At 71.1% G+C, this 55,756-nt stretch carries 51 protein-coding genes, 2 tRNA genes and 1 pseudogene (1 of these 54 cut by a window edge); 24 read left to right on the top strand and 30 right to left on the bottom strand.

What is annotated here, in order from left to right; translation table 11 throughout:
* Positions 1 to 22 carry the end of a helix-turn-helix transcriptional regulator gene (locus ACTWP9_RS25000; RefSeq protein WP_443248508.1) on the top strand. 869 nt of this gene lie to the left of the window's left edge, so 22 of the gene's 891 nt are visible here — the last part of the coding sequence; its start codon lies off the left edge, out of view; its stop codon occupies positions 20 to 22.
* Positions 23 to 40: 18 nt separating this feature from the next.
* Here the strand turns inward: ACTWP9_RS25000 and ACTWP9_RS24995 are convergent, their stop codons facing one another.
* On the bottom strand, positions 41 to 688 hold the full coding sequence (locus ACTWP9_RS24995; protein ID WP_443248507.1) for a TetR/AcrR family transcriptional regulator: 648 nt from the start codon (positions 686 to 688) through the stop codon (positions 41 to 43).
* A gap of 36 nt (positions 689 to 724) precedes the next feature.
* On the opposite strand from ACTWP9_RS24995, the gene ACTWP9_RS24990 reads away from it, so the two are divergent.
* Positions 725 to 1,051 carry a rhodanese-like domain-containing protein gene (locus ACTWP9_RS24990; protein WP_443248506.1) on the top strand — a complete coding sequence of 109 codons (327 nt, stop codon included), beginning with the start codon at positions 725 to 727 and terminating at the stop codon, positions 1,049 to 1,051.
* A 147-nt stretch (positions 1,052 to 1,198) separates the two neighbouring features.
* Positions 1,199 to 2,347, top strand: a complete 1,149-nt coding sequence (gene dusB, locus ACTWP9_RS24985; RefSeq protein WP_443248505.1) for a tRNA dihydrouridine synthase DusB — start codon at positions 1,199 to 1,201, stop codon at positions 2,345 to 2,347.
* Between the two features lie 10 nt (positions 2,348 to 2,357).
* Here the strand turns inward: dusB and ACTWP9_RS24980 are convergent, their stop codons facing one another.
* Positions 2,358 to 2,840 (bottom strand): gamma-glutamylcyclotransferase family protein, encoded by a 483-nt coding sequence (locus tag ACTWP9_RS24980; RefSeq protein ID WP_443248504.1) that lies wholly within the window; start codon positions 2,838 to 2,840, stop codon positions 2,358 to 2,360.
* Positions 2,841 to 3,240: 400 nt separating this feature from the next.
* Between ACTWP9_RS24980 and ppdK the strand changes: the two genes are divergently transcribed.
* Positions 3,241 to 6,018: a pyruvate, phosphate dikinase gene (ppdK, locus tag ACTWP9_RS24975; RefSeq protein WP_443248503.1), complete on the top strand. Its 2,778-nt coding sequence runs from the start codon at positions 3,241 to 3,243 to the stop codon at positions 6,016 to 6,018.
* A gap of 207 nt (positions 6,019 to 6,225) precedes the next feature.
* Here ppdK and trxA read toward each other — a convergent pair whose 3' ends face one another.
* Together trxA and ACTWP9_RS24965 are read right to left on the bottom strand one after the other, a co-directional pair.
* Positions 6,226 to 6,567: a thioredoxin gene (gene trxA, locus ACTWP9_RS24970; RefSeq protein ID WP_443248502.1), complete on the bottom strand. Its 342-nt coding sequence runs from the start codon at positions 6,565 to 6,567 to the stop codon at positions 6,226 to 6,228.
* A 24-nt stretch (positions 6,568 to 6,591) separates the two neighbouring features.
* Positions 6,592 to 7,020 (bottom strand): MerR family transcriptional regulator, encoded by a 429-nt coding sequence (locus ACTWP9_RS24965; RefSeq protein ID WP_443248501.1) that lies wholly within the window; start codon positions 7,018 to 7,020, stop codon positions 6,592 to 6,594.
* 223 nt (positions 7,021 to 7,243) lie between these two features.
* Here ACTWP9_RS24965 and ACTWP9_RS24960 point away from each other — a divergent pair, with 223 nt between their 5' ends.
* Positions 7,244 to 7,687, top strand: a complete 444-nt coding sequence (locus ACTWP9_RS24960) for an LppU/SCO3897 family protein (protein WP_443248500.1) — start codon at positions 7,244 to 7,246, stop codon at positions 7,685 to 7,687.
* A 36-nt stretch (positions 7,688 to 7,723) separates the two neighbouring features.
* On the opposite strand, the gene ACTWP9_RS24955 is transcribed toward ACTWP9_RS24960, so the two are convergent.
* Together ACTWP9_RS24955 and ACTWP9_RS24950 are read right to left on the bottom strand one after the other, a co-directional pair.
* A complete protein-coding gene (locus ACTWP9_RS24955) occupies positions 7,724 to 8,464 on the bottom strand; it encodes a response regulator (RefSeq protein ID WP_443248499.1) in 741 nt (246 codons plus the stop codon).
* Positions 8,461 to 9,381 carry an oxidoreductase gene (locus ACTWP9_RS24950; protein ID WP_443248498.1) on the bottom strand — a complete coding sequence of 307 codons (921 nt, stop codon included), beginning with the start codon at positions 9,379 to 9,381 and terminating at the stop codon, positions 8,461 to 8,463. Before ACTWP9_RS24950 ends, ACTWP9_RS24955 begins: the two co-directional genes overlap by 4 nt.
* 128 nt (positions 9,382 to 9,509) lie before the next feature.
* On the opposite strand from ACTWP9_RS24950, the gene aroQ reads away from it, so the two are divergent.
* A complete protein-coding gene (aroQ, locus tag ACTWP9_RS24945) occupies positions 9,510 to 10,025 on the top strand; it encodes a type II 3-dehydroquinate dehydratase (RefSeq protein ID WP_443248497.1) in 516 nt (171 codons plus the stop codon).
* 42 nt (positions 10,026 to 10,067) lie between these two features.
* On the opposite strand, the gene ACTWP9_RS24940 is transcribed toward aroQ, so the two are convergent.
* Together ACTWP9_RS24940 and ACTWP9_RS24935 are read right to left on the bottom strand one after the other, a co-directional pair.
* On the bottom strand, positions 10,068 to 10,391 hold the full coding sequence (locus tag ACTWP9_RS24940) for a cupin (protein ID WP_443248496.1): 324 nt from the start codon (positions 10,389 to 10,391) through the stop codon (positions 10,068 to 10,070).
* A gap of 90 nt (positions 10,392 to 10,481) precedes the next feature.
* Positions 10,482 to 11,363, bottom strand: coding sequence for an NmrA family transcriptional regulator (locus ACTWP9_RS24935; RefSeq protein ID WP_443248495.1), 882 nt, complete (start codon positions 11,361 to 11,363; stop codon positions 10,482 to 10,484).
* Positions 11,364 to 11,503: 140 nt separating this feature from the next.
* Here ACTWP9_RS24935 and ACTWP9_RS24930 point away from each other — a divergent pair, with 140 nt between their 5' ends.
* Both ACTWP9_RS24930 and ACTWP9_RS24925 read left to right on the top strand, forming a co-directional pair.
* Positions 11,504 to 12,451, top strand: a complete 948-nt coding sequence (locus ACTWP9_RS24930; protein ID WP_443248576.1) for an AraC family transcriptional regulator — start codon at positions 11,504 to 11,506, stop codon at positions 12,449 to 12,451.
* Between the two features lie 51 nt (positions 12,452 to 12,502).
* Positions 12,503 to 13,234: a helix-turn-helix domain-containing protein gene (locus tag ACTWP9_RS24925; protein WP_443248494.1), complete on the top strand. Its 732-nt coding sequence runs from the start codon at positions 12,503 to 12,505 to the stop codon at positions 13,232 to 13,234.
* 178 nt (positions 13,235 to 13,412) lie between these two features.
* Here the strand turns inward: ACTWP9_RS24925 and ACTWP9_RS24920 are convergent, their stop codons facing one another.
* On the bottom strand, positions 13,413 to 13,808 hold the full coding sequence (locus tag ACTWP9_RS24920) for a VOC family protein (protein WP_443248493.1): 396 nt from the start codon (positions 13,806 to 13,808) through the stop codon (positions 13,413 to 13,415).
* Positions 13,809 to 13,914: 106 nt separating this feature from the next.
* Between ACTWP9_RS24920 and cutA the strand changes: the two genes are divergently transcribed.
* From cutA to ACTWP9_RS24885, 7 genes are all read left to right on the top strand, one after another.
* A complete protein-coding gene (cutA, locus tag ACTWP9_RS24915) occupies positions 13,915 to 14,247 on the top strand; it encodes a divalent-cation tolerance protein CutA (RefSeq protein WP_443248492.1) in 333 nt (110 codons plus the stop codon).
* Between the two features lie 28 nt (positions 14,248 to 14,275).
* Positions 14,276 to 15,610 (top strand): deoxyguanosinetriphosphate triphosphohydrolase, encoded by a 1,335-nt coding sequence (locus tag ACTWP9_RS24910; protein ID WP_443248491.1) that lies wholly within the window; start codon positions 14,276 to 14,278, stop codon positions 15,608 to 15,610.
* Positions 15,611 to 15,848: 238 nt separating this feature from the next.
* On the top strand, positions 15,849 to 17,168 hold the full coding sequence (locus ACTWP9_RS24905; RefSeq protein ID WP_443248490.1) for an NAD(P)/FAD-dependent oxidoreductase: 1,320 nt from the start codon (positions 15,849 to 15,851) through the stop codon (positions 17,166 to 17,168).
* Positions 17,169 to 17,333: 165 nt separating this feature from the next.
* On the top strand, positions 17,334 to 19,076 hold the full coding sequence (locus ACTWP9_RS24900) for a pyruvate dehydrogenase (protein ID WP_443248489.1): 1,743 nt from the start codon (positions 17,334 to 17,336) through the stop codon (positions 19,074 to 19,076).
* A gap of 77 nt (positions 19,077 to 19,153) precedes the next feature.
* Positions 19,154 to 22,009, top strand: a complete 2,856-nt coding sequence (gene dnaG, locus ACTWP9_RS24895; protein ID WP_443248488.1) for a DNA primase — start codon at positions 19,154 to 19,156, stop codon at positions 22,007 to 22,009.
* A gap of 335 nt (positions 22,010 to 22,344) precedes the next feature.
* On the top strand, positions 22,345 to 23,634 hold the full coding sequence (locus ACTWP9_RS24890; RefSeq protein ID WP_443248487.1) for an RNA polymerase sigma factor: 1,290 nt from the start codon (positions 22,345 to 22,347) through the stop codon (positions 23,632 to 23,634).
* Positions 23,635 to 23,848: 214 nt separating this feature from the next.
* Entirely contained in the window at positions 23,849 to 24,670 is an 822-nt protein-coding gene (locus ACTWP9_RS24885) for a S1 family peptidase (protein ID WP_443248486.1), read from the top strand.
* Positions 24,671 to 24,809: 139 nt separating this feature from the next.
* Here ACTWP9_RS24885 and ACTWP9_RS24880 read toward each other — a convergent pair whose 3' ends face one another.
* The 3 genes and pseudogenes from ACTWP9_RS24880 to ACTWP9_RS24870 form a co-directional block, all read right to left on the bottom strand.
* Positions 24,810 to 26,735, bottom strand: coding sequence for an ABC transporter ATP-binding protein (locus tag ACTWP9_RS24880; protein WP_443248485.1), 1,926 nt, complete (start codon positions 26,733 to 26,735; stop codon positions 24,810 to 24,812).
* A gap of 95 nt (positions 26,736 to 26,830) precedes the next feature.
* A pseudogene (locus tag ACTWP9_RS24875) lies at positions 26,831 to 28,558 on the bottom strand (ABC transporter ATP-binding protein); the annotation flags it as partial.
* Between the two features lie 140 nt (positions 28,559 to 28,698).
* A complete protein-coding gene (locus ACTWP9_RS24870) occupies positions 28,699 to 30,129 on the bottom strand; it encodes an FGGY family carbohydrate kinase (RefSeq protein ID WP_443248484.1) in 1,431 nt (476 codons plus the stop codon).
* A 177-nt stretch (positions 30,130 to 30,306) separates the two neighbouring features.
* On the opposite strand from ACTWP9_RS24870, the gene ACTWP9_RS24865 reads away from it, so the two are divergent.
* Entirely contained in the window at positions 30,307 to 31,395 is a 1,089-nt protein-coding gene (locus tag ACTWP9_RS24865; protein ID WP_443248575.1) for a MalY/PatB family protein, read from the top strand.
* 54 nt (positions 31,396 to 31,449) lie between these two features.
* Here ACTWP9_RS24865 and ACTWP9_RS24860 read toward each other — a convergent pair whose 3' ends face one another.
* The 4 genes from ACTWP9_RS24860 to ACTWP9_RS24845 all read right to left on the bottom strand — a co-directional run bounded on the left by ACTWP9_RS24860 (position 31,450) and on the right by ACTWP9_RS24845 (position 33,473).
* The gene (locus tag ACTWP9_RS24860; protein ID WP_443248483.1) at positions 31,450 to 31,644 is read right to left on the bottom strand and encodes a hypothetical protein; all 195 of its coding nucleotides are present in this window, start codon (positions 31,642 to 31,644) and stop codon (positions 31,450 to 31,452) included.
* 243 nt (positions 31,645 to 31,887) lie between these two features.
* Complete coding sequence (locus ACTWP9_RS24855; RefSeq protein ID WP_443248482.1) at positions 31,888 to 32,424, bottom strand: hypothetical protein; 537 nt, start codon at positions 32,422 to 32,424, stop codon at positions 31,888 to 31,890.
* Between the two features lie 213 nt (positions 32,425 to 32,637).
* Complete coding sequence (locus ACTWP9_RS24850; RefSeq protein ID WP_443248481.1) at positions 32,638 to 33,225, bottom strand: Clp protease N-terminal domain-containing protein; 588 nt, start codon at positions 33,223 to 33,225, stop codon at positions 32,638 to 32,640.
* Positions 33,226 to 33,230: 5 nt separating this feature from the next.
* A complete protein-coding gene (locus ACTWP9_RS24845) occupies positions 33,231 to 33,473 on the bottom strand; it encodes a hypothetical protein (protein WP_443248480.1) in 243 nt (80 codons plus the stop codon).
* A gap of 224 nt (positions 33,474 to 33,697) precedes the next feature.
* Here ACTWP9_RS24845 and ACTWP9_RS24840 point away from each other — a divergent pair, with 224 nt between their 5' ends.
* Complete coding sequence (locus tag ACTWP9_RS24840) at positions 33,698 to 34,507, top strand: aminoglycoside adenylyltransferase family protein (protein ID WP_443248574.1); 810 nt, start codon at positions 33,698 to 33,700, stop codon at positions 34,505 to 34,507.
* Positions 34,508 to 34,789: 282 nt separating this feature from the next.
* Here ACTWP9_RS24840 and ACTWP9_RS24835 read toward each other — a convergent pair.
* Together ACTWP9_RS24835 and ACTWP9_RS24830 are read right to left on the bottom strand one after the other, a co-directional pair.
* Positions 34,790 to 34,866: transfer RNA gene (locus tag ACTWP9_RS24835), tRNA-Ile, on the bottom strand.
* A gap of 233 nt (positions 34,867 to 35,099) precedes the next feature.
* Positions 35,100 to 35,172, bottom strand: a tRNA-Asn gene (locus ACTWP9_RS24830).
* Between the two features lie 191 nt (positions 35,173 to 35,363).
* On the opposite strand from ACTWP9_RS24830, the gene ACTWP9_RS24825 reads away from it, so the two are divergent.
* A complete protein-coding gene (locus ACTWP9_RS24825; RefSeq protein ID WP_443248479.1) occupies positions 35,364 to 35,651 on the top strand; it encodes a YtxH domain-containing protein in 288 nt (95 codons plus the stop codon).
* Positions 35,652 to 35,704: 53 nt separating this feature from the next.
* Here ACTWP9_RS24825 and ligD read toward each other — a convergent pair whose 3' ends face one another.
* Positions 35,705 to 36,604 carry a non-homologous end-joining DNA ligase gene (ligD, locus tag ACTWP9_RS24820; RefSeq protein WP_443248478.1) on the bottom strand — a complete coding sequence of 300 codons (900 nt, stop codon included), beginning with the start codon at positions 36,602 to 36,604 and terminating at the stop codon, positions 35,705 to 35,707.
* Positions 36,605 to 36,634: 30 nt separating this feature from the next.
* Here ligD and ku point away from each other — a divergent pair, with 30 nt between their 5' ends.
* Positions 36,635 to 37,666, top strand: coding sequence for a non-homologous end joining protein Ku (ku, locus tag ACTWP9_RS24815; protein ID WP_443248477.1), 1,032 nt, complete (start codon positions 36,635 to 36,637; stop codon positions 37,664 to 37,666).
* 142 nt (positions 37,667 to 37,808) lie between these two features.
* Here the strand turns inward: ku and ACTWP9_RS24810 are convergent, their stop codons facing one another.
* The 9 genes from ACTWP9_RS24810 to ACTWP9_RS24770 all read right to left on the bottom strand — a co-directional run bounded on the left by ACTWP9_RS24810 (position 37,809) and on the right by ACTWP9_RS24770 (position 50,393).
* Entirely contained in the window at positions 37,809 to 38,576 is a 768-nt protein-coding gene (locus tag ACTWP9_RS24810; RefSeq protein ID WP_443248476.1) for an FkbM family methyltransferase, read from the bottom strand.
* Entirely contained in the window at positions 38,573 to 38,809 is a 237-nt protein-coding gene (locus ACTWP9_RS24805; protein ID WP_443248475.1) for a Trm112 family protein, read from the bottom strand. Before ACTWP9_RS24805 ends, ACTWP9_RS24810 begins: the two co-directional genes overlap by 4 nt.
* A 2-nt stretch (positions 38,810 to 38,811) precedes the next feature.
* Positions 38,812 to 39,810, bottom strand: coding sequence for a DMT family transporter (locus ACTWP9_RS24800; protein ID WP_443248474.1), 999 nt, complete (start codon positions 39,808 to 39,810; stop codon positions 38,812 to 38,814).
* A complete protein-coding gene (locus tag ACTWP9_RS24795; RefSeq protein WP_443248473.1) occupies positions 39,810 to 40,574 on the bottom strand; it encodes a class I SAM-dependent methyltransferase in 765 nt (254 codons plus the stop codon). The genes ACTWP9_RS24800 and ACTWP9_RS24795 overlap by 1 nt, the downstream gene beginning before the upstream one ends.
* Positions 40,571 to 42,235 carry a condensation protein gene (locus tag ACTWP9_RS24790; protein WP_443248472.1) on the bottom strand — a complete coding sequence of 555 codons (1,665 nt, stop codon included), beginning with the start codon at positions 42,233 to 42,235 and terminating at the stop codon, positions 40,571 to 40,573. Before ACTWP9_RS24790 ends, ACTWP9_RS24795 begins: the two co-directional genes overlap by 4 nt.
* Positions 42,232 to 46,659 (bottom strand): alpha-(1->3)-arabinofuranosyltransferase domain-containing protein, encoded by a 4,428-nt coding sequence (locus ACTWP9_RS24785; RefSeq protein ID WP_443248471.1) that lies wholly within the window; start codon positions 46,657 to 46,659, stop codon positions 42,232 to 42,234. Before ACTWP9_RS24785 ends, ACTWP9_RS24790 begins: the two co-directional genes overlap by 4 nt.
* Positions 46,656 to 47,384 carry a class I SAM-dependent methyltransferase gene (locus ACTWP9_RS24780; protein ID WP_443248470.1) on the bottom strand — a complete coding sequence of 243 codons (729 nt, stop codon included), beginning with the start codon at positions 47,382 to 47,384 and terminating at the stop codon, positions 46,656 to 46,658. Before ACTWP9_RS24780 ends, ACTWP9_RS24785 begins: the two co-directional genes overlap by 4 nt.
* Before the next feature lie 7 nt (positions 47,385 to 47,391).
* Entirely contained in the window at positions 47,392 to 48,702 is a 1,311-nt protein-coding gene (locus tag ACTWP9_RS24775; protein ID WP_443248469.1) for a glycosyltransferase family 4 protein, read from the bottom strand.
* A 707-nt stretch (positions 48,703 to 49,409) separates the two neighbouring features.
* Positions 49,410 to 50,393, bottom strand: coding sequence for a DUF3068 domain-containing protein (locus ACTWP9_RS24770; RefSeq protein ID WP_443248468.1), 984 nt, complete (start codon positions 50,391 to 50,393; stop codon positions 49,410 to 49,412).
* Positions 50,394 to 50,703: 310 nt separating this feature from the next.
* Here ACTWP9_RS24770 and ACTWP9_RS24765 point away from each other — a divergent pair, with 310 nt between their 5' ends.
* The gene (locus ACTWP9_RS24765) at positions 50,704 to 51,093 is read left to right on the top strand and encodes a hypothetical protein (RefSeq protein ID WP_443248467.1); all 390 of its coding nucleotides are present in this window, start codon (positions 50,704 to 50,706) and stop codon (positions 51,091 to 51,093) included.
* A 2-nt stretch (positions 51,094 to 51,095) separates the two neighbouring features.
* Positions 51,096 to 52,322 carry a helix-turn-helix domain-containing protein gene (locus tag ACTWP9_RS24760; protein ID WP_443248466.1) on the top strand — a complete coding sequence of 409 codons (1,227 nt, stop codon included), beginning with the start codon at positions 51,096 to 51,098 and terminating at the stop codon, positions 52,320 to 52,322.
* Positions 52,323 to 52,413: 91 nt separating this feature from the next.
* Here the strand turns inward: ACTWP9_RS24760 and ACTWP9_RS24755 are convergent, their stop codons facing one another.
* A complete protein-coding gene (locus ACTWP9_RS24755; protein ID WP_443248465.1) occupies positions 52,414 to 52,806 on the bottom strand; it encodes a cupin in 393 nt (130 codons plus the stop codon).
* Positions 52,807 to 52,932: 126 nt separating this feature from the next.
* Here ACTWP9_RS24755 and ACTWP9_RS24750 point away from each other — a divergent pair, with 126 nt between their 5' ends.
* The gene (locus ACTWP9_RS24750; protein WP_443248464.1) at positions 52,933 to 53,586 is read left to right on the top strand and encodes a TetR/AcrR family transcriptional regulator; all 654 of its coding nucleotides are present in this window, start codon (positions 52,933 to 52,935) and stop codon (positions 53,584 to 53,586) included.
* Here ACTWP9_RS24750 and ACTWP9_RS24745 read toward each other — a convergent pair.
* Complete coding sequence (locus tag ACTWP9_RS24745; protein ID WP_433106338.1) at positions 53,555 to 53,998, bottom strand: MarR family winged helix-turn-helix transcriptional regulator; 444 nt, start codon at positions 53,996 to 53,998, stop codon at positions 53,555 to 53,557. The two genes, ACTWP9_RS24750 and ACTWP9_RS24745, sit on opposite strands and share 32 nt — an antisense overlap.
* 88 nt (positions 53,999 to 54,086) lie before the next feature.
* On the opposite strand from ACTWP9_RS24745, the gene ACTWP9_RS24740 reads away from it, so the two are divergent.
* A complete protein-coding gene (locus ACTWP9_RS24740; protein WP_443248463.1) occupies positions 54,087 to 55,136 on the top strand; it encodes an NADP-dependent oxidoreductase in 1,050 nt (349 codons plus the stop codon).
* A gap of 118 nt (positions 55,137 to 55,254) precedes the next feature.
* Positions 55,255 to 55,683: an organic hydroperoxide resistance protein gene (locus tag ACTWP9_RS24735; RefSeq protein WP_443248462.1), complete on the top strand. Its 429-nt coding sequence runs from the start codon at positions 55,255 to 55,257 to the stop codon at positions 55,681 to 55,683.
* Positions 55,684 to 55,756 lie beyond the last annotated feature (73 nt).

The following is a 55,756-nucleotide window of genomic DNA, read 5'->3' as shown; positions in this document are numbered from 1 at the left end:
ACTGGTGACGGGCGAGCAGTAGCCGCCCCTCCCGCTTCCCTCACGCCGGCGCACGCGCCACCCGCACCAGCCCCTCCCGCAGTCGCTCTTCGCCCACCTGCGCCAGTACGGCAGTCACATGCTCGGCCGCCAGCGCTGCGAGCAGCGTGTGCGCGGTGACGGCGGGGTCGGGGGAGCGGGACAGCAGCAGCGCGATGTGCTGATGCCAGAAGCGGTAGGCACCGATCCGGTAGCGCGCACCCCGGCTGGCGGTCTCCGACATCCGCACCAGCTCCAGGTGGTCCAGCAGATAGTCGGTGTACGCGGTGACGAAGGCGACCAGGCGCTCCCCGTCCGGCGCGCCGGGCCCCAGCGGAGGCGGGCCGTGCAGGATCGCCTCCTGCAAGGTGCGCTCCTTGGCGTCCAACAGGGCGGTCGCCAGCCCCGACTTGTCGCCGAAGCGGCGGAAGAGCGTGCCCTTGCCCACTCCGGCGGCCGAGGCGATCTGGTCCATGGACACCCCCTCCACGCCGTGCTCGGCGAACAGCCGCGCTGCGGCTTCCAGCACGGCGGCCCGGTTGCGTGCCGCGTCGGCCCGCTCCTTGGGCGGGGGAGTGCGCAGCAGTTCCAGGGGTGTGGGGCCGGGCGCTGACGCGGGATCCCGGGGCGTTGCGGAAGCGGACCGTGGTCCGTTACTGTTCTCGGGCACACACGGACTATAGTCCGGTTACTTACGGGAGGCAGCATGACCGCGCTCATTTCACGGAACGACCTCAAGGCGGCGATCGACGCGGGCACCGTGACCGTCGTCGATGCGCTGGGCGGCGAGTACTACGCCAGACAGCACCTTCCCGGCGCCGTCTCCCTCGCCCCCGGCGAGGTCGACCAGCTCGCGCCCACAGTGCTGCCGGACACCGGCGCGGCCATCGTCACCTACTGCTCCAACCCCGCCTGCTCCAACAGCGGCCAGGTCGCCGACCGGCTGACGGCGCTCGGGTACACCAACGTGCGCAAGTACCGCGAGGGCATCGAGGACTGGACGCAGGCCGGACTCCCCACCGAGTCCGCCTGACCGGGCCGGACGCCGCTGCGGCACCCTGGCTCCCGTCCGGACGGCAGCCAGGGCGCCGCCCGGACGGGGCCGAACCCGTCGGGGGTCCGGATGGGTGACAATGGGAAGCTGCCCCGCCACCGATCGAGCTTGAGGAACCGCCGTCGTATGAGCCAGCCGAACCAGCCGCTGCACATCGGAGAGCACGCCGTCCAGCCGCCCGTCGTGCTGGCACCGATGGCTGGGATCACCAACGCTCCGTTCCGGACGCTGTGCCGGGAGTTCTCCGGCGGGCGCGGGCTGTTCGTCAGTGAGATGATCACCACCCGGGCGCTGGTGGAGCGCAACGAGAAGACGATGCAGCTCGTCCACTTCGACGCGAGCGAGAAGCCGCGCTCCATCCAGCTGTACGGCGTCGACCCGGTGACCGTCGGCAAGGCGGTGCGGATGATCGCCGACGAGGATCTGGCCGACCACATCGACCTCAACTTCGGCTGCCCCGTCCCCAAGGTCACCCGCAAGGGCGGCGGCTCCGCGCTGCCCTACAAGCGGCCGCTGCTGCGGGCCATCCTGCACGAGGCCGTGGCCAACGCGGGCGGGCGGCCGGTGACGATGAAGATGCGCAAGGGCATCGACGACGACCACCTGACGTATCTGGACGCCGGACGTATCGCCGTGCAGGAGGGCGTCACCGCCATAGCCCTGCACGGCCGCACGGCAGCGCAGCACTACGGCGGGACCGCCGACTGGGACGCCATCGCGCGCCTCAGGGAAGCCGTCCCCGAGATCCCCGTACTGGGCAACGGCGACATCTGGTCGGCCGACGACGCGGTACGCATGATGCGGCAGACCGGCTGCGACGGTGTCGTGGTGGGCCGCGGCTGCCTGGGCCGGCCCTGGCTGTTCGCCGATCTGGTGGCCGCGCTGGCCGGGGACGGCGCGCAGGCGTACGCCCGGCCCACGCTGGCCGAGGTCGCCGACGTCATGGTGCGGCACGCGCGGCTGCTGGGGGAGTGGCTGGGGGACGAGGCGCGCGGCGTCATCGACTTCCGTAAGCATGTCGCCTGGTACACCAAGGGCTTCTCGGTCGGCTCCGAGATGCGCAAGCGGCTCGCCGTCGCGGGCTCGCTGGAGCAGCTGCGCGCGCTGCTCGACGAGCTGGATCTCTCCCAGGAATGGCCGGAAGGCGCCGACGGTCCGCGCGGCCGCACCCACTCGCGCAACAAGGTCGTCCTGCCCGACGGCTGGCTGGACGACCCGTACGAGTGCGGCACCGGCATCGGCGCGGACGCCGAACTGGACACCTCCGGCGGCTGACCGGGCCCTCCTACGCCCGCCCCCGGAACCGGAGCGCCGCGGCCTCCAACCGGATCGCGTAGCGGTCCAGTTGGTGCCCCGCGAAGGTGTCCGCTTCCCAGTTCTGCGGACGTACCTCGCCCGGGTCGGCCCAGACGTACGCCCAGGTCTCACCCGCTCCGTCTCCGCCCCCGTCCCGGTCCACAGGGAGGCGGCGCAGCTCGTACTCGTCGTCCTCGAAGTCGTCCAGTACGCGCCACTCGTGGGTGCTCAGGCCGCTCAGCAGCAGCCCGGTCGCCGTCTGTCCCGGCGCGGGAACCAGCCCGGGGTAGGGCCGGCCGGTGAGTGCCGCGGTGCGCCAGCCGGAGACGGTGCCGGGGGTGGCGGACGGAACGCGGCCGAGCAGGGCGGTCAGGATGCGGCGGAAGCGGAGGGTGCCGTAGACGAAGAGGGTGTCCGCTGCCCTGTCGACGGGGGAGAGGCGCGGGACGGGGCCGGGGTTCGAGTCGATCACCCCGGCAATTTACTGCGGACGGCAGCCCGTCCGGATGGTGAGACGTTCACCCGTTCAGCCGCGTGATTCGCGCCACCTTGATCGAGGGTACGCTCAGATGAGCGCTCAGATGTGAGCTGTAGATCTCCAAGGAGCGGCCCGCGGTTTTACCGACCCTTGGTTCCTGGGTTGGAGGCGACGGCTACTCACCGTGCTGAAAACCATGATCCATACAGCCCACCGTCATCATCCGTTCGAGTTCTGAATGGTATGCCCAATCAGCCCGGACGGCCCTGCACTTTCGATCTCTCGGCACACGGGTGGTTACAGCCGTGTGACGTGCTGTTGGACGTACTCGTAAGCCTTTGATCTGGGTACGCTCCCCGCCGTCAGGGCAGCCGACCACGAGGAGCCGAGTCCGGTGCCGGTTCACGCGAAGAACACAGAGTCCGCGAACGCAGAGTCCGCAGTAGGCGCGTCGCAGCAGCAGTCGCAGCAGCGGAAGTTCGTCTATGACTTCAGCGAGGGCAACAAGGACCTCAAGGACCTCCTCGGCGGGAAGGGAGCCAACCTCGCCGAGATGACCAACCTCGGTCTGCCCGTCCCTCCGGGCTTCACCATCACCACCGAAGCCTGCAAGGCGTACCTGGAGTCCGGCGAGGCCCCCGCGGCGCTCCGGGATCAGGTGAGCGCGCATCTGGCCGCGCTCGAGGAGGGGATGGGCAAGAAGCTCGGCCAGGCGGACGACCCGCTGCTGGTCTCCGTACGCTCCGGCGCCAAGTTCTCCATGCCCGGGATGATGGACACCGTCCTCAACATCGGGCTCTCCGACGCGTCCGTGCACGGGCTGGCGGCCCAGTCCGGCGACGAGCGCTTCGCGTGGGACTCCTACCGCCGCCTCATCCAGATGTTCGGCGACACCGTGCTCGGTATCGAAGGTGAGCGGTTCTCCGAGACGCTGGACGAGGTCAAGAGCGCGCGCGGCGCCAGGACCGACGTGGATCTGACGGCGGACGACCTCAAGGAACTGGTCAGCAAGTTCAAGTCGATCGTCTCCGAGGAGACGGGCCGCGACTTCCCGCAGGACCCGCGCGAGCAGATGGACTTGGCCGTCCGCGCGGTCTTCGACTCGTGGAACGGCGCCCGCGCCCGGCTCTACCGCCGCCAGGAGCGCATCCCGCACGACCTGGGCACCGCCGTCAACATCTGCTCGATGGTCTTCGGCAACCTCGGCCCCGACTCCGGCACCGGTGTTGCCTTCACCCGTGACCCGGCCAGCGGCCAGCAGGGCGTCTACGGCGACTACTTGCAGAACGCCCAGGGCGAAGACGTCGTCGCCGGCATCCGCAACACCGTGCCGCTCGCCGATCTGGAACAGCTCGACAAGGCGTCGTACGACCAGCTGATGCAGATCATGGAGACCCTGGAGAACCACTACCGGGATCTGTGCGACATCGAGTTCACCATCGAGCGCGGCAAGCTGTGGATGCTCCAGACGCGGGTCGGCAAGCGCACCGCGGCCGCCGCCTTCCGCATCGCCACCCAACTCGTCGACCAGGGGCTGATCGACGAGGCCGAGGCGTTGCAACGAGTCAACGGCACCCAGCTCGCCCAGCTGATGTTTCCCCGCTTCGACAGCAACGGCGGTGTCAAGGAAGCCGACCAGATCGGCTGGGGCATCGCCGCCTCCCCGGGCGCAGCCGTGGGCAAGGCCGTCTTCGACTCCTACACCGCCATCAAGTGGTCCCGCTCCGGTGAGAAGGTCATCCTCATCCGCCGTGAGACCAACCCGGACGACCTGGACGGCATGCTCGCGGCCGAGGGCATCCTCACCTCGCGCGGCGGCAAGACCTCGCACGCGGCCGTCGTCGCCCGCGGCATGGGCAAGACCTGTGTGTGCGGCGCCGAGGAGCTGGAGGTCGACACCAAGCGGCGCTGCCTCAAGACCCAGGACGGGCGGGTCATCGAGGAGGGCGACGTCGTCTCCATCGACGGCTCGACCGGCAAGGTCTACGCGGGCGAGGTACCGGTCGTGCCCTCCCCGGTCGTGGAGTACTTCGAGGGCCGGATGCACGCGGGCGCCGACGACGCCGACGAACTGGTCAAGGCCGTCCACCGGATCATGGCGTACGCGGACCGGGTACGCAGGCTGCGGGTGCGGGCCAACGCCGACAACGCCGAGGACGCCGCGCGCGCCCGCCGGTTCGGCGCCCAGGGCATCGGCCTGTGCCGTACCGAGCACATGTTCCTCGGGGAGCGGCGCGAGCTGGTCGAGCGGCTGATCCTCGCCGACACCGAGGACGAGCGCGAGCAGGCGCTGGGCGCTCTGCTGCCGCTCCAGAAGGGCGACTTCATCGAGCTGTTCGAGTCGATGGACGGCCTGCCGGTGACGGTGCGGCTGCTGGACCCGCCGCTGCACGAGTTCCTGCCGGACATCACCGAGCTGTCCGTACGCGTCGCACTCGCCGAGTCCCGCAAGGACGCCAACGAGAACGACCTGCGGCTGCTCCAGGCCGTGCACCGGCTGCATGAGCAGAACCCCATGCTGGGCCTGCGCGGTGTCCGCCTCGGGCTGGTCATCCCGGGCCTGTTCACCATGCAGATCCGCGCCATCGCCGAGGCGTCGGCGGAGCGCAAGGCCGCCGGCGGCGACCCGCGCGCCGAGATCATGATCCCGCTGGTGGGCACCGTGCAGGAGCTGGAGCTCGTCCGCGAGGAGGCCGAGCAGGTCATCACGGAGATCGAGCGCGAGCACAACGTGGACCTGGGGCTCACCCTCGGTACGATGATCGAGCTGCCCCGCGCGGCGCTCACCGCCGGGCAGATCGCCGAGTGCGCCGACTTCTTCTCCTTCGGCACCAACGACCTCACCCAGACCGTGTGGGCGTTCAGCCGCGACGATGTGGAGGCCAGCTTCTTCACGGCCTACCTGGAGAGAGGCATCTTCGGCGTCTCCCCCTTCGAGACCATCGACAAGGACGGCGTCGGCGCCCTGGTCCGCAGCGCCGTCGAGGCCGGCCGGGCCACCCGGCCCGACCTCAAGCTCGGTGTGTGCGGCGAGCACGGCGGTGACCCGGAGTCGGTGCACTTCTTCCACGAGGTGGGCCTCGACTACGTCTCCTGCTCCCCCTTCCGGATCCCGGTGGCCCGTCTGGAGGCAGGCCGCGCGGCGGCCCAGCAGCAGACTGCCGCCCCCTGAGCCATTCAACCGCCGGGCTCCCGTTCCGCACCCACCCTCACCGCAGAACGGCCCGGACCAGGAGGCGGCACCCGTGCGGGGGTGCCGCCTCCATTGTTCGGCCGGACCGGTGCCGGGGTGCCCCTCTCCGTCGGTTGCGGGATGCGAGTCCGTTGTGGCTGAGCGCGCCGTTCCCCGCGCCCCTGACGGGGCGCGTGCTCCCTCGCGTCAGCGCGTCTCGTCCAGACCCAGTTGCTCCACCAGCCGGCGCTTGGGCTGGGCGCCCACCACCGAGCGAGCGGGCTCGCCGTCGCGGAAGAGGATCAGGGTGGGCATCGAGAGAACGCCGTAGGCGGCCTGGGTCTCGGGGTTGCGGTCCACATCCAGGGAGACGACCTTCAGGGTGCCCGGGTGCTCCTCGGCGAGCTGGGCGAGCACCGGGGCGACCATTCGGCACGGCGGGCACCACTCGGCGGTGAAGTCGACCAGTACCGGGATGTCGGAGCGCAGCACCTCCTCGGTGAACGTCGCGTCCGTGACTTCCCTCAGGTGTGCGGTTGTTGTGCTCATGGGCCGTTGTCTCCCTTGCGTCTCTCACGTGTGTCCGGCAACGGGTCGTGGCGGGCTCAGCTCGCACCGCGGTTCGGGGCCGTGCGGCGAATCCGCCGCTGCCTCGACCTCGGCGCGGGCCAGCCGTGCGGCGACCTCGTCCCGTACGGAGCGCAGTTCGGCCATGCACGCGTCCAGTTCGGCGAGCTTGCGGCGGTAGACCTCCAGCGAGTCCGGGCAGGAGTCGCCCGCCGGGTGACCCGCGCGCAGGCACTCGACGAACGGCCGGGTCTCCTCCAGCTCGAAGCCGTTCTCCTGCAGCGTCCTGATCTGCCGCAGCACCCGCAGGTCGTCCTCGCCGAACGTGCGGTACCCGTGCGCGTCCCGCGCCACGGTCAGCAGACCCCGGGACTCGTAGTAGCGCAGGGCCCGCGTGGTCGTACCAGCGCGCTTTGCGAGCTCTCCGATGCGCATGCGGCCCTCCTTTCCGCGTGCTCTTCCGCCGTGCTCTCCCGCGGTGCACTGCCGTGCTTTCGTACGGTGCTCGGCACGCTATGGGTTGACGCTGACGTCAACGCAACGGCGGGCGAAAGCATTGCCGGGGGGGTGCGGTGAGAGGTGCGTGGGGGAGCCCTTACAGTAACCGCGAACATTCGCGCATTAGCGCGAGGATCAGCGAACACCTCTCGGGGGACCCATGTCCGCACCATCGCCGTACCAGAACCAGCCCCACGGCTACCCGCCGCCTCCCGGCGGTCCGCAGCGCCGTCCGCAGGCGAGCCCGCTGCGCGGTCTGATCGCCGCCATCGTCGTCCTGGCGATATTCGGTGGCGGGGCCTGGTACGTGTACAAGTACAACACCGACCCCAACGGCGGGAAGGCCAAGGCGGAGGCGTCGCAGTCCGCACAGGTCGAGGAGGACAAGACGCACGACCCGCAGGAGGGCGACTGCGTGAAGATCGAGGGCACCAAGGAGGACCCGCTGCCCACGATCGTCGAGTGCGGTTCGTCCGAGGCCGAGTACAAGACCGGTGAGCGCCTCTTCGGGCCGGGCAAGGAGTGCCCGGCCAAGTACAACTACGGCATCCAGTATTCGAGCAACCGCGGTGCCGACTACACCATGTGCTTCACCAAGGTCTGACCCGCGACTCCACGACAGGCAGCCCTCCGCGCCGTCTCACACCCGGTGAAAGCGGCGCTCGGGGCGGCCTGTCGTGCCGTACCGGAGGGTCACCCGTGCCGTGCCGGTCGCGACGAAGTGCTCCAGATAGCGGCGGGCGCTCACCCGGGACAGCCCGCTGTGCTCGGCGCACTCGGAGGCGGACAGACCCGTCTCCCGCGGGCTGGCGTCGAGCGCGGCACGTACCAGGGCAGCCGTCTGCTCGGTCAGCCCCTTGGGCAGTGCGCGGGCACGGGCCGTACGGGTGACCACGGCAGCGCCTTCGGGAACCCGCGCTGCCGCATCCGGTGCGCCCGTACCGCCGCCGGAGAACACCCGGTCCAGCTCTTCCTGGCCGGGCGCGGTCAGCGACTCGAACTCCCGCCGCTCCTGCGCGTACCGCTCCAGCCGCTCGCTCAGCAGGCGCCCCTCGAACGGTTTGACGACGTACTGCACGGCGCCGCCGTGCCGTGCGGCCCGTACGCTCTCCGCGTCCCTGGCCGCCGTGATCACCAGCACGTCGGGGCCGCCGCCGGGCGCACCGGCACCGCGCAGTTGCCGCAGCACCTCCAGCCCGCTCACATCGGGCAGATACAGATCCAGCAGCACCAGATCGGGTGCGGTCTCCCGCACCAGCGCAAGTGCCTCCGCACCGCTGTGCGCCACTGCCGCGACCTCGAACCCTGGCACCCGGGAGACCAGCGTGCTGTGCAGCCGGGCCACCATGAAGTCGTCGTCGACGACCAGCACCCGGATCACGAAGGCACCCCGTAGGTGACCCCCGTCAGCTGTTCCGAGGCCGCCCACAGCCGCTCGGCCGCCACATCGCTGAGCGTCCAGGGGGCCCGCCAGGACGGCGCCGGGGCACCCCGCCAGCCCAGCAGCCGTGGCCCCGTGAAGGAGTCGGAGGCCACCCCGGGGGCCGTTGCCGCGTACAGCGTCGGCAGCGCGCCCGCCTCGGCCGACTGTGCGACAAGCCTGTTGCCCAGCGCCATCACCCGCTCGGCAGCTTTCCTGCCCTCCATGCGTGCCCCGGCGGTCTGCAGATTGGTGGCCGCGTAGCCGGGGTGTGCGGCCGCGGCGACGAGCGGGGTGTCGGCCAGCCGGCGGGCCAGCTCGTGGGTGAAGAGCAGATTGGCGGTCTTGGAGCGGCCGTAGGCGACCCAGCGCCGGTAGGAGTGCTCGCTGTTGAGGTCCGCGATGTCGATGTTGGCCAGCGCGTGCGCTCCGCTGGAGACGGTGATGACGCGGGGTGTGGGGGCGGCGAGCAGCCGGTCCAGCAGCAGTCCGGTGAGGGCGAAGTGCCCCAGGTGGTTGACGCCGAACTGCCGCTCGAAGCCGTCCGCAGTCCTGCCGTACGGCAATGCCATCACGCCCGCGTTGTTGATGAGCAGGTCCACCCGGTCGTCCGGCAGCTCCTTGGCGAACGCCCGTACCGACGCCAGGTCGCCCAGGTCGAGCCGGCGCAGCTCGGTGCGCGGCCCCGCCTCCGGCAGCTCCTGGACGAGCTCGTCCCGCGCCCGGCCGCCGCGCTCCTCGTCCCGGCAGGCCAGCACGACACGGGCGCCGCGGCGTGCCAGCTCCCGGGCCGTCACGAGGCCGATCCCGCTGTTGGCGCCGGTCACGACCGCCGTACGGCCGCTCTGGTCGGGGATGTTCCGCGCTGTCCAGCCCATCGCTCGCCCTGCTCCTCGCCTCGGTCAGCCCCCCTCACCTGTGGAGGCTAGCGGCACGCCCCCCATCGGTCGAGGTCAGCGGCACCGGGGCCCGGGCCCGGCCGCCCGGCGGGCTCTAGGCTGCACCCATGAACGCGAATTCTCCCGCTGCTGCGCCCTCCGTCGCGCCCTCCACGGCACCGCGCGTGCTGCTCCTGCACGGTCCCAACCTCAACCTGCTCGGCGAGCGCGACCAGGCCACCTACGGCAGCACCACCCTGCGGGACGTCGAAGAGCGCACCACGGCGCTCGGCAAGGAGCTGGGCGCCGAGGTGCGCTGCGCGCAGAGCAACAGCGAGGGAGCGCTCATCGACTTCGTCCACGGCACCCGGAGCGGCGACGACGGCATCGTCTTCAACCCCGGTGCCTACGCGCACTACAGCTATGCGCTGCGGGACGCCATCGAAGCCGTCGCCGGTCTCGGCATCCCGTGCGTGGAGGTGCACATCTCCAATGTGCACGCCCGCGAGCCCTTCCGGCACACCTCGGTGACCGCGCCCGTGTGCCAGGGAATGGTCTCCGGACACGGCATCTTCGGCTACGACCTGGCGCTGCGTTCGGTACTGCACCGCATCGCGGAGTGGAAGGCCCGCGAGGGGGCCTGACCAGGCGCACCGTCAGCCTGGCCAGGAGGGGCCAGGAGTCGGTCAGTCGGTGCCCGTCACCGCGGTCAGGATGAATGCCGTGTCCTCCAGTGCGAGCACCCCGTGCCGCAGATGAGGCACCCGCTGGATCTGCCCGGCACCGACGTCCTGGTCGGCGGTGCCCTCGGTGAGCCGGATGCTGCCCTGGAGGACGTGGACGCTCATCGCGGGAGGCGTGTTGTGCTCCTCCAGAGACGAGCCCTTCGTCAGTGCGATGACGGACTGCCGCAGCGGTCCGTCGTGCAGGAAGAGGTACGCGCTGCGGCCGTGCGGGTCTTTCCTTGCCAGCGCCAGGTGCTCGGCGGCCAGTGCGGTCACATCGTCCATGCATCCATCGTCCCGCGCACGGCCCATGATGCAACCGGGCGACCCGCGGTACCGCCGCGGATTCCCTCCGCAGGCCGCCCCGCCGGACGGTCAGCCCTGCCACGCGTCCTTCGCCGCCGCCTCCCGGGCGAAGTCGGTGAAGTCCCGGCCCGTACGGCCGAGCACCTCCCGGACACCGTGCGAGACGACCGCGTTGCGCCCGTCCATGAGCTGGGTGAACAGCTCGATCAGGAACGCCACCAGTTCCGGCTCCAGGCCCTGCCCGGCCAGCCACTCGGCGTACTCCTCGGGCGGGACCGGCACATAGCGCACCGTCGGCCCGCCGGCCGCGGCCAGCTCGGCGACGGCCTCCCCGAAGCTGAGCAGACGCGGCCCCGTCAGATCGTGGACCCGGCCGTGCTGACCCTCTTCCGTCAGCGCGGTCACGGCCACCTGGGCGATGTCGTCCGCGTCGATGAACGGCTCGCGTACATCGCCCGCAGGGAAGGGCAGTTCGCCCGCCATGACGTACGGCAGGAAGACGCCCTCGCTGAAGTTCTGGAAGAACCAGCTCGTGCGCAGGATCGTCCACTCCGTGCCCGCTTCCCGTACCGCCTGCTCCGTCGGGAGCGCAAGGTCCTCGCCGCGGGACGAGAGCAGCACCAGCCGCCGCACCCCGGCTCGTGCGGCGCGCTGTCCGAACGCGCGTACCGCGTCCGCGGTCCCGGGGGCGCCCACGTCGGGCTGGCAGACGACGAAAACGGCGCCCACTCCCTCCAGCGCGGCGTCCCAGGTGGCGGGGGACTTCCAGTCGAACGGCGGCTGTCCGGAGCGGGAGCCCACGCGTACCGGGTGGCCACGTTCGCGAAGCCGCTCGACGACCCTGCTGCCGTTCTTGCCGGTGCCGCACAGGACGAGGACCGGGGCCGGTGCGCTCTCCTGCTCCGCGGTGTTCGCTGTCGTTGCTGTATTCATCGGCGTGTGCTGTGTCATGGCTTCAGCCAACGCTCTTCGGGCGGCCCGGAACATTGCTCAGCGGCTCAACTCCATGTCCGCGCGTCTAAGCTGCTGTTGTGACAACAGTCGTTCCACAGAGTGCGAGAAGTACGCAGCAGGCTGAGCACACCGACGGGCTGACCGAGGCGCTCACCGACGTGCTGAGCGGGGCCCGGGCGCGGGGCGGGCTCTTCCACCGGGTGCTGCTCGCACCACCGTGGGCCGTGCGCGTGCAGGACGGCACCCCGCTGTCGGTGGCGGCCATGCTGCGGGGGGAGGGCTGCGTACGGCATTCCGAGGACCCTCGGCCGGTACGGATGACGCCGGGCGATGTGGTGGTGCTGCGCGGCCCGGCGCCGTACGTGCTCGCCGACGACCCGGCGACCGAGCCGGGACTGCTGATCCAGCCGGGCGACTGCTGCACCACCCCGGACGGGGTCGACATGTGCGAGGAGCTCGCGCTGGGGGTGCGTACCTGGGGCCGCAGCATGGACGATCCCACCGTGCTGCTGAGCGGCAACTACCAGCTGCACGGCGACCTCAGCGCACGGCTGCTCGACGCGCTGCCGCCCGTGCTGGTGCTGCGCAGGCATGAGTGGGATTCGGGGCTGATGCCGCTGGTCGCCGCTGAGGTCGTCAAGGAGGCGCCGGGCCAGCAGATGGTCCTCGACCGGCTGCTGGACCTGCTGCTGGTCTCGGTGCTGCGCGCCTGGTTCGCCCGCCCCGAGGCGCGCGCCCCCGCCTGGTACCGCGCACAGAGCGACCCCGTGGTCGGGGTGGCGCTGCGGCTGCTGCACGAGCAGCCCGGGCACGCCTGGACGGTGGCGGCGCTCGCGGCCAAGGCCGGGGTGTCCCGGGCGAGCCTCGCCCGGCGCTTCGCCGAACTGGTCGGCGAGCCACCCATGACCTACCTCGCCCACTGGCGCATCGACCTGGCGGCCCGGCTGCTGCGCGAGCAGGGGGCGACCCTGCAGGCGGTCGCCCGCCGGGTGGGGTACGCGGACGGCTTCGCCCTGAGCGCCGCCTTCAAACGGCTGCGCGGCGTCAGCCCCACGGCGTATCTCGCGGGGCTCACCACGGGCTGAGCCGTCCGCGTTCCCGGCAACGCTGTCGGTGGCCGGGTGCATCCTGGGGACATGCACGAGGAACGGGCACCGTACGAGGAACGGGCCTCGCGGCTGCGCGGCGCCGTGGCGTGGACCCGCGCCCCCGCGCCCCCGGGGACGACCGGACGGGTGCTGCCCGACGGCTGTATGGATCTGCTGCTGTGGAACGGCGAACTGGTCGTCGCCGGGCCGGACACCCGCGCATATCTGACCACCGAACGCCTGGGCCTGGGGGTGTACGGCCTCCGGCTGCCTCCGGGGACAGGGCCACGGGTCTTCGGAACACCCGCCTGGGAGCTGCGCGACCAGCGGATACCGCTCGCCGCCCTGTGGCCGGGCAAGCAGGTGTGCGAGCTGCACGAGCGGGTCGCGCAGGCCCGTGACCCGCTCGCGGCACTGGAGAGCATTGCGGCGGGGCGGCTGACCGCCGAGCGGCACGCTGCCGCCGACCCGCGCGGCGCCGCATTGGTGGAGACCGTCGTCGCGGAGCTGCGGGACGGCGCCGGGGTGGCCGAGGTCGCCCGCCGTGCGGGGCTGAGCGAACGTCAGCTGCACCGCCGTTGCCGGGACGCCTTCGGATACGGCGCCAAGACGCTGGCCCGGGTGCTGCGGATGCAGCGGGCGCTGTGCCTGGCCACAGCCGGCACACCCCTCGCCGAGACCGCGGTGCGTGCGGGGTACGCCGACCAGGCCCATCTGGCCCGCGAAGTCCGCGCGTTGGCGGGTGCGCCGATGACGGAGCTGGTCCGCGGGGGCGGCTAGGCCCTGTCCGTGGGTCTTGCCGCGGCTCTCCGTCGTTCCGGGGAGGGGGTGCCCCTGCTTGTCGTTTGCGGGCTGCGGGTCAGTTGTGGCTGGTCGCGCAGTTCCCCGCGCCCCTGACGGGGCGCGTCTCCCGCTGCTGTGCCCTCTCGCAGGGTGCGCAAGGTCCGCGGGGCAAGCTCTAGCTGAGCGGGGCGAACAGGTCGATCCCGTTGCCGTCCGGGTCGAGTACGACGGCGTAGCGCTGCCCCCAGTCGGCGTTCCACGGGGCGTAGTGGCCCTCGTAACCGGCGTCGGTCAGCTCTCCGTACAGCTTGTCGACCTCGGCGGGCGAGTCGCACAGAAAGGCCAGCCCGATCCGGCCGGCACCCCGCGGCGGTGCCGTCCAGTCCGGGTCGAACGAGCGGATGGTCTCCTCGGTGTCCCACGCGATCCGCACGCCGCCGGGCACGGTGCACTCCACATGCGGTTGGGTGTCCGCTTCCGCGGGGATGTCGAGCCCGAGCCGCCGGTAGAAGGCCAGCGAGGCGGCCAAGTCGGAGGTGGCGATACCGATGAGGTCGAAACGAGGTGTCATACGGCCACGCTATGGCGCCGTGTCCGCCCCGTCTTGAACGTTTCGGCCCTCCTGAGCACTCCGGGCCTGCGGGGAGTCGCTACCGGGTGCCCGTTACGGTGGGCGGATGGCCGAGATCCTCACCGTATTGACGACGACCAGCTCCCAGGAGGAGGCCAAGGCGCTCGCCGCGGCGGCGATCGAGCGCAGGCTGGCGGCGTGCGCCCAGCTCACCGGGCCCGTCACCTCGGTGTACCGGTGGGAGGGTGCCGTACAGACGGACCCCGAATGGCAGCTGCTGTTCAAGACGAGCGCCGCGCGGTACGAGGCGCTGGAGACGTATCTGCGCGAGGCCCATCCGTACGACGTGCCGGAGATCATCGCCACCCCTGTCGTCCGCGGCAGCGCGGACTATCTGCGCTGGGTCGAGGAGGAGACGCGGCCCGCGCAGCAGCCCTGAGGCCGCGCCCTCCGGTTACCGTCGGCGTATGGATGCCAGCTACGGCACACCCGCGGCAGAGGGCGGCGCACCGCCGGTGCCGCGCTATGTGCCTGCCGACGTCGAGCGCTGGGTGCCGGAGCCGGACAAGCGGCCGGGGCGTACCGCCTTCCAGCGTGACCGCGCCCGCGTCCTGCACTCCGCTGCGCTGCGCAGACTGGCGGGCAAGACCCAGATGGTGGCCCCGGGCAGCGCCAGCCCCGCCTGGGACGCGACGCCGCGCACCCGGCTGACGCACTCCCTGGAGTGCGCCCAGGTGGGCCGCGAGCTGGGTGCCGCGCTGGGCTGTGACCCCGATCTGGTCGAGACGGCATGCCTGGCCCACGATCTGGGCCACCCGCCGTTCGGGCACAACGGTGAGACCGTGCTGGCCGAGATCGCCGCACCGGCCGGCGGCTTCGAGGGGAACGCCCAGTCGCTGCGGCTGCTGACCCGGCTGGAGCCCAAGCGGTTCTCCGAGGAGCCGGACGGCCAGCCGTACGTCGGCCTCAATCTGACGCGTGCCGCGCTGGATGCCGCCACCAAGTACCCATGGCGGCGCGGTGAGCACCCGGTGGACCCGGCATCGCCGAAGTTCGGCGTCTACGAGGAGGACCTGCCCGTCTTCCAGTGGCTGCGCAAGGGCGCGCCGGAGGGCCGTACGTGCTTCGAGGCGCAGGTCATGGACTGGTCGGACGATGTGGCCTATTCGGTGCACGACCTGGAGGACGGCATCAGGGCCGGACATCTGGACCCGCGCATGCTGCGGGCCGGTCCCGAGCGGACCGAGGTGTTCGCCGTCGCGGCCGAGCGGTACGCCCCCGGTGCCGGGGACGGGGAGCTGGCCGCCGCGCTCGACCGGCTGCTGGCACAGGAGTGGTGGCCGCACAGCTACGACGGCACGGCCCGCGCTCAGGCCCGGCTCAAGGACGCCAGCAGCCAGCTCATCGGCCGCTTCTGCCTGTCCGCCGAGGCCGCGACCCGCGCCGCCTACGGCTCGGGCCCGATGACCCGGTACGCCGCCGAGCTGATCGTCCCGCAGACATCGTGGCTGGAATGTGCCGTCCTCAAGGCGGTCGCCGACCGCTATGTGATGCAGCGCCCCGACCTGGAGCGGCTCCGCAGCGAGCAGCGTGTCGTCGTCCACGAGCTGGCCGAGGCGCTGCTGGCCCGGGCACCCGAGGGCCTGGACCCGCAGTACGCGGACCTGTACGCCGAGGCGGACGCCTCCGCGGAGCCCGACGCGGCACGGCTGCGCGTGGTCGTCGACCAGATCTCCACACTCACCGACGCCGCGGCCCGCTCCCTCCACCAGGCGCTGACCGTCCGGAGGCAGCGCGGATGACCCACGAGGGCGGCGCGAGGGCGGTCCGGACGATCCACGAGGGCGGCGCGAGGGCGGTCCGTCCCACTGGACAGCGCTCCTGGTCCGCCCGGCGCCACGGAACTCACCGGGGCGCCCATACGTCCCATCCATGCCCCCTGCCTCTTCCCGCGCCTGCCCCGATGCGGGACGCTCACGTGTGGACGACGGGGGACAGCACGGCCCGCAGGGGGCAGCGTCTTCGAGGAGGAGGCTTCAAGTGGTCGACGCACACCGTACGTTCGTCATCGTCGGTGGGGGGCTGGCGGGGGCGAAAGCCGCCGAGACCCTGCGCGCGGAAGGGTTCACCGGCCGCGTCATCCTGATCGGCGACGAGCGCGACCATCCCTACGAGCGCCCCCCGCTCTCCAAGGGCTATCTCACCGGTTCGGATGAACGTGACAGCGTCTTCGTGCACGAACCCGCCTGGTACGCGGGTGCCGACATCGAACTCCATCTGGGGCAGCCCGCGGTGCAGCTCGACCGGGCGGGCAAGTCGGTCCGGCTGGGCGACGGCACACGTATCCACTACGACAAGCTGCTGCTGGCCACCGGCGCCGAGCCGCGCCGCCTGGAGATCCCCGGCACCGATCTGGCGGGCGTCCACCACCTGCGCAGGCTGGCGCACGCCGACCGGCTGCGCGGGGTGCTGAGCGCCCTCGGCCAGGAGAACGGCCAGCTGGTCATCGCCGGCGCCGGCTGGATCGGCCTTGAGGTGGCCGCCGCGGCGCGGACGTACGGCGCCGAGGTCACCGTCGTCGAGCCGGAGCCCACCCCGCTGCACACCGTGCTCGGCCCCGAGCTGGGCTCCCTCTTCGCCGATCTGCACCGCGAGCACGGCGTCCGCTTCCACTTCGGCGCTCGGCTGACCGAGATCACCGGCACCGACGGCATGGTGGTCAGCGTGCGCACCGACGACGGTGACGAGCACCCGGCGCACGACGTGCTGGCCGCCATCGGCGCAGCGCCACGGACCACGCTGGCCGAGATGGCCGGGCTGGAGCTGGCCACCAGTCCGGGCGGCGGCATCGCGGTGGACGCCTCGCTGCGCACCAGCGACCCGGACATCTACGCCACCGGCGACGCCGCCGCCGTGGCCCACCCGATGCTCGGCGAACGGCTCCGGGTGGAGCACTGGGCCAACGCCCTCAACGGCGGCCCGGCCGCAGCACGCGCCATGCTCGGCCAGGACGTCTCCTACGACCGGGTGCCGTACTTCTTCTCCGACCAGTACGACCTCGGTATGGAGTACTCCGGCTACGCCCCGCCCGGCTCCTACGACCAGGTGGTGTGCCGGGGCGATGTGGGCAAGCGCGAGTTCATCGCCTTCTGGCTGCGCGACAACCAGGTGCTGGCCGGGCTGAACGCCAATGTGTGGGACGTGACAGGCCCCATCCAGGACCTGATCCGGTCCGGCGTCCGGGTGGATCCGCATGCGCTGGCCGACCCGGGTGTGCCGCTGGAGTCGCTGGGCACCCCGAAGGGTGCGGGAACGGCTGGGGCGACGGGTGCAGCCGGAGGGGCCGCCGATCCCGCGTAGCCGCCGGGCGGGAGCTTCGCGTGATGCCGGGGCGGCGGACGGGGCATACGTTCTTCGTGAGAGATCTGCCTTCGTAAGAGATCTGCATTCCGTCAGAGATCTGCGCAAGAGCGTTGCCCCGTACCGCCGCCCTTCCGCATGCGGCGAGCTAAGGACGAGTGAGCGATGGCGAAGCAGACGGTGGCCGAGCAGTTCGTCGACACCCTGGTGCGCTGCGGAGTGGAGCGCCTCTACGGCGTGGTGGGGGACAGCCTCAATCCGATCGTCGACGCCATCCGGCGTACCCCGGCCATCGACTGGATCCAGGTCCGGCACGAGGAGGCGGCTGCCTTCGCGGCCGGCGCCGAGGCGCAGCTCACCGGAAAGCTCGCCGCGTGCGCCGGCTCCTGCGGCCCGGGAAACCTCCACCTGATCAACGGGCTGTTCGACGCGCACCGCTCGATGGCGCCCGTGCTCGCGCTGGCCTCGCACATCCCCAGCAGCGAGATCGGCACCAGCTTCTTCCAGGAGACCCACCCGGACCGGCTGTTCGTCGAGTGCAGCCACTACAGCGAGCTGATCTCCAGCGAGCAGCAGATGCCCCGGGTGCTGCAGACCGCCATCCAGCACGCCGTCGGCCGGCAGGGCGTCAGCGTCGTCGCGCTCCCCGGAGATCTGGCCTCGGAACCCGCGCCGGAGAGTCCCGTCGAACATGCGCTGGTCACCTCGCGCCCCACCGTGCGCCCCGGGGACGCGGAGGTCGATGCACTGGTGCGCATGATCGACGACGCGGAGAAGATCACCCTGTTCTGCGGCGCGGGCACCGCGGGCGCGCACGAGGAGGTCATGGAGTTCGCCGAGCGGCTCAAGGCTCCGGTGGGGCACGCGCTGCGCGGCAAGGAGTGGATCCAGTACGACAACCCCTACGACGTCGGCATGAGCGGACTGCTCGGCTACGGCGCCGCCTACGAGGCCACCCATGAGTGCGATCTGCTGATCCTGCTGGGCACCGACTTCCCGTACAACGCGTTCCTGCCGAAGAACTGCAAGATCGTCCAGGTCGATGTACGCCCCGAGCACCTCGGCCGCCGCACCAGCCTCGACCTCGCCGTCTGGGGCGACGTCCGCGAGACGCTGCGCTGCCTCACCCCGCGGGTCCGGGCCAAGGCGAGCCGCAGGTTCCTGGACCGGATGCTCAAGAGGCACGCCGACACGCTGGAGGGCGTCGTCAAGGCGTACACCCGTAACGTCGAGAAGCACACCCCCATCCACCCCGAGTACGTGGCGTCCGTGCTGGACGAGGAGGCGGCCGACAACGCCGTCTTCACCGTCGACACCGGAATGTGCAACGTATGGGCGGCCCGCTACATCACCCCGAACGGGCGGCGCCGGGTGATCGGCTCGTTCAGCCACGGTTCGATGGCCAACGCCGTGCCGCAGGCCGTCGGCGCCCAGTTCCTCGACCGGAACCGCCAGGTCGTCTCCATGTCCGGGGACGGCGGCTTCGCCATGCTGATGGGGGAGTTCCTCACGCTGGTCCAGTACGACCTGCCGGTCAAGGTCGTGCTGTTCAACAACTCCTCGCTCGGGATGGTCGAGCTGGAGATGATGGTCGACGGCATGCCGGCGTACGGTACGCACAACCGCAATCCCGACTTCGCGGCCCTCGCCCGGGCCGCGGGCGCGTACGCCGTCCGCGTCGAGAAGCCCAAGCAGCTGCGCAGCGCCCTCCGCGATGTGCTCAAGCACAAGGGGCCCGCACTGATCGACATCGTGACCGACCCGCACGCGCTCTCCCTCCCGCCGAAGATCACCCGCGAGCAGCTGAGCGGCTTCGCGCTCTCCGCCGGCAAGACGGTGCTGGACGGGGGAGTGGGGCGGATGGTGCAAATGGCACGGTCGAACCTACGGAACATCCCCCGCCCCTGAGAGGGCACCCCCTCGCGAGGGGGCGGGCCCTCCCGGGAGGGGCCGGCCATGTCAGCGGCGGCCCGTAGACTCGGGGCGTGGCTGGGAGGATCAACGACGAGGACGTGAAGGCGGTCAGGGACGCGGTCCCGATCGACTCCGTGGTGTCGGAGTACCTCCAGCTCCGTAACGCGGGCGGCGGCAACCTCAAGGGGCTGTGCCCGTTTCATGATGAGAAGTCCCCCTCCTTCCATGTGAGCCCGAGCAAGGGTCTCTACCACTGCTTGGCGGCGGAGACGCGGGTGCTGACCTGGGAAGGCGTCAGGCCGATCCGGGAGTTGGCCGGCGGTACCCACCGTGTTCTCACGCGTAGTGGAAACTGGTACGACGCGCCTTTCCGTTCCTTTGGTGTGCAACGGCTGATGAAGATCACCCTCGGCCGGAATCACCAGGAAAAGGTCATTTACGCGACCCCGGAACACCGGTGGTTTGTCCGGTCGGGCGAGAGCCGCTACAAGGTCCGCGAATACGTCACGTCGGAGCTCAAGCCGGAGCACCGGCTCACGTATGTCTTTCCCGGTTCGCGTGTCAGACAGACGACGCCCTCGCCTTTCGGCATCGCCCATGGGATCACCTACGGCGACGGCACGCTGAACCCCAGCGGAGCCATGGCGCAGCTCGACCCGGTAAAGGACACGGAGCTGCTGAAGTATTTCGCGAACAGGGTGCAGACGCACAACGAGCATCAGGTGCTCGTTCACCACTTGCCGAGGTTCTTCAAGTCACTCCCGCCGCTCGACGAATCGGTGCCCTATCTCTACGGCTGGCTCGCGGGGTATGTGGCAGCCGATGGGCATGTCTCCAAGGACGGGACCGTCAGCCTGAACTCGTCCGAGCGCGAGACGCTGGAGCGTGTGCGTGCAATTTGTACGCGGCTCGGGATCGGCACGTACGGCGTCACCGAACAAGTCCGGGAAGGATTTCCGGGCCGGGAGCCGAGCTCGCTGTTCCGGATGCACTTCATCAATGAAGACCTTGAGGAGGATTTTTTCCTCAACTCTGCGCACCGCAAGCGATTCACTGATGCGAGCAAGAGTTTTGCCCGGCGGGGCTGGGTGGTAAAGGCTGTTGAGGAGACGGATCGCGTCGAAGAAGTCTTCTGTGCCACCGTCGAGCAGGGACATGCCTTTGTCCTGGAGGACAACATCCTCACTGGTAACTGCTTCGGCTGCCAGGAGGGCGGGGACACGCTCGACTTCGTGATGAAGGTCGACCACCTGTCGTTCTCCGAATCCGTCGAGCGGCTCGCGGCCCGCGCCGGTATCACGCTGCGCTACGAGGAGGGCGGTTACGGCCGCGCCTCGCAGCAGGGCGAGCGCACCCGGCTGGTGGAGGCACACAAGATCGCGGCCCGGTTCTACGCCGAGCAGCTCGACGGACCCGAGGCCGAGATCGGCCGCCGCTTCCTCGCCGACCGCGGCTTCGACCAGGAGGCGGCCCGGCACTTCGGCGTCGGCTACTCCCCGGCCGGCTGGGACCATCTGGTGCGCTATCTGCGCGGGCAGGGCTTCACCGACAAGGAGATGACGCTCTCCGGGCTCGCCCAGGAGGCGCGCAACGGGCGGCCCATCGACCGCTTCCGGGGCCGGCTGATGTGGCCCATCCGGGACATCACCGGGGACGTCGTCGGCTTCGGCGCGCGCAAGCTGCGCGAGGACGACCAGGGGCCGAAGTACCTCAACACCCCGGAGACGCCCATCTACCGCAAGTCCCAGGTCCTCTACGGCATCGATCTGGCCAAGCGCGAGATCGCCAAGGCCAACCGCGCCGTCGTCGTGGAGGGCTACACGGACGTGATGGCCTGCCATCTGGCCGGTGTCACCACGGCCATCGCCACCTGCGGCACCGCCTTCGGCGGGGAGCATGTGAAGATCCTCCGCCGGGTGCTGATGGACAACGCCCAGTCGGAGGTCGTCTTCACCTTCGACGGCGACGCCGCGGGTCAGAAGGCGGCGCTGCGTGCCTTCGACGACGACCAGAAGTTCGCGGCCCGCACCTGGATCGCGCTGACGCCGGGTGGTATGGACCCGTGCGATCTGCGTCTGGCGCAGGGCGACGAGGCGGTGGGCAAGGTGGTGGAGAGCCGCACCCCGCTCTTCGACTTCGCCATCCGCTCGATCGTGGACCGGCACAACCTCGATACGGCGGAGGGGCGTTCGGCGGCGCTGGAAGAGGTCGCGCCGGTCGTCACCCAGATCAAGGACCCCTCCATCCGGCGCGGCTACGCGGTACGGCTGGCCGGGCTGCTCGGCATCGTGGACGAGGAGTTCGTCGTCCGCCGCGTCGCCCAGCTCGCACGGTGGGCGCGCGAGCGCGGCCAGGCGCCCCCGCGCGCGGGGGCCCGCGCCTCCCGCGCCGCCGAATCCCCCGCCGTGCAGGCTCCGTTCGTGCCGCGCGGCCCGGCGCTGAACCTGCGCAGCCCTGCACACCGCGTCGAGCGCGAGCTGCTCAAGCTGGCGCTCCAGCGCCCCGAGCTGGTCTCGCCCGCCTTCGACGCCTACGGGGCCGACGAGTTCACCGCTCCGCCGTACGCCGTGGTGCGGCAGGCGCTGGAGGCGGCCGGCGGCGCCGAGGCCGGGATTGGGGACAGCGGCTATCTGGGCCGGGTCCGGGACGCGGCGCCGGACGACGCGGTGCGCTCGCTGATCACCGAGCTGGCCGTCGAACCGCTGCGCAGCGCCCGCAACCGCGAGGTCGACGAGGCGTACGCGGGCGAGCATCTGGTCGCCGTACGCCGCGCCGCCGTCAACGCCCGCATCACCGAACTGGAGAGCGTGGCCATGCGGTTGGAGGCCCGCCAGGAGTACGAGCAGTCGGGAGCAGTGCGTCAGGAGAGGTGGACGCTGCTGCAGTACGACGTCGCGCTGCGCGAGCGGGGCGCGGCGGCACTCTGACGCCGCGCCGAGCGGCGCGCCCCGCAGGGGCGCGGGGAACTGCGCGACAAGCCGGTCAATCACTCGCGGCCTGCGGCGAAACGGCAAGGGGCAGCCCCTGCCCAGACCCCCTGTCCGGACCCCGGCACAGAGCAGGTGCCAGACAGCGATACCCCACCCCACCGTGTCGGTGTGTGCGCAACCCGTCACCGATTCATGGAAAAACCGCTCGCACGCCTCTCGTGGCGGACATGTGTCTTACCCCACACTGGTGGGCGGTGCCTGAGTCCTCGGAGCGGGGCGGTGCTGGCCACAACGGGCCAAAGTCCCCCGCGGATCCGCACGTTTCGTACGGGATGGAGCGCGGCCCGGCCGCAGCCGTCCCCGTCACGCACGCCGCCCCCGAACCGGCAGCGATCACACTGGAGGTCGCCCCCGTGCAGACCCGGACCCTGAAAGCGGCGCTTCTCGCCGCCCCGACCGCTCCCCTGGCCCCGGGTCCTGCGCCGTCGGCGCCCCCCGCGCGCCCGGGGCAACACCCGGAACAGCCCGCCTTCGAGGTGCCCGTGCCCGTACCGGCCGCCGATGTGCCGGACGGCGCCCTGGCCGAGGCCCCGGCCCAGGCGCCCCCTGCCCGGACCGAGCCGTCCGGGACCGTGCCGCCGCAAGGCGATGCGCCCGAGGCCGAGGCGGAGCCCGAGCCGGTCGCGCCGCAGCGGGAGCTGTCCGCAACCGGCCCCTCGGCGGATCTCTTCCGCCAGTACCTGCGCGAGATCGGCCGTATCCCCCTGCTGACCGCCGCCGAGGAGGTGGAACTGGCCCGCAGCGTGGAGGCGGGACTGTTCGCGGAGGAGAAGCTGGCGGGCACGCCCAGCCTGGACGGACAGCTCGCGCTCGACCTCGACCGGCTCGTGGTGCGGGGAAGGGTCGCCAAGCGCCGGCTCATAGAGGCGAACCTGCGGCTGGTGGTCTCGGTCGCCAAACGCTATGTGGGCCGCGGCCTGACCATGCTCGACCTTGTCCAGGAGGGCAACCTGGGGCTGATCCGCGCGGTGGAGAAGTTCGACTACGCACGCGGCTACAAGTTCTCCACGTACGCGACCTGGTGGATCCGTCAGGCGATGTCCCGCGCGCTGGCCGACCAGGCCCGGACCATCCGCGTCCCGGTGCATGTCGTCGAGCTGATCAACCGGGTGGTGCGGGTGCAGCGCCGGATGCTCCAGGAGCGCGGCTACGAGCCCACGGCCGAGGAGGTCGGAGCGCAGCTCGACCTGTCGGAGGAGCGGGTGAGCGAGGTGCTGCGGCTCGCCCAGGAACCGGTGTCGCTGCACGCGCCGGTGGGCGAGGAGGACGACGTCAACCTCGGCGACCTCATCGAGGACGGCGACGCGCCCTCCCCGGTCGAGTCGGCTGCTTTCCTGCTGCTGCGCGAGCATCTGGAGGCGGTGCTCTCCACCCTCGGCGAGCGCGAACGCAAGGTGGTGCAGCTGCGGTACGGGCTGATCGACGGCAGGCCGCGCACACTTGAGGAGATCGGTCGGCTCTTCGGCGTCACCCGGGAGCGGATCCGGCAGATCGAGTCCAAGACCCTCACCAAGCTGCGGGATCACGCCTTCGCCGACCAACTTCGGGGCTATTTGGACTGATGCTTGACCGATAGCGATCGATGCCGGCCGAACGAGGCGCTCTTGTCAGCGTGTTCTGGCCCTCTCCATAATCGCGGCAGTATTTCGCGGACCGGCCCCCGCCGACAGGATGTCTTGCGGCGCATGCTGTCCTGCCGATTGGCATGAGCATGATCTGCGCAAACACGGGCGGGCGGTGCGGGTTCGCAAGCAACCCCCCACGAGAGGAAGCCCGTTGAAGCACACCGGGATACACACCGCGAAGCACCTCAAGAGAGTCACCGCCGTCGGTGCCGTCGCGCTCGCCGCCTTCAGCCTCAGCCCCTCGGTCGCCTCCGCGATGCCGACCGACGGCCCCGGCGGCGGTGACCCGAGCGCCACCATCGTCGGCGGCACCAAGGCGGAGCAGGGCGAATTCCCCTTCATGGTGCGGCTGTCCATGGGCTGCGGCGGCTCGCTGCTCGCCAAGGACATCGTGCTGACCGCCGCCCACTGTGTGGACGGCAGCGGCCCCGACACCAGCATCACCGCCACCGGCGGGGTCGTCGACCTGGAGGACCCGGCCGCCAAGACGGCCAAGTCCACCGAGGTCGTCCAGGCGCCCGGCTACAACGGCACGGGCAAGGACTGGGCCCTCATCAAGCTGGACAAGCCCATCGACCAGCCGACCCTGCCCATGGCCAAGGCCGCTTCCCTCAACAAGGGCGACTTCACCATCGCCGGGTGGGGCGCCGACAAGGAGGGCGGCGAGCAGCAGCGGTATCTGCTCAAGGCCGAGGTGCCGTTCGTGGACGACGCCACCTGCAAGACCGCGTACTCCAACCTCGTCGAGGACGAGGAGCTGTGCGCCGGGAAGATGGACACCGGTGGTGTCGACTCCTGCCAGGGTGACTCCGGCGGGCCGATGTTCCGCAAGGACGACGCCGGTGAGTGGGTGCAGGTCGGCATCGTGAGCTGGGGCGACGGCTGCGCGCGGCCGGGCAAGCCCGGCGTGTACACGGAGGTCAGCACGTTCGCGAAGGACATCCAGGCGGCCGCCGACAAGCTGGGTGGCTGAGCTTCGGCTCTTCCGTTCCGGCCGTGGCCCGCGGGGCGTGTTGTCGTAGGTCACGGCCGGTTCGGTACCGCCGGTCGCCTCGTCGCCGGTTCTCGCCGTCGCGGCGGGGGAGGGTGCCCGGCGGGAGGGGTGGCTGTTCTCAGTCCACCTCCGCCACCGCCGCCGCGAACTGCGACTGGTACAGCCGCGCGTAGGCGCCCCCCGCGGACAGCAGGCTTTCGTGGGTGCCCTGTTCGACGATGGAGCCGTTCTCCATCACCAGGATCACGTCCGCGTCCCGGATGGTGGAGAGACGGTGGGCGATCACGAAGCTGGTGCGGTCCGAGGCCAGCCGCTCCATCGCGCGCTGGATCAGCACCTCGGTACGGGTGTCGACGGAGCTGGTCGCCTCGTCCAGCACCAGGATCACCGGGTCCGAGAGGAAGGCGCGGGCGATGGTGATCAGCTGCTTCTCACCCGCGCTGACGCTGTCGCCCTCGGCGTCCAGCACCGTGTCGTAGCCCTCCGGCAGGGTGCGGATGAACCGGTCTGCGTGGGCGGCCCGTGCGGCTTCCTCCACCTGTTCGCGGGTGGCCCCCTGGGCCCCGTACGCGATGTTCTCCGCGATGGTGCCGCCGAACAGCCAGGTGTCCTGGAGCACCATGCCGATACCGGCGCGCAGTTCCTCCCGGGACATCGCCGCGATGTCCGTACCGTCCAGCAGTATGCGGCCGTCGCGTACCTCGTAGAACCGCAGCAGCAGATTGACCAGGGTGGTCTTGCCGGCGCCTGTGGGACCGACGATCGCCACCGTCTGGCCGGGTTCGACCGCCAGCGACAGGTTTTCGATCAGCGGTTTGTCCTCGGCGTAGCGGAACGAGACGTTCTTCAGCTCCACCCGGCCACGCGGTTCGGACGGCCGCTCGGCGTGTGCCTCGTCGGGGTCGGGGGACTGTTCCTCGGCGTCGAGGATCTCGAAGACCCGCTCGGCCGAGGCCACCCCGGACTGGACGAGGTTGGCCATCGAGGCGACCTGGGTGAGCGGCTGGCTGAACTGCCGCGAGTACTGCACGAACGCCTGTACGTCACCGATGGACAGCGCCCCCGAAGCCACCCGCAGCCCGCCGACGACCGCCACCAGGACGTAGTTGAGGTTGCCGACGAACATCATCGCGGGCTGCATGATCCCGCTGATGAACTGGGCCTTGAATCCGGCCTCGTAGAGCTTTCCGTTCTGCTCGGCGAAGACCTCGGCCGACTCCTGCTGCCGTCCGAAGACCTTCACCAGCGCATGCCCGGTGTACATCTCCTCGACGTGCGCGTTCAGCGCGCCGGTCGACTTCCACTGGTCGACGAACTGCGGCTGTGCGCGCTTGCCCACCCGGGTGGCGACCAGTGCCGACAACGGCACCGTCACCAGCGCGACCAGTGCCAGCAGCGGTGAGATCCAGAACATCACGCCCAGCACACCGACGATCGTCAGCAGCGAGTTGATGAGCTGGCCCATGGTCTGCTGGAGCGTCTGGCCCAGATTGTCGATGTCGTTGGTGACCCGCGAGAGCACCTCGCCGCGCGACTGCCCGTCCAGATAGGACAGCGGCAGCCGTCCCAGCTTGGCCTCCACCCGCTCCCGCAGTCTGAAGACGGTGCGGGTGATGACGCGGGAGGATATGCGCCCCGCCCACAGCATCAGCAGCCCGGCTGCGGCGTAGACGGCGACGACCACCAGCAGCACCACGCCCACGGCGCCGAAGTCGATGCCCTGGCCCGGTGTGAAATCCATCCCGGAGAGCATGTCCGCGGTGCCGCCGTCCCCGCGCTGCCGCAGGCCCTCCAGCGCCTGCTCCCTGGTGAGCCCGTCAGGCAGCTTCTGCCCGATGAAGCCGCCGAAGACCAGATCCGTGGCATGCCCGAGGATCTTCGGGCTGACGACGCTCAGCCCGACGCTGACGACGAGTACGGCCAGCATCAGCAGCAGCCGGCCGCGCTCCGGCCGGAACTGCCGCAGCAGTCGCTTGCCCGACCCCTTGAAGTCCATGGACCGCCGTGGCGGCGGCGCCCCGGCCATTCCCCCGGGCCCACTCATGCTGTGCCCTTTTCGTTCGCTTCTCCGCCCGCACAACGCAGAGGTGCGGCTATCGCTGCTGTCTGCAGCCGGGCGGTTGTGCGCGCGTCGCTCACGGCCTCACTTTCGGTCAACTGAGAAAGCACGATCTCCCGGTACGTCTCGTTGCTCTCCATCAGTTCGTGGTGCCGGCCCATGCCCACGGCGCGGCCCTCGTCCAGGACGAGAATGCGGTCGGCGTTCCGGATGGTCGCCACGCGCTGGGCGACGATGACGACCGTCGCGTCCGAGGTCTCCCGGGCGAGCGCTGCCCGCAGTGCCGCGTCGGTCGCGTAGTCAAGTGCGGAGAACGAGTCGTCGAACAGATAGATCTCCGGCCGGTGCACCAGCAGCCGGGCGATGGCCAGTCGCTGCCGCTGCCCGCCGGAGACGTTGCTGCCGCCCTGGGCGATCGGTGCGTCCAGACCGCCTTCCATCTCTTCCACGAAGTCCTTGGCCTGGGCGGTCTCGAGGGCCTTCCACAGCTCCTCGTCGGTCGCGTCCGGCCGGCCGTAGCGCAGATTCGTGGCGACCGTCCCGGAGAAGAGATACGGACGCTGCGGTACGAGGCCCACAGTGCTCGCCAGCAGTTCCGGGTCCAGGGTGCGTACGTCCTCGCCGTCCACCAGCACCTGGCCCTCTGTCGCGTCGAACAGCCGCGGCACCAGGCCCAGCAGCGTCGTCTTGCCGCTGCCCGTGGAGCCGATCACGGCAGTGGTCTCGCCGGGCCGCGCCACCAGGTCGATGCCGTGCAGCACCGGCGCCTCGGCGCCGGGGTAGCCGAATCCGGCGCCACGCAGCTCCAGATGGCCATGCCGGCGCAGCGCGGTGACCGGTGCGGTGGGCGGTACGACGCTGGAGTCGGTCTCCAGCACCTCCTGGATGCGCTCCGCGCACACCTCCGCGCGGGGCACCATCATGAACATGAAAGTGGCCATCATCACGGCCATCACGATCTGCATCAGATAGGCGAGAAAAGCGGTCAGCGAGCCGATCTCCATGTCACCGCTGCTGATGCGGTGCGCCCCGAACCAGACCACGACGACGCTGGAGACGTTCACCACGGTCATCACGACGGGGAACATCAGCGCCATCAACTGCCCGGTGCGCAGCTGCACATCGGAAAGCTCGGTGTTGGCCTCGTGGAAGCGGCGGCGCTCGTAGTCGTCCTTGACGAAGGCGCGGATGACGCGGACACCGGTGATCTGCTCGCGCAGGATGCGGTTGACGTTGTCCAGCCGCTGCTGCATGGACCGGAACAGTGGCCGCATCCGGCGCACGATCAGCGCGACGGCGATGCCGAGCACCGGCACCACGCCCAGCAGCACGGTGGAGAGCGGCACATCCTGGCCGAGCGCCATGAAGATACCGCCGAAGCACATGATCGGCGCCGAGACCAGCAGCGTGAAGGCCATCAGCGTGACCATCTGCACCTGCTGCACATCGTTGGTGGTGCGGGTGATCAGAGAGGGTGCGCCGAACTGGCCGACTTCGCGGGCCGAGAACGACTGCACCCGGTCGAAGACGCCCGCCCGGATGTCACGGCCGACCGCTGCGGCAGTACGCGCACCCAGATAGACGGCGCCGATGTTGCAGACCACCTGCACCACGGAGACGGCCAGCATGAGGCTGCCGAAGCGCAGTATGTAACCGGTGTCGCCGCGTACGACACCGTTGTCGATGATGTCGGCGTTGAGCGTGGGCAGATAGAGCGTTGCGCTCGTCTGTATGAGTTGCAACAGCACGAGCAGTGCGATCGGCCGCTGGTACTGGCGCAGCCGGACGCGAAGGAGGCGGATCAGCACACGGATTTCCTCGGTCGATCAGTGAGGGTGAACGCAATGAGGGGGAAGGGAAAGAGCGTACAAGTGTGCGCCTCGGTCCCGCCCCGTCTTTTCGTTTGTTTCCGGTGCTTCCAGGGCCAAGTCCCGGCAAAGGGACCGGGCTACGCGGGCACGGCCCCCTGATACGTCCGGGCCAAGGCGCCCGGGTACATCTCCTCGCGCACGGTCACGTACTGCTGCCGCACCGCCTGGCCGACGGCCAAGTCCTCGCCCGCCTCGAACACCTGGCAGGCCGCGGCGGGCCACTGGGGCGGATAGCCGGAGCCTGAGAGCGCCCATGCCGCCTGCCGGGCAGCGCCGATCGCGGCGTAGTCGGCGGGCTCGGGCACCACGATCTGCGCGTCCAGCAGCGCGGGCGCCGCGTCCCGGACGGCGGCCAGCCCCGCGGCCTGGCCCAGCAGAAAGACCCGCCGTACGGACACCCCGCGGCTCCGCAGCACCTCCAGCGCGTCCGCCAGCCCGCACAGCATCCCCTCGACGGCCGCCCGCGCCAGGAATTCGGGCTTCATGCTTTCGCGCCGCAGCCCGTGCAGCGAGCCCGCCGTATGCGGCAGCTGCGGCGTCTGCTCGCCCTCCAGATACGGCAGCAGCACCAGCCCCGAGGACCCGGGGGTGGAGGTCAGCGCCAGCTCGGAGAGGCCCTCCAGGTCGGTGCCGAGCATGCCGGCGGCGCCGCGCAGCACGCGCGTCGCATTGAGCGTACGCACCACCGGCAAGTGCAGCCCGGTCGCATCGGCGTAGGAGGTGATGGTGCCGGAGGGGTCGACGAGCGCCTCGTGGTGGACGGCGCACACGGAGCCGGTGGCGCCGAGCGAGATCACCACGTCGCCGAGGCCGACACCGAGCCCGAAGGCGGCGGCCATCGTCTGGCCCGTACCGGCGGAGATCAGCAGCCCCTCGGGGGTGTGCCCGGCGGGCTGCGCCGGGCCGATCACCTCGGGGAGCCCCACCTGGTGGCCGAGCGCCAGCTCCACCAGATCGGGCCGGTACGACTCGGTCGCCGCCGACCAGTAGCCGGTGCCCGACGCGTCCCCGCGGTCGGTGATCCGCCGTGCCGGGCGGCCCAGCAACTGCCAGACCAGCCAGTCGTGCGGCTGCATGATCTCGGTGACCTGCCGCGCCGCGTCCGGCTGCTCGCGGGCCAGCCAGCGCAGCTTGGAGACCGGGTGCGCGGCCTGCGGGACGGTACCGACGGCCTGTGCCCACGCCTCGCGCCCGCCGAGTGCGTCCATCAGGTCGGCCGCCGCCGTCTGCACCCGCTGGTCGTTGCCGAGCAGCGCGGGCCCGACCGGCGACCCGGTGCCGTCCAGTGCGAGGAGGCCCTGCTGCTGCGCGGAGACGCCGATCGCCTGCACCTCGGCGAGCTGCCCGCCGCCGGCCGCCGTACCGAGGGAGAGCAGCCATGACTGCGGGTCGTCGCGCTCGGCCGGGTGCTCGGCGTGGCCGTGCCTGACGACCGCGCCTGTTTCCCCGTCACAGACGACGATGCTTGTGTACTCGGCTGAACTGTCCAGTCCGGCGACTATCCCCATGGCCGGAATGATGCCTCATAGTCACCCGTACCGGGCCCGCCACCCCGCCCCCGTGACCTACGCCGCACCACCCGGCCCGGCTTCCCGCCCACCGGACTGCACGACGACCGGAAGGAGCTGAAGTTGTCCAACCCCCTGCGCTGGCCGACCCTGGAGGAACTGCGCCTCCGTACGAGCATGAAATGGCGCACCTACGACCCCGATGTGCTGCCCCTGTGGGTGGCGGAGATGGATGTACACCTGGCGGGGCCGGTCGCCGAGGCGATAGGCGAGGCGGTGCGGCTGGGCGACACCGGCTACCCGGTGGGTACCGGCTACGCGGACGCCTGGGACGGCTTCGCGCGGCGCCGCTGGGGCTGGGAGGTCCCGGCAGCGCGCACTGCGATCGTCCCCGATGTGATGCTCGGCATCGTCGAGGTACTCAAGCTGGTGACCGGCCCGGGCGACGCGGTAGTGGTCAATCCGCCCGTCTACCCGCCCTTCTACCAGTTCGTCTCGCACCTGGACCGCCGCGTCCTGAGGGCCCCGCTCGACCAGGCGGGGCGGCTCGATCCGGAGGCCCTCGAACCCGCGTTCGCCCGGGCCGCCGAGGGCGGGCGCCGCGCCGCCTATCTGCTGTGCAGCCCGCACAATCCCACGGGCACGGTGCACACCGTTCAGGAGCTGGCCGCTGTCGCCGCGCTCGCTGCCGCGTACGGCGTCCGCGTGGTCGTGGACGAGATCCACGCTCCGTTGGCGCTGCCGGGCGCCCGGCACGTGCCGTACCTCTCGGTGCCGGGGAGCGAGAACGCCTTCTGTCTGCTGTCCGCCTCCAAGGCATGGAACCTGGCCGGGCTCAAGGCGGGGCTGGCCGTCGCCGGCGCCGCGGCGGCCGGCGAACTGGCCGCCATGCCGGAGGAGGTCGGTCATGGCCCCAGCCACCTGGGCGTCATCGCCCACACGGCGGCGCTACGGCACGCGACCGACTGGCTGGAGCGCCTGCTGGCCGGGCTGGACGAGAACCGTCGGCTGCTGGGTGAGCTGCTGGCTCACCACCTGCCCGGGGTCGGCTACCGGCCGCCGCAGGCCACCTTTCTGGCCTGGCTCGACTGCCGTGCGCTGGGACTGGGCGACGATCCGGCCGCGGCCTTCCTGCAGCGCGGCCGGGTGGCCCTCAACTCCGGTCCGGCCTTCGGCACCGGAGGAGCGGGGCACGTACGGCTGAATCTGGCGACCTCCCCCGAGATCCTGACGGAGGCGGTGCGCCGGATGGCGTCGGCGCTGTGAAGGGCCCGACCCGCGCATGATGTGGCCGATCGAGCCGATTCGGCGCGCGTCTTGTCACACCCGCGCGGGCCGGGCGGCGCGGCTCGACGGGCCGCCTTCGGGGGAGGCGGCGGTGACCGTCACGTCGCCGGCCGTTGCCGAGGGGGGCGGCGGCGTACCGCTGTCGGCCCGGGCCGCTCCGGCGGGCAGCAGCGCCATCGCACAGGCTGCCGCGGCGAGGATGCCTTTGACGGGAGAGAGGGTGCGCATGGATCTCCTCCGGACGGAAGAAAGCGAGATTTCCGGTCATCTCGGCCAGATCAGGGGAGCTCACAGTAGGAGGCTCCGGCACCCGGTGCGGGTATTCGCGGACGGCGGGTCGTACGGAAGGGGCCCGGCGCCGTCAAAGTGGCGCCGGGCCCCGGGCTTTGCAGCTCCCCGTCGGCCGCGGGCCCGTCCAGCCGTGCAGCAGGGATCAGCTGCGCGGCCGGGGATCAGCGGTGCGGCACGGGATCAGCAGCGCTTCTCGGAATACGCCTGGTAGCTCTGCGGCGAGCCCGCCGGGCGCAGACTGCCCACACCGGAGGAGCAGTCCTCGACCGTGTTCGCCCCGTCCGTCCAGAACTCCTGCTGCTTGGTGGCCTTCCACGCCTTGGCGGCGTGAACCGAGTCGTCGCTGTAGCTGTAGACGCCCGCGGTGATGTCATAGGGAGCCGCGGTCTTGCGGAAGCTCTCCCACACCCACACATAGCCGTAGTTCTCGTTGCACTTCTTCGAGTAGAACTGCTTGACCGAGGCGATCGTCTGCGAGCCCCGCTTGATCAGTCCACGCTCGCCGATCGGCACGGCGTCGTCGCAGACACCGGTCGCCTGCGCCAGCTTGCTCGCCGGGTTCCCCTCGGGAGAGGGGGCCGTGGATCGGGCCAGCTTCTGCGGGTTGGACGGTGGAGTGGCGGGACCGCTGCCGGCGTACGCCGCCCCGGCGGGCAGCAGCACCAGCGCCGTGGTCGCGGCAACCAGTGCGCCCTTGGAGAAGTGGTTGGAACGCATAGTGATTTTTCCCCCTCTTTGGTGAAGAACGCTCTCATACGAGATATCCCTGGCATCAGCGGCATGGGCTCGATGCGCCGGATACCCAGTACGACACGTTGGTACCGCGAGGGGTTGTACGCGGTTGTGCGCGGTTGTGCGCCACCAAGCCTCCGCCAGCGGCCAGTTGACACGGCGTCACATCATTTGGCGACCTCAGTTGCCACTGCTGCCTCAGGCGGCCGTACGCAGATCGTCGAGCACCAGCTCACGCACCATCCCCGGCTCGATGCCGAGCCGGGCGAAGAGGGCGAGGGAGATGTTGTCCTCGGAGCGCAGCACTCCGAGCACCAGGTGCGCCACGCCGATGCCCCGGTCCTTGCGCGCCACCGCCTCCCGCAGCGCCTGCTTCAGCACCTTCTTCGCACGTGCGGCGAACGGCACATGACGGGTGAGCGTGCCCTCGCCCTTGCCGCGCCCGCGTCCCCGTTTCGCGCGGCCGGAGTCCAGCGCGCCCTCGCCGAACGACTCCTCCGCGCGCCTGCGGACCGCCTCCAGGTCGATCCCGAGGGCCCGCAGCGCCTCCGCGTCCTCCGGGCCGAGATCCTCCTGCGCCCCCGGCACCACGCCCGCGACCGCCGCCCGGCAGGACGCCGTACTGATGCCGAGCCGGACGAGCGTCGCCGCGCCGGGCTGTTCCGGGTGGTGCAGTGCCGCGAGCAGCAGATGCTCGGTGCCGATCCAGTCGTGCCCGAGCGAATTGGCCTCGTCCTGCGCACGGATCACCACGTCCCGCGCCTCCTTGCTGAACCGTTCGAACATCGGCCCTACCTCCCTGTCCGCTTCGCGTGCTTCTTGTGTACGGCCTGCCTGCTGACCCCGAGGGCCGCGCCGATCTCGTCCCAGGACCAGCCCTGCCGGCGTGCGCTGTCGACCTGGAGCACCTCCAGCCGTTCCGCGAGCCGCCGCAGCGCGGCGACGGCCCGCAGTCCGACCGTGGGATCACCGTTCAGAGCGGCCTGGGCGGTGTGCACGGCTTCATCGGCCTCATCCGCTTCCGTTTCTGCCATGCTGTCAACCTAAGCTGACAAGCCCTTCATGTCAACCATCATTGACACGCTGGGTCTCTGCCTCGCCCACGCCGATGTGCGGTCGGGGAGGGTGGAGGAGGCCGTCAGTATCGTGTCCGCATGGCCGGGGTATGCGCTCGCGGGAAAGAGCGGGAAAGAGCGGAAAAGGGGGCGAGGGCCGCAACCCGCCCTGAGCCAGGGGAGGAGGGCCGGTGACACAGGCAATGGACACCGTGCGGCTGGTCCGCCGTGTGCTCGGTCCTGATGTGGTGGGCGGCTATCTGCACGGCTCCGCGGTGCTCGGCGGTCTACGGCCGCACAGCGACGTGGACGTGTTCGCCGTACTGCGACGGCATACCTCCGAGCGGGAACGCAGGGAGCTCGTCCAGGGGTTGCTGGAGATCTCCGGCGAGCAGGCCCGGCTCGGCCCCGCCCGCCCGGTGGAGCTGACCGTCGTCGTCCAGGACGACGTCCGCCCTTGGCGCTACCCTCCCCGCCGCGAGTTCCAGTACGGCGAGTGGCTGCGCGACGCGTACGAACGAGGCGAGACGCCCGCACCGGAGCCGGACCCCGACCTCGCCCCGCTGATCACCATGGTGCTGCACGGAGACACCCCGCTGTTCGGGCCACCGCCCGCGGACGTTCTCGATCCCGTCCCCGAAGAGGACCTCCGTCACGCGCTGGTCGCCGGAGTTCCGGACCTGCTGGCCGAACTGGAGCCGGATACACGCAACGTCGTGCTGACGCTCGCCCGGATCTGGACGACGCTGGCGACCGGGCTCGTCCGGCCCAAGGACGCAGCAGCCGACTGGGCTCTCGCCCGCCTCCCCGCCGAGCACCGGCCCGTACTGGCCCGCGCACGCGCCGGCTATCTCGGACGGGAGGACGAACGCTGGGACGACCTGCTGCCCCGGCTGCGCCCGTACGCCGCGTACGTGGTCGGTGCGATCAACCGCCTGGCGCCGGCCACCGGCCCGTCGGCCTCCAGGGGCACGCCGTCCTCCGAGTCCTCGCCGAAGGCGTCCGGAGACTGAACGCCGCCGGGGCAGCTGCTGATACGCCCGGATCAGGGGAGGCGCGCGGGGTCGTCCTGGCGCCCTCTTGTGTGGCCCGCGCGACGCCCGCCGCGCGTGCGAACGCGGGTGCAGGCGTGGCTGCGGGCTGCGGGTGAGGGCGGGGGCCACCACGATCGGGTGACCGGCCAGAGGGCCCGGACTCCGGGCCGGACTGCCGCCCGATATACCGCACGGGGCGCCCGGTCTTCCGGAGCGCCCCGCCGAAAGCGCAGCTGGGAACGATTCTGCGCGGTTGTGCTGTGGTGGGGCGGGTGGGACTCGAACCCACGGCCGACGGATTATGAGTCCGCTGCTCTAACCGGCTGAGCTACCGCCCCGTAACGGCGCACCGCGCACATCTGTGCGCGCCGTCTGCCGCAGCATAACCGTTCATAGGATCTGCCGCCCGCGCCGGGGGAGATCTACGCAGGTGAGGACCGCGAACCAAGGGTGATCGGTTCCCGTTCGTGGTCAACTTCCGTGCAGATCAGGGAAGAACGTCCCCGCACCGGTCCCGGACGAGTGACGGCATGGAAAAAGGGCCCCGGGGAAGGGGCCCTTTCAGGTACTGCTCCCGCGACTGGACTCGAACCAGTAACCTGCCGGTTAACAGCCGGCTGCTCTGCCGATTGAGCTACACGGGACCGTCTTGTCGGTCACGCTCCGGAATCCCGGGGCGCTCCCTTGCGGCGAGGAATACATTAGCGCATGCCAGGGGGTGCCCCGAAATCGGTATTGCCGCCGCCCATCCGCGGTACCCCTCCAGGTGCCCCGGCGGTGCTCGCAGCCGCCGGAGCCCGGCAGCAGGACCACCAGCCGAGAGAAGGGGCAAGCTATGCGCTACCGGCTCACGTTCGTTTCCGGACTGGCCGTCGGCTACGTGCTCGGCGCCCGCGCGGGACGCGAGCGGTACGAGCAGCTCAGGAAGGCCGTGCGCAGGATCGCGGAGAACCCGGCGGTACGCAACGCGGGGGAGGCCGCGGCACTCAGCGGGCGACAGGCGGCGGCCAAGGCGGCCGATGCGGTCCAGGACCGACTCCCCTCGCCGGTGAGTGATCGCGTCCGTACGGTCCGTGACTATCGTGCCCGGGCGGGCAGCGACTGGGGCGCCGAGGCGCACTGAGAGGCAGCGGGGAAGTGGCCGGGGCTGCGTCCCGGGTGGTGAGCCGCCGGCTGCTATCCGGGGATGCGGCCCCGGCCGTCTTTCTTCCCGGCGCCCTCCAGTAGCGGAGCCAGCAGATCGCCGCACTCCTCGATCCGCGGCGGCAGGTCGGAGCTGAGGAAGACCAGGTCCTTGGGCTTCTTGGCGGCGGCCAGCTCGTCCCACGTCAGCGGGGTGGAGACGGTGGGGCGCTCCTTGGCGCGCAGCGTGTAGGGGGCTGCAGTGGTCTTGGCCTGGTTGTTCTGCGACCAGTCGACGAAGACCTTCCCCGGGCGCAGGTTCTTGGCCATCTTGCTGACCGCGTGGTCGGGCAGGTCCGCCTCCGCCTCCTGGGCGAGCTTCTTCGCGTACGCCGAGACCCGGTCGGAGGGGGTGCGCTCGATCGGCGCGATCAGATGCAGGCCCTTGGAGCCGGAGGTCTTGGGCAGCAGGGCGATGCCGTCGTCGCCCGCCCGCTTGCGGAGCCAGTCGGCGAGCCGGCGGCAGTCCATGATGTCGGCGCCCTCGCCGGGGTCGAGGTCGAAGACCAGACGGTCCGCCTCGGCCTGGTGGTCCGACTGCCACTGCGGAGTGTGCAGCTCCAGTGCGGCCAGGTTCGCCGCCCACACCAATGTCGCCTCGTCCTGGATGAGGACCTGGTGCAGCGGCTCCTTGCTGACGACGCTGATCTTGCGCCTCGTCACCCAGTCGGGGGTGCCGGGCGGGACGTGCTTGGTGAAGAACTTCTCGCCCTCCACGCCGTCCGGGTAGCGCAGAAAGGAGAGGGGGCGTCCGTCGAGGTGGGGCAGGAGAACGTCGGCGATCGAGGCGTAGTAGTGGATCGCCTCGCCCTTGGTGAACCCCGTCGCCGGATAGAGCACCTTGTCGAGGTTGCTGAGGGCCAAGCGGTGGCCCCCGATCTCCGTGTGAGGCATACCCTGAGAGTCCCATAGAAGGGACAAAGTATGCGTTCAATCTGGAAAGGGACCATCTCCTTCGGGCTGGTCTCAATCCCGATCAAGGTGGTGGCCGCCACCGAGAACCACAGCGTCTCCTTCCACCAGGTGCACACTGCCGACGGGGGCCGCATCCGCTACCGCAAGGTGTGCGAGCTGGACGAGGAGGAGGTGCCGCGCGAGGAGATCGGCCGGGGCTTCGAGACCGAAGAGGGCCACACCATGCTGCTGACCGACGACGACATGGCAGCCCTCCCGCTCCCCACCGCCAAGACCGTGGAGATCCTCGGCTTCGTACCCGTCGAGGAGATCGACCCCATCCAGCTCGACCGCTCCTACTACCTGGCCGCCGACGGCAAGCGCGCCGACAAGCCGTATGTGCTGCTGCGGGAGGCGCTGCGAAGATCCGGCAAGGTCGCCGTCGCCAAGCTGGCGCTGCGGGCCCGGGAGAGCCTGGGCATGCTGCGCGTGTACGAGGACGCGCTGGCGCTGCACACCATGCTGTGGCCCGACGAGATCCGCTCGGTCGGCGGGGTGGCCCCCGAGGGACAGGTCGCAGTGCGGGACGCCGAACTCGATCTGGCCGACACCCTCATGGAGACGCTCGGCGAGCTGAACTGGGATGACCTGCGGGACGAGTACCGGGAGGCGCTGGAAGAGCTCGTCAGGGCGAAGGCCGAGGGCACCGGGCCTCCGCCCGAGGAGCTGCGCCGCAGGACCGAGGCGGGCGGCGGCAAGCTGGTGGACCTGATGTCCGTACTGGAACGCAGCGTGCAGGAGGCCAGAAGCGGGCGCCAGGAGGGCGAGGCGACCGTCCACGAGCTGACGGAACGCCAGCGTCCCGCCAAGAAGACGGCCACCAAGAAGGCGGCGACCAAGAAGACAGCGGGGAAGAAGGAACCGGCCAAGAAGACCGCGGCCAAGACGGCCACCAAGAAGACAGCCGCCGAGAAGACGGCCACCAAGAAGACCGCCTCCAAGAAGACCGCCGAAAAGAAGCCGGCCGCGAAGAAGTCCACGCGGCCCCGCAAGACTGCGTGAGGGTCCTCCGTTGTTCCGGTGAGGTGGTGCCCCTGGCTGTCGTTTGCGGGCTGCGGCACGGTTGTGGCTGGTCGCGCAGTTCCCCGCGCCCCTTACGGGGCACGTCTGCCCCTGCTGTGCTTGGGCAGTCTGCGCCCAAGCCCTAGTCCAGCCCTCCCGGTCTGCGGCCGGCCGGGAGGAAGAGCACCGAGTTCACATACCGCCGGTGCGGCGCAAGTGAACGGCGCAGCAGTCCGTGTTCCGCGACGTGCGCTGTACGCCGCTGGTGTGCGGCCAGGTCGAAGTCGGCCAGCGGCACCCAGGTGCGCGCGGGCAGCACCCAGCCGGTGTAGCCGAGTGCGGACAACAGGGACAGCACCGGTGCGAGCGGCTGGATCCGCAGCTCCAGTTCGATGAAGAGAGCGGGCCGCTCGCGCGTGACGGTGGCCTCCGCGCCGTGCAGCACGGCGAGCTCACTGCCGTCCACGTCGATCTTGAGCAGGGTGACATCGGTCAGACCCAGCTCGTCCAGTGGCAGACAGGGCACATCCAGCGTCGCCTGGTGCACCTCGCGCCGCACCAGTGAGGAGACGCCGCGGTCGCCGCGCCCGTCGGGCGGCAGCCACAGTGTCGCCGTCCCCGAGCGGTCGCTGGCGGCGGCCTGGAGGACCTCCGTGTGCGGCGGCGCCGCGGCACGCAGTCGCCGGGCCAGGTGGGGGACGGGTTCGAGGGTGACCACACGGTCGGCGCGCCGCGCCAGCCGGCGCGTCCACGGCCCGTACCAGCCGCCGATGTCGACAGCTGTGCCGCCGTACGGGCAGAAGTCGGCCAGCCGCGCCAGCTCCGGCTCGAAGCGCGGGTACAGCAGGTCGGTAGCGGCGGTCAGCAGGCGTCCTGGCAGGTGCGGGCCGATACGGGAGGCGAGAGTCATGAGGAGGGGGCCTCCGGCTCGGAGAGGCGTTTCAGCAGCCGCTGGTGCTCCTCGTCGCCGACCTGCTCACCGGAGGAGGGGAGCAGCTGCGGAATCCCGTCCACGATGGGGTAGCGGCGGCGCAGGCGCGGGTTGTAGAGCGCCTCCTCCGGCTGGAGCAGGGTGAGCGGGCCCTTGTCCAGCGGACAGGCAAGGATCTTCAGCAGGGGGTCGTCGGCGGAGAAGGGGGACATGGTCACTGCCTTTCGGGTGGGTCTTCGGGGCGCGCGGGCGGCAGCGTCGCCGACAGCGGGCGCCCGGCGGGCGGGAGGGCCTTCGGCACAGGCTTCGGCTCCGGGTTCCGACGGCTGGTTTCGGCATCCGGTTCATGGCGGGGCAGGGCGACCAGGACGCAGACGGCGAGCGCGGCGCCACCCAGCCGCAGGGCGAGCCGCAGCGGCTCGTCGGGGAGCGGCTCGGCGAACGCGACGGTGCCGCTGACCGTTGCATAGAGGAAGTTCACCGTCGTGCACACCGGTACGACCAGCGAGGCGCGGCACCGTTGCAACGCCGTCTGCGACAGCACCAGTCCGGTCGTCCCCGTGAACAACAGGAGGTAGGGGTACGGCGAGGTGAGCAGCGCCGCCACGGTGCCGCCCGGGTCGCCGAGGTCGAGCAGCCCGGCGACGCCCTTGATGGCCAGCGAACTGACTCCGTACAGGAAGCCCACCGCCACCCCGTAGGGCACGCCTGCCGTCGGCAGCCGGTGGCGCCTTCTGGAGCGCCGCTCGGCCGACAGGAACAGTGCGAGACCCAGCGCGAGGGAGGGCAGACAGATGACGAGCAGCAGGGGGACGGGTGCCAGCTTGCTGATCGTCTCGGAGCTGTCGTGCAGCGAGAAGACAATCATCAGCAGTGCCGCCAGAATGGCCAGCATTCCCTGCCGCTCGCGTCCGCTGGACCGCTCGCCGAGGAAGAGGGTGGACAGCAGCAGGAGCATCACCAGACCGGTGACGAACAGCCCCTGAGCGGCGACAAGGGGGAGCGTCCGGTAGACGGCGAGCTGCGCGGCGAACCCCAGCAGCAGCGAGGCGGCACCAGCGATCCACAGCGGGCTGCGCAGCAGATGCAGTACGAGCCGGGCGGGGTGCCCCGCGGAGAGCGGCGGGAGCGCCGAGAGCGCCCGCTTCTCGATGACGAAGCCCGCGCTGAAGAGCAGGTTGGCCAGCAGCGCCGCCGCGACGCCCCAGAGCATCAGCTGCCCTCCTCCCCGGGCGGCTCACCGCGCAGCGCCCCGCCCTGCCGTGGCACCGCGCGCGCGTGCACCAGCAGGATGGAGGCCAGGGACGGCATATGGCAGGCGGCGCGGTCCAGCGGACGCAGCGGGCGCGGCACATCGTGGTACGGCGCCCCGGCGATCCGTACGACGCGGAAACCGGCAGCGGGCAGCATCGAGCGCAGCGCACGCGCTGTGAACAGCCGCAGATGGCCCACCACTTGAGAGCCCGGACGGCCGTGGATGCCGCGTAGCGACACCTCGGAGAAGACCGGCTGGGTGCCCAGCAACAGCAGCGCACGGTTGTACCAGGCGGCAAGGTTCGGCGTGGACAGCAGCAGATGCCCCCCCGGACGCAGCACCCGGTGCAGCTCGTCCAGTGCGGCGTCCGGGTCGACGAGGTGCTCGATCACCTCCGAGAACAGCACCGCGTCGGCCGAGCCCGTGGCGAACGGCAGGCCGGGCGCTGACAGCTCGCCCCGTACGGCCGTCAGGTGCGCCGAGGCGCGGCGCAGCGCGTCCTGCGACCAGTCCACACCCACCAGCCGGTGCCCCGGGAGCGAACGCGCGGCGGTGGCCGCCGCACTGCCGTCGCCACAGCCGATGTCCAGCACGGTGGACGGGGCGGACCCCAGGGCGCGTGCCAGGATCGCCGCCTGGCGCCGCGCACGGTCGGGGCCGGAGGCGACCGGGGTCGCGGGGTCCTCGTAGAGCTGCTGCAGGGTGCTGGTGCCGCCGCTCACGAGGGCTCCCCGTTCGACTCGTCAGACATGCTCGGCACGTAGGAGGTGGCTGCCAGTGCCTCGGCGAACAGGGTGCCGAGGCGCCGGCCCGCGCTGTCGTCCAGCCGGGCGTGCGACCAGCGCAGCGCCAGCTGGAGCCGCCCGCCTGTCGAGACGGTCGTCACGGACAGGCCGCGCGGCACTCGGGCGGGCGCCGAGAACCAGACCGCCCGGGCGCGGCCCGCGTCACCGAAGTCGAGCGGGTAGGGAACGCGGCCGATGTTGGACAGCAGGGTGGTGGACGCCCACGGCCCCGCTGCCCTGCGCAGCGTGCGGATGCCGGCTGCGCGCAGTCCCACCGGCAGCAGCGGAGTGGTCAGCAGGTCACCGCTGAAGCCGAGTTGGGGCCGGTCGGCGGCCTTGAGCGCACGGGTGCGGGCCGCGGTCGACCGCAGCAGTCGCTCGATCACCTCCCGGCCCCACGCGCGGGGGGCGCCGGGCGCCGCCAGCACCCCGTACAGCTCGCGCTCCTGCGCCCCGAATGTGACCTCCACCAGCCGGGTCCCGTTCCCGATGGGCATATCCGCGGTGCGGGGCCGGTCGTCGACGGGCATGGTGATCCGGACGGGCCGTACGGGCTCCTCATGTGCGCTGTTCCAGCGCGCCACCATCAGCCAGGTGGCGACCAGCAGTTGGTCGTTGACGGTGTAGGCGGCCGGCTCGCCCGGCGCGCGGGGCGGCCGGGCGGGCACCGGAAGGTCGGCGATCAGCATGCCGTTGCCGGGCGTACCCGGATGCCGGGTGTCCGCCGCGACGCGGGCCGGACGCGTCCAGATCCGTCCGCCCGGAGCGGACTCCACGTCCGCGCCCCGCTGCTCGGCGGGGGTCCTTACAGGCGGCGGCGCGGGGGAGTTGTCGGCGCCGCCGTACAGTTCGGCCGCTGTTGCGACCACCCGCAGACACGCCGGGCCGTCGAGCGCCGTGTGGTTGATCGTCACCAACAGCACGCACCCGTCCCCGCGCTCGATCACCTCGGCACGGAACGGCGGCGAGGCATCCAGCGGCGGGCACTCCGCCAGGGCCCGCTCCCGTGCCTCCTCCAGGGTGCCGCCCGGGAAGGAGACCGGATCCCGCTCCGGCTCCGGAGTCAGCACCCACTCGTACCGGGGCCGCCACCAGCGGGTGGGCGCCTGCCGCAGCAGAATGCGCGGGTGCCGCCGCATCGCCTCGGCGAACGCGGCCCGCAGCCGGTCCGGGTCGGGCAGCGCGGGCAGATGGATCTCCACATGCACCGTCTCCGGCTCGTCGTCGTCCAGACAGTGCCGGGTTATCTCGTCGACAGTGGGGAACGGAATGCGCCGCTCCGCCGCGGCGGACGCCCGCTGCCCCGCGCCGTCTCTGCTGTCCTCGCTGCCGTGCACACGGCCGGAGCTCGACTGCGGGGCCGCCCCGCCCGATACGACGGTGGACTCGTGCGCCCCCTCCGCGCGGGCCGCGCCGCTGTGCGCCGCTGCGCCCTCAGCGGTGCGGTCCGGAGCAGCGCGGTCCTGAGCGGTGCGGTCCGGAGCGGCGCAGTCCGGAGTAGCGCCCGCCGATGCGGCGTCGGCCTGTGCTGCCGCTCCGTGCCGTGTGGCGCCCTCGTGCGAGGGGGTGGCACTTGCGCCCTTGTGGGGTGGTGTCATGGGGCGGGGTCCTCCCCCTCGTGCGGTTTGTGCTGCTCGCCGGGAGGGCTCTGGGCGGGCCGTGCGTGCGGTCCCGGCCCGGCGGGGCCGTCCGGGAGGGTCCGGGCGTGCCCGCCGTGCGGAGCGGGTGGCACGGGCGGCAGGGGCGCTGTCGCGGCCTCCGGGGCGTACGGCGGGCGCTGCGGCTGCGGAGGCTGCTCCATCGCCGGCGCCACCGGTGATGGCTGCCCCGTATCGGGCGCCCCCGGCGCCGGTTCCGCGGCGGCGGGCTCCGGCTCCCGCGCGGGCAGCGTCACCAGTGCAGCGGCCAGCGCCAGCAGGGCCAGCGCCTGTGCCACGTACCCGAAGGCGCCCTCCCCGTCCGCGAGGGCCGACCCGGTGCCCAGGGCCGCGACCACCCCGGCGCCCGCCATGGCCAGCAGCGCCACCGGCACCAGCACGCCGGGCCGGAGCCGGGCGGCCACCGCCAGCGCGGGGACGACCAGCGCATACGGGCCCGCTACCAGCGCGACCACCAGGGTGAGCACCCCCGTGCCGAGCACCCAGCCCGGCGGCGGCACCGGATCGCGCTCCTCCCCGGCACCCAGCGGCGTACCACGCCGCATGCCGATGAAGGCCAGGCACAGCAGGGCGACGATGCCCAGCCCGCCCGCGACGAGCCCGGCCTTGTACCAGGTGGCAGGCTGGTACTCCAGCTTGACCGTGCCCGTCTCGCCCGCCGGCACGAGGAAGCCCTGCTGCCAGCCGTCGAGCCGCAGCGGACGCAGCTTCTTGCCGTTGAGGGTGGCCTCCCAGCCGTCGTTGGCGTTCTCGTACGTCTGGAGGTAGGCGGCGGGCCCGTCGCCCACCTCGACGGTGCGCTCGTCGCCCGCCCAGTCGCGCGCGAAGCTCGTACGGTCCCGAGGCCGCTGGCCGGGCTCCGAACCTGCCGCGTTCTCGGCACCTGCCGCGCCCTCGTCGCCGCTGCCCAGCGTGACGTCGGTGATGGCCAGCGGTCCGGCGTCACCGGCTTCCACGGTGTGGCTGCCGGCGCCCAGTTCCAGGCTGCCGTCCTCCGCCTCGCCGGCACACAGCCGTATGTCGATCGGGCGCCGCTCGGTCAGGTCGCGGACCTTCCCGGCCGCCCTGGTGGCGTGCAGGGTGCCGTCCACGGCGAGCACCGGGCCCTTGCCGCAGGGGAGTTCGAACTTCTGGTCGGCCTTGGGCGCGGGCACCCGGAAGTCGTCCAGCGCGGGCAGATAGACCTCGTTGAGCCCGACAGGCAGCTGGAGCTGCCGGTCGGCGAGGGGGTTGTGAACCGTCAGCGACGTGGTCTTGGTGACCGTGAGCGTCAGCTCGTCCGTCTCGATCGGCTCGAAGCGCGCCTGGCCGTTCTTGTCGACCCCGGCCGTCGTCGCACCGTCCGGCGAGCTGATCCGCACCTCCTTGGCCGCTGCGGAGATGCCGCCGGCCGGGGCGAGCACAACCTCGCTGATCTCCCGCTTCTCGGGCCATTTGAGCCGGATGGTCGGCTTGTCGCCGGCGATCCACGCGGTGGAGAGATTTCCGTCCACCAGATTGCGTGCACTCAGCGCGGTGCCGGTCCTGGCCATCGAGTCGACCGATGCCGTGATCCGGTCGCGCGACCCGGGCGCCGACTCGTCCAGCAGCCGGTCGAGTTCGCCGCCAGGTACGGGCAGCGCCCGCGCGCGTACGTCGTAGTCGGAGCTCGCAGCAGTGGTGAATTTACGGTGCAGACCGACCTCGGCGGAGACCGGTGAGAGGCCACCGGGATCGTCGCCCCGGTGCAGCGAAACCAGCTCACTGTCCGCACCGTCGTCTCCAGCGTCTGCCGGGAGCTTCAACAGCCGGGTCACCTGTACGTCAGGGATGCTGATTTCGGCGAATCCGGCACCCGACAGCCCGGCGCGTGGCGGCTGCGCCTCGGTGATGGTCAGCTTCAGCCACCGAGCGGAGCCCTGCGGTGCCTTGATCTGCTGCCGCTCCCCCGTGGGCCGCAGGAAGCTGGAGGCGCTGCCGTGCTCGGTCTCCACCCGCACCCGGGTGGGTGCCGCGCGGGTGGCGTCACCGGTCAGCGGCGTCACCTCGATCTCGCGGGGGATGTCGACACTGCCCCGGAACTCGGCCTTGATCCACTGGCCTTCGGGTTCACCCGCCGAGCCCTCCGCCCAAGCGGTGTTCGGGTTGCCGTCGAAGGCACCGACCGGCTCGTACTGCGGCAGATGGAAGAGCCAGTTGCCGCTGCTGGACGCGGTCACGGACTTCGCACCGCGCAGCACGGACGTCGTCTGATGCTCGGTGCCGTTGGTCGGCAGGATCTGTTTCGGCTTCTCACCGGGCTGCTGGAGGCTGTCCGGATGGTTCCGCTCACCGGCGGTGTAGGTGTACGAGGTGTTGGTGTTCACCAGCCCGAAGCGAGTGTCGGCGCGCCGCAGCCCATCCCCCTTCACCTGCAGGGACGGGGTGCCGAGACCCGGATGGTTGTCCCCGGACAGCACGGTCGGCCTGCCCTTGATCCGTTTGTCGCCGGCCAGCGGCAACAGCGCCTCGGGGCCACCACTGACCACCGCCGTCTGCGAGACGGGCTTGAGCGCCGCCCTCCCCGGGCGCGTCGTACCTGTCGGCCGGTAGATCTCCACAGCCTGCTGGCGCGGGTAGAAACCGGCGACCTGGACGGGCGTTCCCTCGGGAATACGGCCCCCCGTCAGCGTCGGACCGAAGCCCTTCACCTTCCGGTAGCCGGACGCCTCCAGGGTGCGCTTGACGGTCTGCGGCGGTACGTAGCCCAGCTGGTCGGGATCGAGATCGTTGCGTACGACGACGTCGTACAGGCCCGCGCGGGCCAGGAAGTCGGCCAGCCCGGGGACTTCGCCGCCGCTCATCAGCGCCTGTTCCACCGCGTCGGTCGCCCTGCGGTTGCCCGGGGTGCCGAACGGCACGTAGTCGCGCTGTGCCCAGGGGGACTTGGCGAGCACGTCCAGCGGCTGGTCGATGGGGGAGCCCCAGCTGTAGATGCCGTGCGCCGTCGCCGGGGTGACATAGGCGCGGGTGTGCGGCGACTTCTTCTCGAGCCAGTCCGCCGTCTGCTGCCAGTGCTTGGGCAGCTTGTCGAACGCGCCCGGCTGGAGGATGTCCCCGTTGACGTACGGCAGACACAGTCCGGGCAGTACGGCCAGCGTCGCCGCCCACAGCAGCATGCGGCGGCCCGGCAGCGCCCTGGTACCGCGGGTGCTGAGGGCGACGGCCATCAGATGGGCGAGCCCGAAGGTCAGCGCGAGGGCGAGCCCCGGCTGGAACTTGTAGATGTTGCGGAACGGGCGCAGCCAGCCGTCCAGCCAGCCCTGGATCTGCTCGGCGAACGGTGCGCCCAGCGCTCCCGCGTACCCGGCGAGCATGACGCCGGTGACGGTCACTGTCGTCAGCAGCAGCCAGCGCCGCTCCGGCAGGTCACGGCGCGCCAGCCCCGCCAGACCCAGCGCGGCGGCGAAGGCGCCGCCCAGAACGGCCGTCCAGCCGGCCGCCACCGTCCACCCTGCGGGCAGCCATGGATCGCCGAAGTGCAGATAGGCCGTCCAGTTGCCGCTGCCGCGCAGCATCTCGGTGGCCGACATGGTGCCGGTGGTGGTCTCCGCGTTCTCCACGTACGGCATGAAGTCCTCGCCGTAGGTGCCGAGCAGCAGCAGTGGCACCCACCACCAGATGGTGGCCAGGACGACGCCCGGCAGCCACCAGGCCAGCAGGGTGCGACGGGTGCGTCCGGTACGGGTGGCGACGTACAGCAGCGCGGGCAGCAGCGCAGCAAGGGTGGAGGCCGCGTTGACACCGCCCATGAAGGGGATCGCCAACGCCGAGCGGGCCGCCGCGACCCGGGGCGCCACCAGGGCGGAGGCCAGCGGCAGCAGCACCCACGGCAGTACGGCGCCCGGCAGCGCGGCGGCCGAGGTGGAGCCGATCACGATGGTGTAGGTGGGCCACAGGGCGTAGACCACCGCGGCGGGCAGCCGGGTGACGCGCGTGCCCACATCCAGCCGTTCGGCCAGCCGCAGCGCGCCCCAGAAGGCCGCCGAGACGATCAGTGACATCCACAGCCGCTCGGCCAGCCAGGTCGGTATCTGGAGCAGATCGGTCAGCCCGTAGTACGGCAGCGCCGGGAAGAGGTAGCCGGCGTACTGGTCGGCGATCCCGCCGAAACCGCCCCTGTCGTGCCACAGCTGTCCCAGGTCGCCCAGGAACTGCCAGGGGTCGGCCGCGACTCCGAGCTTCGTCTCGAACGTCATCTTCCCCGGCGACTTGGCGAGGAAGGCGACCAGGACGACCGCCCAGAAACCGAACAACCAGCGGCGGCCCCTGGGCCGCTCCGGAGGGGGAGCGGGCCGCGGCGAGGGAGCCGGGGTCTGGGGTGGCGCCTGGACGGTCGTGGTCATGAGGGACACCGCCGGAGGATGAGGAGGAGGTTCCAGGTGGCGAACTCGCGCAGCCCGGGCACGCGGGTGATCGCGCCCGCGAGGAACGGCCAGTAGCGGGAACGGGCAGCGACGATCTCCACGTCGTCCCGGGCGCGCACGTGACGGAGGGTGGGTCCGATGTGCACGGCGAACAGGTTCTCGCCGAGGGTGTGCTTGGCGGGGCGGCCGGTACGACGCCGGTAGCGGGCGCGGGCACGTTCGGCCCCCACGTAGTGCCAGGGCGCCGTCTCGTGGCCGCCCCAGGGGGAGTACCAGTTGGTGAACGACACGTAGATCAGCCCGCCGGGGCGGGTCACGCGGACCATCTCGGACAGGAACGTCTGCGGATCGGCCACATGCTCCAGCACGTTGGAGGAGAAGCACACATCCGCCACCCCGCCGGCCAGTGGCAGCAGATAGCCGTCGGCCAGCACCGCGCCTTCCGGTTCGCGGCCGCCGGCGTGCAGCTCCTCCGGGTCCGGCTCGAACAGATAGCAGTGCGCTCCCCGGCGGCGGAACTCCTCGGTGAAGTGCCCGCTGCCGCCGCCTACGTCCACGACAGTGCGGCCCTCCAACGGGATGTAGCGCTCCACCTGTTGCACCGCGTCCCGCGCGAGCAGGCCGTAGCAGTACGCAGGGTCGGACTGCTCGCGCAGGAAGGCACGGAAGAGCGCGACGGATCGTCTGATGGAGGGGTCCCGCACGGCCCTATCACCGCCCTACGGGAACGGGGCGCAGGGCGGCCGCTCGGACGGTTTCCGGCGCCGGGTCCGGATCCGGGCCCAAGGCCGCGTCCGGTTCCGGCCCCGGACGGCTGGATGCGGGAGCTCCCGGAGTGCCGGCGGCGCGGGCGTACGCCTCTGCCGCGACGGCCCGGAAACTGCGAACCGTGTGCGCCCAGCGGAACCGGGCCGCCATGCGCTCCGCCGCACGGCCCAGCGCCAGCCGCCGTTCGGCCGACAGCGCGAGCGCGCACCAGTGCGCGGCGAACGAACTCTCCCCGCGCGCCAGCAGCCCGGTCACCCCGTCCTCCACGGAATCGCGCAGCCCGGGGATGTCGAAACCGATCGCAGGGGTACCGCGTGCCGCTGCCTCCATGACGACCAGCCCCCACCCCTCCACCAGGGAGGGATGCAGCAACATCCAGGAACGGCACAGCAGTCGGTGCTTCTCGCCCTCGCTGATGTGCCCGGTGAAGGTGACGCCGGGACCGGCCATGGCTTCGAGCGCCGACCGTTCCGGGCCGTCGCCGACGATGACCAGCCGGCCGCCGGTGACCGGCCTGACCCGTTCCCACAGGCGCAGCAGCAGATCGACCCGCTTGTACTCGACCAGCCGTCCCATCGCCAGGAACAGCGGCTCGGGCGCCTTGGAGTGCGGTGGGCCCGGCTCCTCGACACCGTTGTGGACGATGCGGATCTCCTCCTCGGGCACGCCGATCTCGGTCAGTGCCCGCGCGGTCGACCCGGAGACGGCGACCTTCAGGTTGTGCCGGTGGTTGCGGGCCAGCGCCCAGTGTTCGAGCTGCCGGCCCACCCGTGCGGCAGGAGCCGGATAGCGCATGCCCCACAGGTCGGTGTGCACATGGTTGACGAAGCAGAGCGTCGGCCCCCGGTGCCACAGGGGCGCGAGGTACGGCATGCCGTTGCAGACCTCCACCAGCAGATCGCAGTCGCCGACCTGCCGGGCGAAGGCGCTCCGGGCGCGCAGGAAGTGTGTGGCATCGCCACCTGCCGACACGACACGGTAGTCGCGGTAGGCGGCAGGACCGCCGCACAGCAGGGTGACCTGGTGGCCATGGTGGGTGAGTCCCTCGGCTATCCGGTCGATCAGCAGCTCGGAGCCGCCCGCGGCCGGATTGCCGAGATCGCGCCGCGCCAGGAACACGATGCGGCGGGGGGACCCTGGATCGGCCGGCCGCTGCCTGCGTGGGGCGGAGCCCTGCCCGGTGGTGGGGGCAGGCACGAGGGCGGCGCGCTGGTCGTGTGGGGGGACCAGGGAAGGTCGTACGTGCTGGGGCATTGGCGCTCCAACTCGTCTCAGGGTGCGGTTGGGACCGATGCGGTGGGGGCCGTCTCGGTGGGGGTCGTTTCTGCGGGGGTCGTTTCTGTGGGGTCGGTGCCTTGTGGGGCCCGGTGGGGACTGGTGCGGTGTGCGGTGGGGATTGGTGCGGTGTGCGGTGTGCTGTGGGGTGGGGCGAGGTGCGGTGTGTTGCGGGGGTTTGCAGACATTGCAGGTGTGCAGGCGTTGCGTTCCGTTGCCCGTTGCGCTGACGTGCGGTTGGATCGATCCCTTGCAGTGCGTTGCGTTGAGGTGCGTTGAGGTGCAATGGAACCGATGCGTTGCAGTGCGTTGCCTTGAGGTGCGGTGGAACCGATGCCTTGCAGTGCGATCAGTGGAGCCGTTGCGGTGCGTTGCGTTGCCGTGAGGCTTGTGCGTTGCCGTGAGGCTCGTGCAATGCATTGCGGTGCAGTGCGTTGCGTGGGCGGTGCGAAGGCTTTGCGGGGGCGGTGCGCGGGGGTTGTGCGGGGCGGTGCGCGTCGGTTGGCTCAGTGTTCGCCGCAGTGTTCGCGGGTGGCTACTCACCGGAGTGACAATTTTGCTCCGGAATGAGCCTGAAGCTTCATCACTTCGCGCTCTGTCGCATGTTCAACCATCAGCGGCCGACAGGAGCCGAGTTCGCCGTGCCGCACGGGTGCGCACATGCCCCTGTCACCCTCTCTTCACCGTCATGCCTCGGCCGGACGGTCCGGGGCGTGCCGCGCCCGGCCGGGAGCGGGGCGGCCCCTGGCGACCAGCACAGCACCCGCCGCGGCGCACACCCCGCCGGCCGTCACGGCGCCGATGGGGGCGACGCTGCCGACCATCCGTAGCTGGGAGTTGTCGTCCTTGGCCAGGCCCACGGCCTCCTGCTGGGTCTTCTTGGTGAACGCCAGCTTGTCGCTCTGCAACAGCGTCACCTTGTCGGCCTTGCCGCCGGGCGCGCGCAGCACGAGCTTCGGCCCGGTCGCCGCGTAGAGGATGCGGCCGGTGCGCTGGTCGACGATGAAGTCCAGGCGCGAATTCGAGTACCACTCCTCGGCATTGACCTGCCCCCTCTTCGGCTGGTCCACCAGCAACCCGGGAACCTGCCGGGTGCCGGCCCGGGTGGGTTTCACGGTGCCCGAGAAGCGCAGACCTTGGTGGCCGCGCACCTTCGCCTCGCCCTTGTAGCGCAGCGGGACGGTCGCGCCCAGGCTGCTGTCCCACCAGGAGTAGTCCCGCTTCTCCACATCGAACGGCCACTTCAGGTACGCCTCTCCGGCGATGTCCTTCGGCTTGGAGCTGCAGCAGTTGACCGGCCGGTTGTTCTTGCGGTCGGTCACCAGGCGCTCGGTCGTCCACTGGAACGACTTGCGTGGGTCGTCCAGCTTTCGGGTGTTGGGGTTGTCGATGACCTGCGAGACGTTCCACACGGCTCGCCCGCTCTTCTCGCTGGCCGCGACATCGCCCAGCACGCGCCGGGTGACGGTGAGCTTCTGACCGCTCTTGGTCTTGAGTTCCTGCTGGTCGAAGTATTTGCCCGTGCCGGTGAAGACCGAGGTGATGTTGACATCGGTGGGAGTGCGCTTGGCCCGTGGTTCGACGTACCAGGCGAGCATCGGCGAGAGCACGAGCAGAAAGACTCCGAGGCCCAGCAGGATCAGGGCGAGAGGCGATGCGGTACGGCGCATGACGGGGCACTCCGAGGGTGGTCTAGGCCCGCGCGCAGGGGCGACCCTGCGGCAGGTGCGGCGCTACGACGGGGAAGTGCACGTTCGATGACGGGCCGCCCGAACTCGTGAAGGGAACGGTCAGTTCGTCTGGACGGTCCGTATGGGCCGGAAACCGTAGGCCGTCTCTTGACACGGAGTCAATGCCCACCGACACTCAGCAACTCACAAGGGGTTGGCTCCTGGGGCGGGGCCGTCGCACCGAACCGCCGCGTCCTGGCACGGCGGGTACGGCCACCACGGCACCGACGAAGAGAGGTTCGCCTCCGCCATGCACAGACTCCTCGCCGCCGCGCTCACCTGCGTGGTCGCCGCCGGTCTCGCCGTCGGCGCCGGCTTCGGCATCGTCGCCGCGCTCAACGCCACCCCGGAGCAGCCCAACGTGCCGCTGGTGCACTTCCATTCGTCACCGGACGAGGTCCCCGGCCTCGACGAGTCCGCGCTGCCGTCGGCCTCTCCCAGCGGCTCGCCGAGCCCGTCCAAGAGCACCGAATCCAGCCCTGGCACCGCCCGGGATGCGGAGGAGTCCGCGGACGAGACCCCCGGCACTGCTTCGCCGACGGCGTCGCCCGACTCCGCGGACGGGTCTTCGGACGGATCACCAGGAGGTTCCCGGGGCGCGGCCGAACCCTCGGGCTCCGCCGCCGCACCGGGGGAGTGACGGTGACGTCCGCGCCTGTCCGCTCGGCCTGGCAGGACGTACGGCCGTTGCGGGTGAGGCAGTTCGCCGAGCGCGCCATGGCCGAGGTGCCCGTGCTCGCCCAGGACATCCTCTCGGCCATCCGGCGCGAATACCCGGCCCTACCGCTGGTGCTGGACGACTCGGGCGAGCCGATGGCACTCATCGGTATCCGGCGCGCCCTGGAGCACTTCGTGGAGAACCTGGCCACCGGCCTGGAAGCCCCGCATGTGCCGCCGCAGGTCTTCCAGGAGTTCGGCCGGGGCGAGGTCCTCCATGGGCGCAGCCTCGACTCGTTGCAGGCCATCTACCGGCTCGGCATCCGGCTGGCCTGGCGCCGGTTCGCCGAGATCGGCACCCAGATGGAGATCCCGCCACCGGCGATGTACGAGCTGGCCGAGTCCGGTTTCCAGTACCTCGACGGTCTGGTCGCCGAGTCCGTGCGCGGCTATGCGGAGGCGGCGGCACGGCAGGCCGGCGAGCGGCTGCGGCTCCAGCGCCGGCTGCTGGACCTGCTGCTGTCCGAGCACCCGCCGCGCGGCGGAGGCGACCGCGCCGATCTGCTCGCCGACCGCGCCGCCCGCATCGGCTGGCGGATGCCGCAGACGGTCGCTGTCGCCGTCCTGGTGCGCCCCGCCCGCTCGGCCGTACCGCCTGCCGTGGGCGACGAGGTGCTGCTCGACATGGAGTGCGAACAGCCCCGCATGGTGGTTCCCGAGCCGGAGGCGCCCGGCAGACCGGAGCTGCTGCGCCGCGCCGCCGCCGGCTGGTCCGGCGCGGTGGGACCTCCGGTGCCGCTGGCCGAGGCGGTGAAGTCATTGCGCTGGGCCCAGTCCGCCGTCGTACTGATGGAGCGCGGGCTGTTGCCGGGCGGGGAGTTGCTCTACTGCACCGAGCACACCGAGGCCCTTGTACTGCTGCCGCCCGAAGAGCTGATCGCCGGGCTGACCCGGCGCAGGCTGGCGCCGCTGGAATCCTGCGGCCCCGCCCACAGCCGCCGGCTGGCCGAGACGCTGCTGGCCTGGCTGGAGACCCGAGGCGGTGCCCCGGAGGTGGCGGGGCGCCTCGGCGTACATCCGCAGACCGTGCGCTACCGGCTGCGCCAGATCCGCGAGCTGTGGGGCGATGAGATCGACGACCCCGACAGCCGCTTCGAGCTGGAACTGGTGCTGCGCTCGATGCGGTTGCGCGGCGAGCTGGGCCCGCCGTAGCGCCGGCCGACCGGAGCTGCCCAGCTGAAGCGCCGGCCGGTCCGCCGTCCCGAGGCGCCGCCTCACCGCGTTGATGGCGGCTCCCTCCCGCTCACCACCCGGTGCGGCGCTCCATCTGCGTGCCGGCGATCCGCGAGAACGCCATGACGTCGCTCGGCTCCTCGATCGTCGTGCGATGCCAGCGGCCCCTGGGTATGACGCAGGCCGTTCCCGGGGTGAGCCGGGCCACCAACTCCCCGTCCGGGTCCTCGGGCTCCTCCTCCCTGCGGAAGTAGACCCGAACCGCGCCGGTCAGCACGCACAGCACCTCCTCGCCGTCCGTGTGCTGCTCCCACGATTCGGGGTGTGCGTCGGCGTCCTCCTCGACATGCAGGGTCATCACCGTCCACCCGTCGAGGTCGGGCGACATCCGGCGCTCCTCGGCACGGACGTCGCCGGCCGGTCCGAGCCGGAACATGGACGAGAACAGATCTACCGCGGTCATAGCCGCCCCCTCATCATCAAGTACGGTGTACGCGATCGGATTTCAGTGGAACACGTACGCCGTACGTAGTCAAGCCCTGTCCCCTCGGGTGCACGAGGGGACGAACCCCGGAAAGGCGGACATCCGGTGCCGGCATCCAAGAAGTTCAGCAGGGACCAACTCGCCTCGGCTGCACTGGAGTTGGCCGACGAGAAGGGGCTGGACGCCCTCTCGATGCGCTCACTTGCGGCGCGGCTGGGCACCGGCCCGATGACGCTCTACAACTACGTGGACGGGCGCGACGGGCTGGAGTCGCTCGTCATCGAGGCGGTCGTACGCCACGCCGCCTACCCGCCCGAGCCCGCGGCGGACTGGCGCGAGGAGGTACGTACCCTCGCGGAGTGCTACTGGGTCACCATCCGCAGACACCCCCAGGTGGTGCCGCTGATGGTGGCGCGCCGGACCACGGACGAGCCGACCCTCGACTTCGGGGAGCGGATGCTGGAGGCGCTGGCCAGAAGCGGCAGATCCGGGCGGGATCTGCTGGTGGCCTTCCGGCTGGTGACCGGGTTCATCGTCGGCTTCGCGCAGGGCGAGGCCGGGGGTGAGACCTTCAGCCTGGCGGGCGGCTCGGCGGACGAGGTGATCGAGCGCGGCCGGACCCTCCCCGCGGAGCGCTATCCGCGGGTGGTGGAGATCGCCACGGCATCGGCCCGGGGCGACCGCGCCGCGGAGTTCCGGGCGGGCCTCGAGCTGCTGGTGGCCGGGCTCAGTGCGGAGGCTCGCCCAGCATCCGCTTGAGCAGGTCGCGCAGCAGCTTCCGCTCGGCGAGCGTGAGCTCCTGGAGCGGTTCGCCCGCGAAATCCAGCTCCCCGCGCAGCCGGACCGCGGTCGCGCGCCCCTCCTCTGTGACGGCCGCGACCTTGACACGGCGGTCGCCGGGGTCGGGCCTGCGCTCGACCAGGCCGCGCGATTCGAGGCGGTCGACTATGCCCGTCACGTTCGACGGCTCGCACTTGAGGTGGCGGGCGAGCTGCCGCATCGGCCTGGGCTCGCGCGCCAGCAGGGTGAGGACCCGCGCCTGCGCGCCGGTCAGTGCGTGCTCGGCAGCGGCCAGCTCGTACTCCTCGTGATAGCGCGCGACCACCGTGCCGATCAGCTCGCCCACCTCGACGGTGAGCGCGTCAGGAACGTGACTGTCTGCAGCTGCCATGCGACCAGCCTAGCGCAATGCTTGACAAAATGAAATATCCAGGCGCATGGTTGTTTCAGTACCTGAAGCAAATCCAGGAGGCGACACCGTGTCCTCATCCGTATCCCCCGACTCCGCCGCGGGCCGCATCCCGGCCACCGGGCGGGCCTGGCATCTGACCGCTCGGCCCCAGGGCTGGCCCACCCCGGACGACTTCGCGCTGCGGGAGGTGCCGGTACAGGCCCCGGCCGAGGGCCAGATCCTGGTGCGGAACATCCACCTGTCCGTGGACCCGTACATGCGCGGCAGGATGAGCGCGGCGAAGTCCTACGTGGAGCCGTACAAGCTGAACGAGCCGATGACCGGCGGTGCCATCGGCGTCGTCCTCGCCTCGGAGGACCCCGGCTTCTCCCCTGGTGACCATGTGCTGCACGACCTGGGCTGGCGGGAGTACGCCACGCTCCGGGCCAAGTACGCCACCAAGGTCGACGCGGAGGCGGCCCCGCTCTCCACCTACCTCGGCGTGCTGGGAATGCCGGGACTGACCGCCTACGCGGGTCTGCTGCGGGTGGCCGACTTCAAGCCGGGCGACGCCGTCTTCGTCTCCGGGGCGGCCGGCGCGGTCGGCAGCGAGGTGGGCCAGCTCGCCCGGCTGAAGGGCGCCTCCCGGGTGATCGGCTCGGCGGGCTCCGACGAGAAAGTCAAGGTGCTGATCGACGAGTACGGCTTCGACGCGGCCTTCAACTACAAGAACGGCCCCGTCGCCGAGCAGCTCAAGCAGGCGGCACCGGCCGGCATCGACGTCTACTTCGACAACGTCGGCGGTGAGCACCTGGAGGCCGCCATCGCCGCCATGAACCTGCACGGCCGGATCGCCGTGTGCGGAATGATCTCGCAGTACAACGCCACCGAGCCGACCCCGGCCCCGCGCAATCTCGCCCAGATCATCGCGAAGCGCTTCCGCATGGAAGGCCTCCTGGTGATGGACCACTACGACCTCCAGCCGCAGTTCGTCGAGGAGGTGGCCCCCTGGGTGCGCTCCGGCGAGCTGAAGTACCGGGAGACTGTGGTCGAGGGCATCGAGAACAACCTGGAGGCCTTCCTGGGCCTGCTGCGCGGGGAGAACGTCGGCAAGATGATCGTCACTCTCGGGGCCTGAGCTCGCGGCCGACCGGGCTGGCTGCCCCGCCCGTGGACCGAGCGCCTACGCTGGTCACCGCACCGGCGGGAGCGTGGGCGCGAGTTTCCCCGGTCGTGCCATCAACAGGAGGAAATCCATGGCAATACAGCCGATCGACGTCAAGTACACCGCCGTCGCCACCGCGGAGAACGGTCGTGACGGCCGCGTGGCCAGCGACGACGGCCAGCTCGACGTCGTCGTCAACCCGCCCAAGGCGATGGGCGGCAGCGGCGCGGGCACCAACCCCGAGCAGCTCTTCGCCGCGGGATACAGCGCCTGCTTCCAAGGGGCGCTCGGCGTCGTGGCCCGCAAGGAGGGCGCCGACATATCCGGCTCGACCGTCACCGCCGAGGTCGGCATAGGCAACACCCCGGAGGGTGGCTTCGGTCTCACCGTCGCCCTGCGGGCCACGATCCCGAACGTGGACGAGGCCACGGCCAAGGATCTGGTGGAGAAGGCCCACCAGGTCTGCCCGTACTCCAACGCCACGCGCGGCAACATCGAGGTCACGCTGCAGGTCGCCTGACGCTCGTCCCGGGTCGCGGATGCCGCCGCGTGGGCGGTGCCCGCGGCCCGGGTTCGGCTCGCCCCGCGAGTCC

The sequence above is a fragment of the Streptomyces sp. 3N207 genome, from assembly GCF_052246355.1.
Lineage (GTDB): Bacteria > Actinomycetota > Actinomycetes > Streptomycetales > Streptomycetaceae > Streptomyces.
The sequence above is the reverse complement of the archived record's forward strand: the minus strand, read 5'-3'. Positions and strand labels throughout refer to the sequence as shown.

Coding starts and splice junctions, on each gene's coding strand:
- ACTWP9_RS24775 (WP_443248469.1), bottom strand. CDS start 48,702: ATGCCCCAGCACGTACGACCTTCCCTGGTCCCCCCACACGACCAGCGC.
- ACTWP9_RS24770 (WP_443248468.1), bottom strand. CDS start 50,393: ATGCGCCGTACCGCATCGCCTCTCGCCCTGATCCTGCTGGGCCTCGGA.
- ACTWP9_RS24950 (WP_443248498.1), bottom strand. CDS start 9,381: ATGGGCTGGACAGCGCGGAACATCCCCGACCAGAGCGGCCGTACGGCG.
- ACTWP9_RS24810 (WP_443248476.1), bottom strand. CDS start 38,576: ATGACTCTCGCCTCCCGTATCGGCCCGCACCTGCCAGGACGCCTGCTG.
- cutA (WP_443248492.1), top strand. CDS start 13,915: ATGGCCGAGATCCTCACCGTATTGACGACGACCAGCTCCCAGGAGGAG.
- ACTWP9_RS24880 (WP_443248485.1), bottom strand. CDS start 26,735: ATGAGTGGGCCCGGGGGAATGGCCGGGGCGCCGCCGCCACGGCGGTCC.
- ACTWP9_RS24805 (WP_443248475.1), bottom strand. CDS start 38,809: ATGTCCCCCTTCTCCGCCGACGACCCCCTGCTGAAGATCCTTGCCTGT.
- ACTWP9_RS24825 (WP_443248479.1), top strand. CDS start 35,364: ATGCGCTACCGGCTCACGTTCGTTTCCGGACTGGCCGTCGGCTACGTG.
- ACTWP9_RS24900 (WP_443248489.1), top strand. CDS start 17,334: ATGGCGAAGCAGACGGTGGCCGAGCAGTTCGTCGACACCCTGGTGCGC.
- ACTWP9_RS24925 (WP_443248494.1), top strand. CDS start 12,503: ATGCACGAGGAACGGGCACCGTACGAGGAACGGGCCTCGCGGCTGCGC.
- ACTWP9_RS24865 (WP_443248575.1), top strand. CDS start 30,307: ATGAAATGGCGCACCTACGACCCCGATGTGCTGCCCCTGTGGGTGGCG.
- ACTWP9_RS24855 (WP_443248482.1), bottom strand. CDS start 32,424: ATGCGTTCCAACCACTTCTCCAAGGGCGCACTGGTTGCCGCGACCACG.
- ku (WP_443248477.1), top strand. CDS start 36,635: ATGCGTTCAATCTGGAAAGGGACCATCTCCTTCGGGCTGGTCTCAATC.
- ACTWP9_RS24850 (WP_443248481.1), bottom strand. CDS start 33,225: ATGTTCGAACGGTTCAGCAAGGAGGCGCGGGACGTGGTGATCCGTGCG.
- ACTWP9_RS24870 (WP_443248484.1), bottom strand. CDS start 30,129: ATGGGGATAGTCGCCGGACTGGACAGTTCAGCCGAGTACACAAGCATC.
- dusB (WP_443248505.1), top strand. CDS start 1,199: ATGAGCCAGCCGAACCAGCCGCTGCACATCGGAGAGCACGCCGTCCAG.
- aroQ (WP_443248497.1), top strand. CDS start 9,510: ATGAACGCGAATTCTCCCGCTGCTGCGCCCTCCGTCGCGCCCTCCACG.
- ACTWP9_RS24935 (WP_443248495.1), bottom strand. CDS start 11,363: ATGACACAGCACACGCCGATGAATACAGCAACGACAGCGAACACCGCG.
- ACTWP9_RS24845 (WP_443248480.1), bottom strand. CDS start 33,473: ATGGCAGAAACGGAAGCGGATGAGGCCGATGAAGCCGTGCACACCGCC.
- ACTWP9_RS24990 (WP_443248506.1), top strand. CDS start 725: ATGACCGCGCTCATTTCACGGAACGACCTCAAGGCGGCGATCGACGCG.
- ACTWP9_RS24785 (WP_443248471.1), bottom strand. CDS start 46,659: ATGACCACGACCGTCCAGGCGCCACCCCAGACCCCGGCTCCCTCGCCG.
- ACTWP9_RS24800 (WP_443248474.1), bottom strand. CDS start 39,810: ATGCTCTGGGGCGTCGCGGCGGCGCTGCTGGCCAACCTGCTCTTCAGC.
- ACTWP9_RS24965 (WP_443248501.1), bottom strand. CDS start 7,020: ATGCGCATCGGAGAGCTCGCAAAGCGCGCTGGTACGACCACGCGGGCC.
- ACTWP9_RS24940 (WP_443248496.1), bottom strand. CDS start 10,391: ATGGACGATGTGACCGCACTGGCCGCCGAGCACCTGGCGCTGGCAAGG.
- ACTWP9_RS24840 (WP_443248574.1), top strand. CDS start 33,698: ATGGACACCGTGCGGCTGGTCCGCCGTGTGCTCGGTCCTGATGTGGTG.
- ACTWP9_RS24910 (WP_443248491.1), top strand. CDS start 14,276: ATGGATGCCAGCTACGGCACACCCGCGGCAGAGGGCGGCGCACCGCCG.
- ACTWP9_RS24765 (WP_443248467.1), top strand. CDS start 50,704: ATGCACAGACTCCTCGCCGCCGCGCTCACCTGCGTGGTCGCCGCCGGT.
- ACTWP9_RS24735 (WP_443248462.1), top strand. CDS start 55,255: ATGGCAATACAGCCGATCGACGTCAAGTACACCGCCGTCGCCACCGCG.
- ACTWP9_RS24790 (WP_443248472.1), bottom strand. CDS start 42,235: ATGACACCACCCCACAAGGGCGCAAGTGCCACCCCCTCGCACGAGGGC.
- trxA (WP_443248502.1), bottom strand. CDS start 6,567: ATGAGCACAACAACCGCACACCTGAGGGAAGTCACGGACGCGACGTTC.
- ACTWP9_RS24890 (WP_443248487.1), top strand. CDS start 22,345: ATGGAGCGCGGCCCGGCCGCAGCCGTCCCCGTCACGCACGCCGCCCCC.
- ACTWP9_RS24920 (WP_443248493.1), bottom strand. CDS start 13,808: ATGACACCTCGTTTCGACCTCATCGGTATCGCCACCTCCGACTTGGCC.
- ACTWP9_RS24745 (WP_433106338.1), bottom strand. CDS start 53,998: ATGGCAGCTGCAGACAGTCACGTTCCTGACGCGCTCACCGTCGAGGTG.
- ACTWP9_RS24960 (WP_443248500.1), top strand. CDS start 7,244: ATGTCCGCACCATCGCCGTACCAGAACCAGCCCCACGGCTACCCGCCG.
- ligD (WP_443248478.1), bottom strand. CDS start 36,604: ATGCCTCACACGGAGATCGGGGGCCACCGCTTGGCCCTCAGCAACCTC.
- ACTWP9_RS24860 (WP_443248483.1), bottom strand. CDS start 31,644: ATGCGCACCCTCTCTCCCGTCAAAGGCATCCTCGCCGCGGCAGCCTGT.
- ACTWP9_RS24755 (WP_443248465.1), bottom strand. CDS start 52,806: ATGACCGCGGTAGATCTGTTCTCGTCCATGTTCCGGCTCGGACCGGCC.